The following is a 57,671-nucleotide window of genomic DNA, read 5'->3' on the forward strand; positions in this document are numbered from 1 at the left end:
AGGGCGCCTTTTGCACCCGAGGAGATCATAAGTTCTATTTGTCTGCCAAAACTCTCTTTAACAAGTGTTCCATCAAGATGAATTGGTGTTCCTAACGCAGGATAAAAACCTTTTTTCATATTCTTAAATTTATTTTTTCTTAATTACTAAAGAACAACGAGCATTATCGCAATCTACATCCGATTTATATTTAAAACCGGCTTTTTCTGCAACTGGTTTATACAGAGCTTCACAATGGTCGCAATATGAATGGTACGGCGTCATGTGTTTTAGTTCTAATAATTTACCTTTGGATGGGCACCTATGCATATCAATTCGAAATTCTCCTTTATCTTTGTCTAAAGTCATTGTGAAATCCGCAGCCTCTTCGTTTAAAGCATGAGACCAATATTCATAACATCCATCTAATCCTTTTTCCATCATTAATTTTAGCAGTGAGTCTTTTAGATATATTTCAGACAATTCTCCCCAAAATTTTTCAACTTCTTTACGTCCGCCCATTTGTTCAAGAAACTTAAACCCCTCACTATATGCTGGAATAAACTCTGTACACGATATCATTTTAATTTTTCCTTTCTTTTAAATAATTGTATACAAGCCCCGGTTTCATCATCAAAAAAAACTAGTTCATACTCAAATGAAGTGTTTTCACAAAGTGTTGTATAAACAGTTTTATATGTTTCCACATATAGAGGAATTGGTTTTCCCCCTTTAGATTTTATGTGACTAATTCCAGGACAAGCATGTTGTTCAATAACAATACGATCCTCTTCTTGAGTTATCTTGATCGGCCATTCTTCTTTTTCATATAAATCTCTTAAATATGAAGCTAATGCCTCAATATTCCCTGATTGTATTTGCTCATACAGAGGCTTATGATAAGCCATCGTATATTGTTTTAAATAGTCTATGAGTTTGTCCTTACCAAAGTTCTTATATATATATTCCATTAGAAGATTCATAGAAAGATGAAAATCTTTATGTAAATATTTATTGTCTGAAGCTTTTCGAGACATTGTTTTGATGGAGTTGTAACTACTTGTCATAATTCTTTAATTTGTTAAAATCACACTGTGATTTTTGGGAATTTGCTATATTGCTTAATCCACTGATGAAGAAAAGGAAAATAGCCGGCATGAAATCAATAAAAACTATTCATATATCCATCTTTTGTTTAGAAGGGTATTGTCTGTGACAGAAAGATGTGTTTTTTTTGATTGACTTCCAGCGCAATAACTCAGTAAAATATTTTCATTATCTACAAAGTGAATTGCTATATAGCAATACCATCCGTCTGGATCATCTTGAATATTTTTGATTTTCTCCCATGTCCTTCCTTCATCTTTCGAAACGGCAATCGTTATCGGTGTCCTTTTATTGAATAATGCGAATCAGTATTTTAAAAAATTAGATAAATGAATGCGATGGCAATTTTGCCCATCATATGTATAAGTAATCCTTTCGTGGATCTTACTTTTTGCACTCTTTGAATAGTTGTTTTTTCGTTCAGCCAGTTGAAGAATGATTCTATGGGTTGCCTGACTCTGGAAACGGCTGTGGAGAACAGGTCGTTATAGGCCTGGCTACTTTGTCTTTCCTGATCGGATTGCTCCTTGACAGCCTTAAGGGGAGTAAACATTTCAATATTCTGTTTTTGTTTCCTCTCATCATTGAAGTATTCAAAGTCAGAGTATATCCTGTCCCCAAAGATTACGGTATCGGAGATGTAATCACTCCGGACCTGTTTAAAAACAGTCAGTTCGTTATCCCGGGCAGGAGTAAACATAAGAGAGTCGGGAAAGAGAATTTTACCTTCCCTGCGCGAAGTCAGTGCATGGAGTTTCAACCCTTGATAATACATGTTCTTTGTAGAACAGTAGCCTTTAGAGGTTATCTCCGGGGCAACTTTTCCTTTCCTGTTCCTACCCGCGCAGGTTATGATGGGTAGGAAATCGACAAGGGATATGCCCTTGTCACAATCAGCTGGCATGAATGAAGATATCAATCTTTTGGATAATATCCTGAAAGCCTCGCCAAGACGGTTTAATCTGAGATTAAAGGTCCGGTATGAAGGCAATTCAAGAAACCAGGAGGAAAAATATTCTGATGCAAAGCCATGTATATCCCTGATTTGGAAATACTTTTGACAATGTCCTGCAAACAGGTAGATGGTCATTATCTCCTGGTCGGTGAAAGTCGGATTCGAATTATTACTGTACCTTTGGCAATAATATTTCAGTTCCTGGTCGTATAAATCACATATATACATATAAATCTGTATCAGTTTAAGCCCTTTCTTCCCGGGAATCATTATTTAGAGAATTTGTGGTAATTTTCTTCTAAACTAATGATTTTCAGGGGATTGGGCAAATATTCAGCGCGCTTATTTCATTGATTATGAATACTTTAACTAAATAAACTCGCAAACAGTTTCAACTACTGATTCGCATGAATAAGATTAATTTATATCCATTACCCAGACTTCATTTGAAACGTCCCCCCAGTTATCTTGCGGTCTAGATATTAAACCTCCGACTAACCATAATTTATTGTTAAACCCAACAATGGACGTAGCATGTCGTGGTTTCCAGAAAATCCCTTTTTGTTCTGTCCATGATACACCATCTGAACTGTACCAAACATCATTAAGCAACTTTTTTTCTACATCAAAATCGCCAGCAATTATCCATAACTTATTATCAAAACTTGTTATTGAGCCCCAAGTTCTGGGAGGCCAAGGTGCATGAGAGATTACTTTTGTCCAATTTATCCCATCGCTTGTTTTCCAGACGTCATTGTATGCATAACTATCAAGAATACAACCTCCGTAAACATAAAGTTCATCATTCAATATTGCAGATCCACTGACTAATCCACGAGGTGCCCATTTTGCATGTTCAACTTCTTGATTCCAATGAACGCCATCCTTTGTTGACCAAATATCATTATATTTATCACGCATCTCATTTCCGGCAGAGAAATCAATACGTACACCGCCCATTACCCATATTTTACCTTTGAAACTAACAATATACGGAAAATATCTCTTTCCCCACGGAACTTTATTTGTAATTTTATTCCAGTGCATACCATCTTCTGTGTTCCAGACATCTGTATTTTCATCTCCTCCTATCACCCAAAGTTTATCATCATATACGACACATCCAAATCCATGTCTTCCAGCCCATGGAGCATTTCCTTTTGACTCCCAGTGGATACCATCAGATGTACACCATACCTGAGATGTCCAATAATTCTTCACGCCATCTGACGTATAGGTGGCTTTATCGTTATCATATTTTCCTAACCAACCACTTAACAGCCACATCTTGTTTTTAAAAACAACTAACGAGTGACCATCCACTTTTAAAAATGGAGCCGCCCCGTTTTCAATCACCTGCTTCCACGGACTTCGTTTCACGGTCACTAAAAAGTCTTTCTTGCTTCCATCATTTTTCTTTACTGTATATTTTTGCGGATATGTAAAATCTACTGATGAACCGCTCGTCGGGCTGATGGTTGCTTTATCAGATATGATGATATTTGTTTTTATTTGGGAGATATCCGTTTCATAAGGAACATATATAAAAATATTATCACCCTCCTGTTCAAAGATCTGTTCGGTTCCGACAAGTTGAAAGCTTTTTATTCCAATATTGTCACAGTTTTCTCTATTTTGACAACTTATAAAAAACACAAATAGTGAAATAATAATTTGTGCGTTTTTTTTTAACTTACTTTTCATTTCAATCATTTTTAATGCTTTGTTACTTTTATGTTGCTTCAGTTATGAATTACAAATTAATTCCTTCCGTGACATATGGTTCCCCTAAATTTTTAAAGGTTATAGGATGAACATACCGGATGCTTCGGATTGTGCCAACTCTCTATATAGTATCGCATCTCTATGTTTCAAAACGCTTTGTTACGTAGTATAGAGGCCGTTTTAGTATCTCAATCAGTACCGGATCTCCCGTGCCAGACACAAAAATAGCAGTCGCTTCAAAGCAGGGGCAGTACTCGCTTAAATTTCTTATATGAGTCATATCCTACTCAATGACATGTACCAAACCGGCATATAAATTTTCATTTTTGATATTCGCCTGAAACTTGTTAATTCTTTCATTAAACTCATTTTGTGAAATCGCTATTTTACTCATAATTAAAATTTAATTAATAAATTCAGCATTAACAAATGCATTTATAAGCTCCTTTTTGGTTATATTTTTTGCTTTTAAGAAATGGCGGTTGGAGAGAGGAATTATAATAGAGCCATCATTTTCAGTAACCACTTCTTTTTTTACTCCAAAAGTTTCAAATAGCTCAACATCAGTTCTGTCCAATACTAATTTAAGATTACTGTTACCTGAAACGTGCCAATACACAACATATAGATCTTCATTCCGTTCAAAAACAAAAGCCCGTATTTCTTTACTCCCTCTAGCAACCTTTTTAATCTGTTCATAGGGTTGTAGTTCATACTTCTTATATTCATTAATCAACAAAATATGTTCTTGATCGTAATTTTGCAGCATCTTTTTTTGTTGATTTGTTAACCAATTTTGTGTACGTACATCTTCCCAGCGACGCAACACCTCCAGGTTGTCAACTGTACGTGGATGCTCTTTAAATACCTGTAAGTTAGACTGCATGGAGACTGGGCAATCCCATGCAGCAGCCCTACTAGTAACATACTCTAGCATATCAGGTTGTGTGCCGGCACTTTTTCCATCAGGAGAAAAATAACCGAGCCAACCAAAGTTTATACGCGTAAAGTCTTCTTGCATGCGGGGTGCTTGTTCCCCAGGCCATTTACGTGCGTCTTCTTTCATTGTTTTTGGATCAAAAACGTCAAAAGCATTTCCACCACTCAGCATATGCCAGCTAAAGTGTGTTTTTGCAGCACCTTCCGTAAATATTGGTTGAGGATCCAGTCGTTTAAAAATTTTATACTGCGCCGAAGCAATATGAAACCAAAAGGGATCATTAACTCCCTCAGAACCGTCAAAATAGATAGATTTAAATCCTAAATTATATATGTCTGCAATCTTGTTGGCAATTTCATCTTGTAAATCTGTATTCTGATCGATATAAATACTTGAACCACCAAATTCAGTTACATCTAACAGTCCAAAGATATAACCCTTGGGCTGCGAATTAATTGTTGTGTTATCAATTCCTCTCTTACATCCAAAAAACTTGTAGGGTTGGGTTATGGTAAATCCTTCATAGGATATTAATTCTGTTCCGATTTTTAATACTCTGGTATGATCAGCCATTGTGCATTCAACCGGGTTTTGCTCGATGTAAATTTCTGTATCATCTATGCGCAGAGCTTCTGCCAAAGTGAAATACCTAAGCATGTTGAGACGATGATCGGGAATCGGGGTAACATAATCGCTATTTCTAGCAATATGTGTATGAAGAAAATGAAACCCTGGAACAATTCCCTCTTTTTCGATATCTTTCAACATATCACTTAAATCTTCCTCCCCATTTGGATAAATCCATCTGTTTAATTCATAATTTCCTAAATTTGTCACAAATGATGGATAGTACATCATAATGTGACGAAATCCTCCCATTTTAGCATACTTAAGATGTTGACTGAGATTCTCAGGATTTACATCGCTAGACCAGTAATAGGATAATTTGTTTTGACTATGGCGCCGACTCTCAACTCCTCGGGGCATATTAAAATCTTCTTCAACTACAGCAATTTTGTCTAAAAGATCCTTGGTTTCGCTAACAATCAAAGCTACACCAACATCTCTCAATTTGACATCCTTTACAGCATCTGCACTCATGATCCGATAACCGTTACGCCTTTCAGAATCTATTCGAGCATATTGATCGGTTGCTAAAACATTAATTGCTAAATCCTCATCCCAGCTAACATTAAGCCATTCACCAAAATGTGTTCTATTCCGGATGGGTAATTGTAAAATACGTAGTTCTGAAGTAGGTGGAGGAGTAATCAGAACTCGATAATCTTCAGGGTTGACGATAAAATCTTCTAAGCGGAAACCTAGGTAATCAGGAGTTTCTTTTACTTTTATAATGGCTTCGTACGGAAGAACTTCAAAGCCGACAATGAGATTATTGCCCTCTCTGTAAATAGTATCAGCAAAGTAAGTTGTTCTTTTATTAGGATGGGAGAGTTTAACTTCATTATTATATGGCCTTTCTTGGGTAACAGTAAATATCGGAATATTTTCTCCCGAAACAAGACACTCCTCATTTGTAGGTTTATAGATTAAGCTTTTAACAATGCCATCATTGCCAATCAACAACCTTACTTGTTCATTCTCAATAATTATATCATTTTTATTGTATTTGTTGATGTTCATACAAGAAACAAAAAAAATAGATATGAATGTCAATAAAATCGTATAAAATCTCATATTTCAATATTATATAATTTTCCTATTATTAAAGATATATGCTTGCTTTTTGGAGAAGGTAAAGGGTATAGATAAACAATTCCACTTTTATATTGCAATAATTCAAACCGTAGATTCAACTCGCAAATGCAATTTTATTTTCCAAAGATGCAAAAAATAATTGAGCCGGTGTTTTATAGTTCAATTTTTTTCTTGGTCTTCGGTTTAATTTGTATTGTATCTCCTTCACTTTTTCACTATTAACATCATTAAAGTCAGTTCCTTTCGGGATGTATTGGCGTACGAGTTTATTGGTGTATTCGTTCAATCCTCTTTCCCAGGAACTGTATGGATTGGCAAAGTAAAAATCAATATCCAAAGCGCTTGCAATGGCTTTGTGTTCTGCAAACTCCTTGCCGTTATCGGATGTTATGGTGTGAATCTTTCCTTTATAAGGCATTAACAGACGGATGACAGTCTCCTTTACTGCCTCGGCATTCTTCCCCTTTTCCAATTTTTCCATTAGCACAAACGCCTTGGTTCGCTCCACGATGGTTAAGATGGCACCCTTGCCGTCTTTGCCGATTACGGTATCGATTTCCAAATCTCCAAATCGTTTTTTCTGGTCTACGATTGCCGGTCGGTGTTCAATCCCCACCCTGTCTTTAATGTGTACCCGGGTATCCGATACCGGGCGTCTTCTGTGCTTGAGCTTGTGGCGTAAGAAAGTGTATAAATCTCCTCCTTGCGCCTTGTCTTTGCGAATGTGCTGATAAATCCTTTCCACGCTTACCATCTCAATGCCGTTGACTTTGCAATAGCCGTTAATCTGTTCGGGAGACCACTGTTCTTCCCGTAGTTTTTTGTCAATGAACCGCTGCATGGATGAACTGAAGCTACGCTTGCGCTTGAAGCGTTCCTTGCGTTCATCGGCAAGCATTTGAGCGCGAGCCGCAGAATACTTCCCACGCTTGGCTTTATTGCGGGACAACTCCCGACTTATGGTTGATTCCGATACTCCTACAATCCCTGCAATCTGTTTTTGTGTACTTCCCCTTTGAAGTAGAGCTGATATTTGGTATCTTCGCTCTACGGTCAATTGTTTAAATTTTTTCATAATACAACTATTATAAACATTTTGGCCAACTTTCCCAAGGGAACGCGTTCCCTTGGGAATCTTTTTGACCATTAATAAATGATATTTAGTTGCATTTACTAATTGAATTTACGAACTTGTTCATTTAAATATTTAATTTTAAAATTTAAGCTTTACTTTCTCAAGAATAAATGAAACGATAGGTTCTGGATTTTTCAGGCTATGTGGATGATGACCAACGCCCATTTTTGAAATCACTTTGATCTCACCTCCCAGCATTTTATAGCGTTTCTCAAGAAGAGAGGTGTTTTCAATCATGGGAACTATTGAGTCACTAGCACCACAAACACTAAGGATAGGAATTTTATATCCCGCAAGTGGAGCAAGATTATCTACCGGATTATACTTATACTCAATCGCTTGTTTATCATTTTTAAATCCGTAAACGCTTTTCAATTTCATCCAGTCTGAAGGATACTTCTCGCTTTTTCCTAAACCACCTGGCCAGCTTTTAAAATCACAAACCGGGGCATCAAGATAAATACATTTTACTCTGTCCGGATTCCGTGCCGCCCAATTAAGGGCGAACAAACCACCTCTACTAAATCCCTCCAAAACTGTTTTACAGTTTAAGTGTTCAATGCTAACCAGATATTGATAGAATGAATCCATTATATCTAAGGAAGCAGGGGCTCCATACATATCACACATATTGATGTATGCTAAATGAAACCCTTTGGATAATAGTGTGCTATCAACCTGCGGTTCATGACCAAAAAACTCTGTTCTCCATACCCACGGATTTCCGTCAATTGAATTGTGAGGTTTTATCAAAATACAGTCTCTTCCATTAAAGACAAAATCCCTCCGTTTAAATCCGAACCAATCAGAGAATTTTATAGAATCAGAATCAATATCAATTTTTTGGTCCTTTATTATTTGCCCACTCCAAATTCCACGTATTTTTTTTTCATAAGCCAGTGCATAACGCTTCATTCCTAGGTCGTTTGGATGTTGTCCATCCACTGTACTTTCAGAATCCAACCCAATATCTTCACTCGTTAATAAATAAATATTCTGAAATCCTTTTGATTTTATTTCACAGAAAACATCATGCATTAGTTTATTAATTTTTTTGAAACTATTGTCTAAGTCTGAATTCAATAAATCAATATTTGCATCAGCGTGTTCTGCTAATAATATTGGTGTTTTTGGCCTTTTGGAATGGAGATAACTGACTGCATTAATAATTTTATCCTTTATTATTTTTTCACTAAATGAAGTTAAATTCGGCAAACAGTCGAGAATGAATATTTTAGCATCAGTTTCTGCCATCAGTTTAATTAGAGGCATTTCCAAAATTCCGTTACTGGAAAAACCAAGATTGATTACAGGACTTTGAAGTGCTCTCCCCAACTGAGCAGTCCATGCCATTCCTGGACGAGAAGCACACCCTCCTTGAGCAATAGATGTTCCATACACAACGATCTGTTGTTCTTCTCTTGCTTTGATTGGCACAAAATTAGCATCTTTAACTACACCAATATTTAACCACTCTACTTTATTATACAATGGTAAATACAAAATGTACTCTCTTAATTCTGGTTTAATTGCAGAGTAAGAGTAATGAATTGTATCACCAAATGTGTAAGTAGCCCCAGCCCATCTCCGTGAACCATTTTTTTCTAAAGAATAAAGGTCTAAACCGCTAACTCCGGTAGCAGGCATATGCTCAAACTCAAATTTATTCTTAACTTGGTAACGAATTCTGATTTCCGATGAGTTGGTTTTAAATCTTATGGCTAACCCAGAAGATTCTTGTGATTTTGTCCAGACAACTTCTCGAACGTCATCTTTCACTCTTTCGGGAAGACGATTATACGTGTTAGAGGATTTACTAGGGCATACCTGTCCTTCAACCACAAGAACTTCGCTTTGGATTGGATTCCACCACTTAAGTGAATTCATCTGAGCACTTAAAGCATGGCACATAACAAAGAGAGTTACAAGTATGTATGATTTACGTTTTTTCATTTATAATTATTTTATATTTTATAGAGTATGCTTGGCTTAATCGGTAACTTTATGCTGAAGATTTACATGCGCTGACACCAAAACCTTTTTATTCATTTTTCAATTCGTTGATCAAGCATGTTTAGTGGACAATTAATCTGATTACCAACAGGTTGATTATTCCGGTAAGTTCTAACTTTTATTTGTGAAGCTCCCTTGGGAATATATAGAGGTATACCTTCGTATTTAGGACTAAATTTATCCGGATTTGTTTCATCAAATGTATAATGGATATCTAGACCAGATATTTCTGTTCTCAATTTAACTTTTAATGAGTCATCTGTTCCTTTTATTCCACTAATAATCGCATCAAATACGCTTCTGGCATAATTAATTTCATTTTTATCAAAATAATTAAATCTTACCTCCATCCGTCTGATGAAATCATTCCATTCACGCTTTTCATTAGGAGACCAAAAAACCTCTGATAATGCCAATGCTCTAGGCCAAGTCATGTATTCAGCATGTCGTGAATTGGGCACTGATTCTGTCCACAAATTACCTTGTCCTCCTAAAATATATTCTTCATTTACATTAGGAGGCACAAGATCGAAATTATAACAATTCTCAAGTCTCAATAAGCTATATGTTTCTGGTTCAATTATATGATCGCCTTGATAAAGATCAAGATAGGTGTGGTAGTTAGGAGTCATAATGACATGATGCCCCATTTTGGCGGCTTTAATTCCACCATCTATACCTCTCCAACTCATAACAGTTGCCTCAGGGGATAGCCCACCCTCCAAAATTTCATCCCATCCTATAAGTTTTTTCCCTTTCTTCTTTAATATAACCTCTACTCTTTTTATTAAATAACTTTGCAGCTCATCGGTGTTTGACAAGCCATTTTCTTCCATTCGTTTCATACAAAAATTGCAGGTCTCCCAAAAGTCTTTAAAACATTCATCTCCTCCTACATGTATGTATTCAGATGGGAATAAATCAGCTACTTCTGAAAACACTTTGTCCAGAAATTCGAATGTAGTCTCTTGTCCAACGCATAAAGTATTGTTATCCACTCCGTAAAATCTGCTCCCCGGATTAACTTTGTAATCTTCTTTTGTGCAAGACAAATGGGGGTAAGCAGCAATAGCTGCAAGACTGTGACCTGGAACATCTATCTCGGGAACTACCGTAACAAAGCGTTCTTGTGCATATTGCACTATCTCTTTGATATCATCTTTTGTATAAAATCCACCATAAGTTGCCTTTTCATTTGGTTGTGGGGGTTGAAAAGACCACCATTTTCCCATTCGGGGAACACGCCATGCACCTATTTCCGTTAATCGAGGAAAGCTGTTTATCTGAATTCGCCAACCCTGATCATCGGACAAATGTAAATGAAAGATGTTGAATTTATATTTTGACAATTCATCGATATATTGTTTTACAAATTCTTTAGAAAAGAAGTGTCTACTGACATCGAGCATTAAACCTCTCCATTCAAACCTTGGATAATCAAGAATATCCAAACATGGAATTTTCCATTCATTTCTATCTATTTCTTTATTAGAGAATTTACAATTTGAAGAATTATTATTTATTGGAAGTAACTGCAGAAGTGATTGAAAACCATAAAATAGACCTTGAGATTTAGGAGCAAGGACAATAATTTTTTTTGGCGTGACCTGTAACTTATACCCTTCTGGGCCTAAAATTCCTAATGAAGCAGTGTCAATTTTAAAAATTATTGTATTTTTTGAATACCGAACATTCTTCTCAATAACTTTTAAATCTATTCCGATAAAATTATTAAGTTCATCAGCAAACATCTTAGCTAATGGTAGAACATCTTTTCCTAGCGCAAGTATCTGAGTAGAATTATTCAATGAAAAATTTCCATCCTGTACTTTAACAGATACTGGATTAGGTATAATACTATAAGTTGGTTCCTCATCGTTGTATAATGGAGAGTTACAACCCAGCAATACCAAAACGATAATAGTAATAAGCAAAATAACTCTATTCGTATTCATATTTTTGTAAATTTAATGTTTTCCCGAGCAAGTGAATGATCGAGCATCATAAATTGATAAAGTTCTAAAAATCAAGCGTGCTATCTCTAAATGTCCTTCAGCATTTGGGTGAAGCGGATCATCCAACCACTTCCCAAAAACATCTAATCCTTTTGTTTTCCAATATGTCCAATTATCTACTAAAATCACATTCTTTTTTTTGGCAACCTTAATAATAACATCTACATATTCTGGCAGTTTTTCACGTGAAGCAGTTTTCATTTTAACTACTCCTTTATTGTCAATTGCATTGGGTGTTTGCAATATTGGAATTGAATGATTATTTATTATTTTGTCAACAATTCTATTAAGATTATTTTCAAAAACGGAAGGAGTTATTCCAACTGCTTGGCAATCATTAATTCCGAACATTATTGAAACTATATCAGGATTAAATTGACCAATACACAATTCATAAGCATTAAGTAAGTCCGAGCTATTGGTTCCGTTTATTCCACTGTTTATAATTATATCATAAATACGATTCATTTCCCATCTAACCCGTTCAGCAAATATTTCTGGATAACTACGCATCCCGTATGTGTGTAAAGCCCCTTGAGTCACACTATCGCCAGTAAATACAACCTTAATAGGGTTACTCTGCTTCAATAGGTCCTTTATCTTATTATTAGTATTATAAATCAAAGGTTTTACCCCAAGTATTTTTGGAAATATCATAATACTAGGTAACATCAATATAAACTCTTTTCTTGAAAATTTCTTATTATTCACATCATTGCTGTCCGGAGAAAAATTCTCAAACAGGGTTTATTAATATAAAATTCAATATTTTACGAGGCTGAAATTATTTTTCGATTAGAAATCATAGTTTTGTGAATCGGCATTTGAGCCACATTCTGCAGGCTATGAATAAAGGAAAAACAATCTTTGCACAAATTATGTCTCTTGTTAATGAATATGAGTTTAAGAAGTGTGTTGACCACTACAAGGGCGACAAACACTCTATAAAGTTCAAATGCCGTGATCAGTTCATGGTGATGAGCTTTGCACAGTTCACAGACCGTTCCGGTCTGAGAGACATTGAAACAACTCTCAACCTCTGCACTCAGGACCTCTACAGATCGGGACTCAAGGCAATGCCCAGGTCCACGCTTGCAGAAGTGAACGAGAAGAAGGATTGACGTATTTATCAGGACTTTGCACAAGTTTTGATAAGGGAAGCAAAGAAACTTTATACCGACCAAAAGCTTCGTGTCGATCTTGAGGAGATGGTTTATGCCTTTGACAGCAGCACCATTGAATTGTGTCTCAAGCTTTGCCCGTGGGCCACTTTCCATCATGGTAGAGGTGCGTTCAAAATGCATACGCTGATGGATATCAGAGGCTCTATTCCGACATTCGTCCGTCTTACTGACGGTCGTATTCACGATTCGAAGGTCATGGACAAAATCCCCGTAGAGCCTAACGCGTACTACCTGATGGACAAAGGATATGTGAAGTTTGATGCACTTTACAAGCACTTTCATCTCAAGAATGCCTACTTTGTCACCAGGGCAAAAGACAACATGGTATATGAGATCCTGGAACGTAGGAAAGTTGACCCGGATGCAGGCCTGATCTCTGATCAAACGATACGACTGACGGCCGTAAAAACCTCCAGCAAGTACCCCGACACTCTCAGGCTCGTCATATATGAAGATTTCAGCACCGGTATCGTATATAGATTCTTGTCTAACAACTTCCAGCTGGAGGCACTGACAATCGCCGATCTGTATAGGGAAAGATGGCAGATTGAACTGTTTTTCAAATGGATAAAACAGCACCTCCATGTTAAAACTTTCTATGGTACCTCTATGAATGCAGTTTTCACACAGATATGGATTGCCATATGTGACTATCTTTTGCTTATTATAGCTAGGAAGCGATTTATGTTGGAGCCAAGTCTTCATACAATCTCAAACTCTATCGGACAGATCCTCTTCAAAAGAGGAAATATCCGTGATATATTCAATCAACCTACGCTCTGTGTTAATACTCCGGAGGCAGAGCTCGTTGATCAACTTTCATTATGGTAAAATTTCTCCGGACAGTTATGTTTTAAATTAATGATTTTTCAGGGGATTGAGCAAATATTCAGCGCACTTGTTTCATTGATTTTGAATGCTTTAACTAAATAAACTCGCGAATAGTTTCAACTACCGATTCGCATTACTAAATTTAAAGGAATAAATGTCTGCATCTTTCATAAAGAATCTTATTCGAATTGATTTACCTTTTAACTTTGAAACATCTGCTCCATTTTTCCAATAGACAATTCGTTCTGTCGTGTCACCAAATGTTGATTCACAATCATCGAGGGTAAATCCTGAAATAGGCTTTCCATTGATATCTTGTAATTCTACTTTAACTTCTCCTGCAGCAGAAGTAGAGAAATTAAGTAATAATTTATCACCATCGAAAATCAAAGGTTTTGTAATTAGTTCTCCGCCAGACATTGGTGCGCTTGCAGAAACAAAACCATCAAGACGCAGGGTATAGCGCCTCAGAACATTCATATCCTTTTTTATTGTCCCCCAATTGCCTTCAACAGCATAGAATGAAATTTCATTGGGCGCACCCTCCATTTGTGATTTTGTTTCAACCATTGACCAAGCCATATATTGATCACCGTAACTCCAAGATCCAGTTCGTTCGATACCTGGTCGCAGAAATGCTTCTTGCCATCTTTTAAAATTATGCCCATCCCTACTAACCATTAACAAGCTTTCTGTAATAGCTGTTCCGAAACGTGACTCTTTTAAAGATCTAAATAATCTATCAGCAGGATTAGGAAGCTTTTCCATAGATTTGGACCAACCTCTTTCAACATATCTTATAGGGAATCCAATAAACATATAGGGCGCCCTGTAATAAGGTTTAATTACATTGACATACAGTTGTTCTTGTGGAGCATCAAAATACTTAAGATCTTTTTCATTTTCCCAGTGAATATAATCCTTTGAAGTTGCAGTTCTAATTGATCTTATCGGGCCCTCTTCCATATATCTCCAATAGGCACGATACTCACCACGTACCTGATCCCAAAAAGCTAGGTTTTGAGAATCAAAAGCGCCGTTTGTAATTACAACTTTGTCACTCATAAGTTCCCAATGAAATCCATCTGAAGATTTAAAAGCGAGTAATCCTTTCATTCCACTTTCTATTGACCAATCTCGTATGAAAGCTTTATAAACAGCATCTGGAGCTACATTAGGATTATTATCTTTAAATACAGCATGATGTCCTAAATCCGGATAAACGTCTCCCAATTTACCGCTAGACATAACAATATTGTTATTTTTAGAACCCTGGAATTCAACAAGATTTAAATTAGGTTTACGCCAATGAATACCGTCATCACTTTCAGCATAACAAAGGTAATATGGAGTATCGGAAACTCCCTCATGTTCAATTATGAAATTCCAAGCACTATAGTACATCCGGTATAAATTACCGTCTTGAAAAACACTGTAAAATCCAGACCCACTACCCTCCCAAGGATTATTATTTTCCAGTACAATTTCTTTGGCAGTGGGGTGATGTAATCTTAAATCAGTTCCGCCTTTTAATTCACTTATAATAAAATTATCAATAAAAAGTTGTAAATCCGAACTTACGGTGATGGGATTTACAGAAATTTGAGTCAAATCGTCTTCAAACTTCTGAATTTCTGGCTTGAAAGCATAACAAAGGAATATATTAAAAGAAATAGATAAAACTATCAAGAAATTGTGCTTATTAAAATTATTTTTCATATTTGGTCATTTTTATTTAATATGGTGAACGCAAACTATTTGGCGTTTGCTAACTGAAATGGGGTGTTAGAATTTTACTGTCGGAAAATTTAGCAGTAGTTGTAATACATGCGAAAGTTGAGCTATTTATTCAAATCCTGGATTCTGCTCAAGATTATCATTTAAACTCATGGTTTCTATTGGAATAGGAAATAACAACAAGTTATCTTGCCCTTTTTTATCTTGGAGCGATGGGACTAGATCAAAAGCTTTATCAAAACGAACTAAATCCCACCAACGCTTTCCTTCAAACATTAATTCAAGAAATCTTTCATTTAAAATTTCTTCATCATTCTGGACTTTACTTCCAGCTACAAAAGTATAATCCTGATATTTTTCTCCATAAGCTCGTTTTCTAATTTCATTTATTTCATGGCTAGGATCCTGATCTAAAGCATTTTTAGCTTCCGCCTTCATTAAAAGCACATCGGCATATCTATAAATAATGTAGTCGTCAGTATAATCTCTCACACCAGATACAACAGTTCCCGTAAATTTCTCTAAATATGATGAATGAAACGTCTTTTCACCATCTGGAGAATAAGTAAATAATTCAAGTAATGTTACGTTTTTTCTTTTATCATCAATATTGAACTTATTTCTGGCTATATCTGATGGTCCCATAAAAGGAGTGCCGGAATATGGCTCAATTCTACTACGGACATTCTCATCAAGGTCATTAGGTAAAAATATTTCTGCAGGAGCCATCCATTTATAAATACAAGGAGTATTGGGAGTCTCTTCCCAACTTCGACTTATTGCAAAAATAATTTCATTATTTTCTTTATTACCATATTCAAAAACTTCCGCAAACTCATTAAGTAAAGACACATCAGCTTTTTGTACTTCATTGCATGCATTTAAAGCAACTGTGAAATCGGTCTCTCCTCCGTTAAGCTTCTTAGCTGTCCATAAATATACTTCAGCCTTTAGTGCGTTTAGAGATGGTAATGACCACATCGTTCTACCTTTAACAAACTGATGTGTATGGAATAATGCAGATGCTTGATCAATATCACTTTTAATAAGTTCAAAAACAGTGTTGACGGAAGCTCTTGGCTTTTGAATATCCTCCAATTTTCCACTGACAGGCTCTGTCATTAATGGAACTCCTCCCCAAGTTCTTGCCATAACAAAATAAACATAAGCTCTCATTGCATAAGCTTCAGCAATTGCAAAATCTTTTTTCTCTTCTAAAGCAAAATCAATGTTCGGAGTATATTTTAAAATTAAATTACATGAGTGAATAATTGAATATAGGCCCGCCCAAGTTATTGGCGTTCCAAAAAAGCTAGCTCCCGAATTATGTTGGTCTAGTACATTCAAGTACCAATTCTGCCAGATAGGTGACCCAACACTTGTGCCTAAGGCATCGCTTCTTAACTCTCCCCATATATAAATATTTTGTGTCGTTTCTTCTCTTAATTGACTATACATAGCGGCTAGCATTCCATTAACATCTGATTCCGTTTTCCAATAAGAAGCAGAAGATATTTGGCTGACAGGCTCTAATTCCAAAGTGCTTGTACAAAAAGTAAACGTGAGCCCTAATAGATAAATTATTATATATTTTTTCATCTCAATATTCATTTAAATTATTAAAAAGTAATTGATGCACCAAGAATATAGCTTGCTGAAATAGGATATGAACCATTGTCAGTTCCGCCAAATTCAGGATTAATCCCCTTATAATTAGTAAAATAATGCAAGTTTTGACCTGTTAAGTTAAATCTTAAATTGCTAATTTTTATTTTTTGCAATAATTGCGAGGGAATTTGATAAGAAAGTGTTAACTCTCTGATAGCTAAGTAGTCACCTTTTTCATGCATTATTGTACTACCTCTATTTAGATTCGCCTGCCAGTCACCGTAATATAACCTTGGAATATCTGTATGTTCCTCATCTCCTGGCTTTAACCAAGAACGGGCAGCGTCAATTGATAATCCCAAATCTCCCGCAAATTGTCCTGTTGTTGTTGCCCTCATGTAATTATAAATTGTGTGTCCTAATGCGAAATCTACGCGACATGTAAAGTAGAAATTTTTATACGAAAAAGTATTTGTAGCTCCACCTGTCCATTTAGGATATATAGAACCCGCGTAAACACGATCCTTTTGATCAATTATTCCATTCCCGTCTCGATCATCCCATTTTGTATCTCCTCCATATTTAGTAATCTTATCATCTCCTTCAATTAAGATATCAGGTTTTGAATTTTGGGCATCCTCATCAGAATGAAATAATCCAATTGGCCTATATGCATAAAGTTCACCCATTTTACCACCTTCTTGAAGGCCTCCTTTCCATGCGTAATCTTTCAATTCATCATCCCAGATATAGATTCCTCCAATTCTATTATTTTCAATTCCATTTGGTGGAAGTTTTAATATTTTGTGCTCAACATATGACCCATTTAGTGAAATATCCCATTTAAACAAACTATTGTTTGATAAAGGTTTAAAATTAACTTCTAAATCAAGGCCTTTGTTTTCTATTGATCCCAAATTAGTAATTATATTACTAAATCCTGTTTCGTGAGGTAGTGTTCTACCTGAAAGTAGATTATCGGTAACCTTTCTATAAATATCAAAAATGAAATTAATCTTGTTGCCTATTAATCCTAAATCCATTCCTATATTAAAAGTGGTTGCTGTTTCCCATTTTAGATCAGGATTCTCTAGAACAGTATTCACAACTGCACCTATTCCATTATATTTCTGGCCTACGCTATAAGATCCTTGTGATTGATAGGGTCCTATGGCATTCGTATTTCCATTCACGCCGTAACTCGCTCTTAGTTTCAATTTTGAAACAACAGGTTTTATGAATTCCCAAAAATCCTCACTATGTAAATTCCAGCCACCAGAAATGCCTGGGAAAAGCCCCCATTTATGACTAGATCCTAGATTTGAAGCACCATCATACCGAGCATTAAGAGTTGCCAAATACTTGTTTTTATAATTATAATCAAATCGGCTAAAATACCCCATGTACCTATAAAATGCTTGGGCACTACTTACGCCTACGGGAATCGCACTTGCATTTAAGGTATATATATGGTCAGTCGCAGCCCCTCGTGCGGAACCTGATAGATTATTTTCTTCTGTTTCTAAAAATGAAAATCCAGCGGTAACACTTAAATTATGAATATTATTTAACGACTCATTGTATGTAAGTACACCGTCAAGTTGTTTGGCATAATAAGTTTGTCTAGATTCTGAAGCAGATCGTGTATCATCATAATTGTTTGCATCGTAATTTGCTTTAACGAAACTCCAGTTTCTATTCTGCCTTGTAAGAATAGAAGCTTGCGGATTAAAAGATAAATTTGGAAGAATACCCCATTGAGCTCCTAAAGTGAATGTTGATAGTTCGGACAAACCTCCTGAAGGTGTAATATTTAATCTATATTCAGGATTTCCCTTGTTACCACTATCCCCATGTGCGAGAGTTCCATCTTCAAATTTGTATTTTGCAGTAGGTGCAACTTGTAGCATCCTTCCAAAAATCACACTCTCACTATTAACTCCTGTTGTTTTTCCAGAAGAATATCGAACATTTCCAGTGACAGACAGATTTTCAAGGACTTTTGCTTCTCCTTTAGTGTTCAAGGAAAGGCGATTAAATCCTGTTCCAATTGCAACCCCATTAACATCAAGATATCCTAAAGAAACGGAATAATTAGACCGATCAGTTCCACCAGAGGCTGAAATATTGTGATTGTTAGAAACACTGGTTCTGAAGATTACATCTCTCCAATCCGTATTTTTAAATATAATGGTTTTGCTTTCATCGATGGGATCAGGCATACTTTCCCAACCTTCATGTAATTTGTGTTGGTTTTCAGGAGTCAAGTATTGAGTTGTATAGAAAGTATGTTTTGACAAATCATTTCCTGTTCCTGCGCTAGAAGCATTGTGGAGTATAGATTCAAAAAAAGGCCATTTCCTAGCAGCTTGAACAATTCCTAAACGTTGATAGTAGATAAAATCTCTTGCCGACATCATTTCTAACCTTGATTCATAATTTGATAATGTCAGATTGTAGCTATAATTTATCTTAGTTCGTCCTGATTTTCCTCCTTTAGTAGAAATAAGAACGACTCCGTTAGATCCTCTGGCTCCATATATTGCAGTTGAAGCAGCATCTTTAAGAATTTCAATTGATTCAATGTCATTATTATTTAAACCTGACATATCAGGTGAAATAACACCATCAATAACATATAATGGATAAGAGGAATTAGGATCTAAAGAAGTTCCACCCCGAATAACGATTAAGGGTGAAGCACCTGGTTGACCTGAGGTGCTGGTAACTCTAACTCCTGATGTTCCCTGAAGTACATAAGCCACATTTGAATAAGGCACATTTTCAAATGCCAGTGTATCAATTTTTGAAACTGACATGGTCAATAACTCCCTAGATTGTTTTCCATAACCAATGGCAACCAATTCTCCCAGAGCAATCGCTTTTTCCACCATCACCACATTAATTGTCGACTGTCCCCCAATCACAATCTCTTGACTCTCCATTCCTACAAAAGAAAATACCAAAAAATTCACATTTACGGGAATACTCAATTGGTAATAACCATTTTCATTGGTAACAGTTCCAACAGTAGTTCCTTTGATTACAACAGTAACTCCCGGCAGTGACTGTCCATTAGTATCGGTAACAGTTCCTGATATTAATTTTTTTTCTGATTGACCACTCTCTAATAAAAAGCCTAGATTTGATGATGAGGCAAAAGCGTTTTTATTTCCGGCAAATAGAAAGTTGAATACAAGAATTGAACATACTAAATATTGAACGTTCTTAAAATTAAAAAACTTGGTTTTGTGTTTCATAAGTCTTTAGTTTATATTTAAAATACACTGCTGTCCAAAGAAATTTTCTCAGACATGATTTAAATTAGTTTATATTAATGCATTACGTGAATAAATATTTTCCGGGATTTGAATTTATACTTTTGCAAATAGTATTGCAAGAGATAGAAATCATGAATCAGGGAAAGACCGTATTCGCTCATATAATGTCGCTCATACCGAGATATGAGCTTGACAAATGCGTAGGTTCAAATGCAGAGATCAGTTCATGGTGATGAGTTTTGCCCAGTTCACCGGTCAGGATAGCCTGCGCAGCATTGATGCAACGCTGGTTGCCCTGTCCTCCAAGTTGTACTCTTCCGGAATAAAATATATACAACGCTCGACTTTGGCACATATCAACGGGACCAGGGACTGGCGCATCTATCACGACTTCGGTCAGATATTGATCGCACAAGCGAGATACCTGTACCGCAACGAGCCTTCCAGACTCGACGTGGACGGAATCGTCTATGCCTTCGACAGCAGTACGATGAAACTTTGCCTGCAACTCTGTCCATAGGCAAGACTTCATCATGATAAAGGTGGTGTAAAGATGCATACCCTGCTGGATTTGCGGGGAGCGATTCCCACATTTATTTATCTGACGGAGGCTGCAGTCCATGACTCCAAGGCTATGAGCCTCGTTCCCGTAGAGCCTGGCAATTACTACCTCATGGATAAGGGATATGTGGATTTCAAGCGGTTGTTCTGCCACTTTCATCGCCAACAGGCTTTCTTCGTCACCAGGACTAAGGACAACATGAAGCATGAGGTGGTAGAAGAGCATCCGGTTGATAAAAGTAGCGGAGTTGTTAGCGATTCCACTATCAGACTGACGGGACTGAAAACCTCCCGATGGTATCCGGATACACTCCGCATGGTTGTGTATGAGGATTATGCCACGGGAAATGTCTATCGGTTCCTGACCAATGACTTCACACATTCTTACCTGACCATTGCTGAACTTTATAGGGAACGTTGGCAAGTGGAATGTTTCTTCAAATGGATCAAACAACATCTTAACATCAAGGCGTTCTACGGAACCAGCCAGAAAGTATACTCGCAGATATGGATCACCATCTGCGATTACCTGCTGCTTGCTATTGCCAAGAAGTTTTTCCATGTTGATCAAGAACTTTATAACGAACTATTGAAGCATAAAATATAATCTTAAACAAAAGTAGATGCTATTGCGTTAGATTAATTGATGAAAATCGAAATAATACTGACAGAACACGTATAAATACTTAATTTAATTGTCACATATAAGTAATTTAACTAACTTTACATGTTCCAATAGTTCGGTAAACATTCAATTAACTAATTAATAATCAATGATTTATACAATATGATTTAACATAAAAAATAAGGTTAAGCAGCTGATATTCAGTATCTTTATAGTAATTGCAAACACTTTAAAGATGGACAAAACCAGCATACTTAACCAATATAGGGATATCTGTAGTGACGTTTTAAATAAACTAGCTACGAAGTTAAACAAAAGTTTCAAATCGTTCCTTATGGAGACATTAATTTTATACACAATCATCCCTGGCAGGATTAATTTCCTCCAGATGGGAAGGTATGGCAAATCGTGTGAACAACGATTCCGTCAAAACTTCTCGAAGGATTTTGATTGGCTTTCGTTTAACCTTTCCTTGTCTGAACGGATATTAAACGGCGATCGTAAGGCCATAGCCATTGACCCCAGTTATATATCCAAGTCAGGAAAGTGTACTCCCTGGATTGGTTACTTCTGGTCGGGCACAGCCGGAGGGGCAAAAAAAGGATTGGAAATTCTCGGAGTAGGCCTCATTGACATAGACAATAAAGACTGCATCAGTCTTCAGGCTGTTCAGACACCGGATGGTAAAACGCTGGAGAGCAACGATATCAACCTGATTGATTGGTACCTTCTTGTACTAAAATCAATGGAAGAAAAACTTCACAAGATAAGCCCTTATGTGGTAGCTGATTCCTATTTCTCCAAAATCAGTTTCGCTTCCGGTTTAAAAGAAATGGACTTCCATCTTATCAGCCGTTTCAGGGATGATGCCGTTTTGTTTTATCCTACACTGGAGGGCCCAACAGGTAAAAGAGGCAGACCTAAGCTATACGACGGCAAGATTGACATGGCAAATCTTGATAAATCAAGAGCTGAGAAAATAGCTGTCGATAATGGAGGGCTATATACGCTGACAGCCTACTCAAAATCACTAAAGCAGATGGTACGACTTGTTATCTGGTATTCTAAGGACTCAAAAAAGCCTAAGCTGTTTTTCTCAACTAACCCCCACATGAGCGGTAAAGATGTAATAGAATACTACCGTACCCGTTTTCAAATTGAATTTTGTTTCCGTGATGCCAAGTCTTTTACAGGACTTATGCAATCCCAGGCAAGAGATGTTTCAAAATTATCTTTCAACTTTAATGCTTCTCTTACATCAGTAAACCTGGCAAAGGTGTTGGCAAAAGAAAAGGGCATCCTTTTTTCAATGGCTTCCTGTAAAACTATGATTCACAATGCGTATCTGCTTGAACGATTTATTTGCGTGTCCGGCATAAAGCCGAACAGAAGATTAAATGATAAACTTGTTAAAGAACCCGTGGAGTTTGCAGCCATTGCTGCATGACTCATATAGTAAATTTTTAACGGACTATTGATGTTAAATATATAATAGTATTACAGTTTTTGATCTTTTAGGAGTATTGCGAAAATAAGTTTCAAAGCTATGACAATAAAAATATTGGTACTGATAGATTCCTCAACTAAGTTTAGTCGACGTTTCCTGACGGGTTTAATTCAATACGCCAATGAAAATGGCCCTTGGATATTTTATCGTCTACCATCCTATTATAAGGCATTGTACGGTGAAGCCGGTATTGTGGAGCGAATTAAAGAGTGGGGGATAGATGCTGTTATAGCTCAATGGGAGTATGAAGGGGTAGATTTTCTTGACCAACTTGATATTCCTGTTTTTTTACAGAGTTACAAAAATATTAGTGGGCGATTTTCGAGAATATCCGGTGATTATATCGGTGTGGGTGTGATGGCAGCCCATTTTTTTGCGAAAAGGCATTTTAAAAACTTTGCTTTTTACGGGAATAAAAATTTCTTCTGGTCGAAAGCCAAGGCAGAAGGTTATCGTCGTGAAGTAGAAAGGATAAGGGGGAATTATTATTATTTTGAGTCTGAGTTGTTGGATAGCATGCAGTGGAGCAAGGAACATGTTGAGTTGGACAACTGGCTGCAGGATTTGCCCAAGCCGGTGGCTCTGTTTGCATGCGATGATAACTTCGCTTTGCAGGTATCGGAAATGTGCAAGGTAAATAATATCAATATACCGGATGAATTGTCGTTGCTGGGTGTGGATAATGACGAGCTGATATGCAACTTGTCGCATCCTTCCATTTCGTCCATTGTTACGGATGATGAAAACGGAGGGTATCAAACCGGAAAAATGTTACAGAATTTGATCCTGAACAAAAACAACATCCCTTTCAATATCAACATCGATCCGGTTCGCATTGAATTGAGGCAATCCACAGAGAAGTACAATATTTCTGACAACTATATAAAAACGGTGATTGATTATATCAATGAGAATATCAGGCTTAATATCTCCATTGACAAGTTGGCTGAAATAGTCCCGCTTTCGCGCAGAAATCTCGAGAAGAAATTCAGGGAGGCAACTGGTACTTCAGTCTATCAGTTTATATTGGATAAAAAGGTGGACTTAATATCTACTGAGCTGCTGACAACGGATAAGGATTTGTTGGATATTGCCATTGAAATGGGGTTTAATGATGTTAGAAATGTTTACCGGATATTTAAAAAAAACACAGGTTATACTCCAGTTGGTTACCGGAAAAAATATTTACAAAAATAATCACTCTCGAAAGTGATTAGTCCATCAATATCTTTTGATGATAGTCGGATGCCGGTGGATGCGCCTTTCGCTGAAAAAGTTTTTCCGGATCTCACGATGCTTATATGAATCCGGTAACATTTTGTCTTAGTGTTTAACTGATCGGTGAGAATAGATGCAAATCTAGTATTATTGAAAAGAAAAAAGATTGTAAAATTGCTTAATCTAATCTTTATGATTAATTTTGTATAATAAATGAGAAAAATGAAATTTTAAGTGCGTAAAGTTAATCATTATGAAATTTACAAAAATGCACGGGACCGGTAACGATTATATCTATATAAACGGTTTTGTGGAAAATATTGAAAATCTATCGGAGCTGTCCTTGAGATTAAGCGACCGGCACAAGGGTATTGGTTCCGATGGGTTGGTTGTGATACTGCCTTCCGAAGATTGTGATTTTAAAATGCGCATGTTTAACTCCGACGGATCGGAGTCGGAGATGTGTGGTAATGCTTCCCGGTGTATAGGAAAGTATGTTTACGAAAAGGGCCTGACCGATAAGACCGAGATTACGCTGGAAACGCTTGCCGGTGTTAAGGTGTTGAAGCTTTGGATGAACGAGGAAAATGAGGTCGAAAAAGTAACCGTGGATATGGGTATGCCTGTTCTGGATGCTTCGTCCATCCCTGCTGCTTTCAAGCAGTCTCCTGTAATAAAATGCCTTTTGCCGGTAAGCGACGATACTACCTATGAGGTGACAAGTGTCTCCATGGGAAATCCGCATGCCGTGCTTTTTATGGATAAGATAGATGAGCTTGATTTGCCAGAAATTGGACCGGTTGTCGAGCATTCACCCTATTTCCCTAATCGTACCAATACCGAATTTGTGGAGGTGGTTTCGGATCGTTGGTTGAAAATGCGTGTTTGGGAGCGCGGTGCCGGTGAGACGCTGGCTTGCGGTACCGGGGCTTGTGCTGCGGTGGTTGCGGGCGTCCTTAATGGTTTGGTGGGCCGGTCTGCAACCGTACAATTGCGGGGCGGTGATCTGGAGATCGAGTGGAGTGAGGACGACAACCGCGTTTACCTTACGGGTGATGCTGTGACTGTGTTTGAAGGAGAAATAAAATTAGATGAGTGACCTATGCCCTATATCAATGAGAACTTTATTAAGATTCCGGCAGCCTATCTTTTTTCAGAGATTACCAGGCGTGTGTCTCAATATGCATCGGAAAACCCGGGTGTTGACATCATACGTATGGGTATAGGGGATGTGACGCTTCCCTTGCCGGATGTTTGCGTGGATGCGATGATAAAAGCTGCTGATGAGCAGCGAGAAGTTGAAACGTTCCGGGGCTATGGGCCCGAGCAGGGGTATGACTTTCTTCGAAAAGCGATTGTGGAAAATGATTTTGCGTCGCTAGGTATAGAACCCGACGAGATTTTTGTAAGCGACGGGGCCAAAAGCGATACGGGGAATATCGGCGATATTTTCAGTGGGGACAACAAGGTGGCCATCACCGATCCGAGCTATCCGGTTTATGTGGATACCAATGCCATGGGAGGGCGAGCGGGAGAGTTTGTAAATGGATGTTGGACGGACCTGGTTTACTTAACATGCAACGAGTCGAGCCAATTTATCCCCGAACTGCCGGCGGAAAAAGTGGATATTGTCTATCTCTGTTACCCTAACAATCCTACAGGCACGACACTTACAAAAGACCAACTGGCTGCATGGGTGAATTATGCACTGGAAAACAGGGCGATTATTCTTTTCGATGCAGCTTATGAAGCGTTTATTACGGAAAAAGATGTGCCGCACAGCATCTATGAGATCGCCGGTGCAAAAGAGGTGGCCATCGAGTTCAGGAGTTACTCCAAGACGGCCGGATTTACCGGGACAAGGTGCGGCTATACAGTTGTTCCCAAATCGGTAAGGGCATCCTCGGAAAACGGGGGGCGTGTCAGTCTCAACAAGCTTTGGCTCCGGAGGCAGACGACAAAGTTTAACGGGGTTTCCTATGTTGTACAGCGGGCTGCAGAAGCTACTTACAGCCCGGAAGGCAGAAAGCAGGTTGATGAGCTTATCCGGTATTATATGGGAAATGCCCGGGTAATTCGGGAAGCGCTTCAGGCCATCGGCTTAAACGTCTTCGGGGGCGTGAATGCCCCGTACGTTTGGGCAAAAACACCGGATGGGATGAGCAGTTGGGATTATTTTGATTTCCTGCTGAAAAAAAAGCATATCGTTTGTACCCCCGGAGTTGGATTTGGCGCTTCGGGAGAAGGGTTTGTGCGTTTCTCGTCATTTGGAGATAAGAACAGAATTGCTGAGGCGGTTCGGAGAATGGTGCGCTAATTAAATTTTTTTTTGGAAGAAAGAAGGTGTGTCGGAGAAATCCAGATACGCCTTTTTTGTGATTTATGGTTGACAATGACAATTCAAATCCATGTGAAGGAAGTGAAAGATGGCGGCATGGTTGTCAAAATGATATGTTTTAAATAAAATAAAAGAAATTTGCTGTTTTTCTTGTGTGTAAAAATCAAAGTGTTTATCTTTGTGCCGATAAAAAATCAAAAAGATATCGTACATTGATTATTTGTGGATATTTGAAGCTAAACATTTAAAATAAAATTCATTATGTCAACATTGAGATTCAGTGCAATTGTGGAAGCATCAAAGCGCCTTCCCGTGATGGAGGAAGCTCCCAAGGGGCAACCGTCGGATTATTATGGCAAGTACGTTTTTAATCGGAAGCAAATGGCCAAATACTTATCCAGGGATACAATAAAAGTAATCGTGGATGCCATAGATGAGGGTATAACGTTGCCACGTGAAATTGCAGAACACGTTGCAGCAGGAATGAAAATGTGGGCAATGGAAATGGGAGCCTCTCACTACACGCATTGGTTCCAACCGCTGACGGATGGAACGGCGGAGAAGCACGACAGCTTTATTGACTATGTTGATGCGCCGGGAGGCGATATTATAGAAAAATTTTCCGGCAAGTTACTGGCACAGCAGGAACCGGATGCCTCAAGTTTCCCCAGCGGCGGTATCCGGAACACTTTTGAAGCCCGTGGGTATACCGCATGGGATCCATCATCGCCCGCCTTTATTGTTGACGATACCCTTTGCATCCCAACGGTTTTTATTTCCTATACGGGTGAAGCGCTCGACTATAAGACTCCTTTGCTAAAGGCCTTATCCGCTGTTGACAAAGCAGCGGTAGAGGTGTGCCGGCTGTTTGACCCCAAAGTAAATAAAGTTTATTCCTACCTCGGCTGGGAACAGGAATACTTCCTTGTCGACCAGGCTTTGTACGATGCCCGTCCCGATTTAAACCTCACCGGAAGAACGCTGATGGGGCACGAGAGCGCTAAGAACCAACAGCTCGAAGACCACTATTTTGGTTCTATACCTCCCCGGGTTGCAGCATTTATGCGGGAAGTGGAGTTTGAAGCGTACAAGTACGGTATTCCGTTAAAAACACGGCACAATGAAGTAGCCCCCAACCAGTTTGAACTGGCTCCTGTTTTTGGGGAAACCAACCTTTCCATAGATCAAAACCTGCTGGTTATGTCGTTGATGCACAGGTTAGCCGCCAAGCATCACTTCAGGCTTGTTCTTCACGAAAAACCTTTTGCCGGCGTAAACGGATCAGGCAAACACAACAACTGGTCGCTGGGAACGGATACCGGAGTGGGATTGTTCACGCCCGGAAAGACCGCTCGTGAGAACTTGCAGTTTATCGTGTTTATTGTCAATACGTTGATGGCAGTTTACAAGAACAACGGATTGCTCAAGGCATCCATTATGTCGGCTCAGAATGCACACCGTCTGGGAGCCAACGAAGCGCCTCCGGCAATTATTTCTGTTTTTCTCGGAACACAGATTTCCGCTGTTCTCGATAAAATTGAAGAAAGCTCCGAAGACGACGATATTGCGGTAGATGAATTTCAGAAGATGAGGCTGGGCGTAGCCCACATTCCCGAAGTGCTGATCGACAATACGGACCGCAACCGCACATCACCGTTTGCCTTCACGGGAAACCGTTTTGAATTTCGTGCCGTTGGATCATCGGCTAACTGTTCTTCAGCAATGACTGCTCTTAATGCTTCGGTAGCCATGCAGTTGATTGAGTTCAAAAAAGAGATCGAGGTTAAAATGAAAACCGGGATGAAGAAAGAGCAAGCGATTTACGATACGCTCCGCCTTTATATCAAGGCATGTAAAAACATCCGTTTCGACGGGAACGGGTATTCCGACGAGTGGAAAGAAGAAGCCCAAAAACGGGGATTGAATTGCGAAACAAGTGTTCCGCTGATTTATGACACCTATATCAGCCGGGAATCGGTGGAATTGTTTGAAACCGTCGGAGTGCTGAACGAAAGGGAGCTTCATGCGCGAAACGAAGTAAAATGGGAAACCTACACCAAAAAAATTCAGATTGAAGCCCGCGTACTCGGTGATCTATCCATCAATCACATCATTCCGGTGGCAACGCAATACCAAACGATGCTGCTGGATAATGTGTACAAACTTCGCGGCGTGTTTGACGAAAAACAGGCGAACGAACTGAATAAGGACGATCTCGCCTTAATCGTGGACATTGCCAGGCACATCTCCGGAATCAAAACCAATGTGGATGCGATGGTAGAAGCCCGGAAAGTAGCCAATAAGATTGATAACGAACGAGAAAAAGCCGTTGAATATCACGATAAGGTATTGCCGTTTTTCGACGTTATCCGTTATCACATCGATAAGCTGGAACTGATCGTGGATAACCAGATGTGGCCCCTGCCCAAATACCGCGAATTGTTATTTATCAGTTGAAGCTGCCTTCCATGCTGTTTCAACCTGTTTTTCTTTTTGGACAAACGGATTTAAAAAAATACGAATACAATGTTTATCGACAATCCTTTACAGTATATAGCTGATTACGAGCGTAAAACCCTTTATTCTTTTCAAAATGAGCACGATGCCTGTGGCGTTGGGTTGGTAGTCTCGTTGAACGGAGACAAATCGCACGAAACGGTAGAAAACGGACTTCAGGTGCTCGAAAATATGGTGCACCGGGGGGCGGAAAGTGCAGACAACAAAACCGGAGACGGAGCAGGTATTCTCGTTCATATCCCCCACGAGTTTATTTTGCTTCAAGGAATTGAGGTTCCCTCTAAAGGCAAATATGGGACCGGCCTGGTTTTCCTTCCGAAAAATAAGCAAAAAGCCGGTGAATGCATTGATCTTATTCAAAAACTCACCGTGAAAGAGGATTTGCATCTGCTTGCCGTAAGGGACGTGCCTGTAAATTCTACCTGTTTGGGGGAGATTTCCCGCTCCAACGAGCCCGATATCAAGCAGGTTTTTATTACCGGAAGTTATCCGCAGGATGAATTGGAACGTAAACTTTATATCCTGCGCAAAAAAATTGAGAAAACTATTTTGCAGTCCGGCACGGCGGCCGACCGCAGTTTTTACATCGTCAGCCTCTCTTCCAGGCAGATGATTTACAAGGGAATGCTGACCTCCCTGCAACTGCGGGAGTATTTTCCCGATCTTTCAAATCCGAACTTTACAAGCCGGGTGGCCTTGGTCCACTCCCGTTTCAGCACCAATACTTTCCCTACCTGGGACTTGGCGCAGCCCTTCCGCATGCTTGGACACAACGGTGAGATCAATACCATCCGGGGCAACCGGCAATGGATGGAAAGCCGGGAAAGTGTTTTGAAATCCGGCGTCCTGGGGGATATACAGGACTTGTTCCCCATTGTTCAGCCTGCCATGAGCGACAGCGCATCGCTGGATAACGTGTTGGAGTTTCTCGTGATGTCCGGCAAAAGCCTTCCCCATGCCTTGGCCATGCTTGTGCCGGAGAGTTTCAACGATAAAAATCCGATTTCCGGTGATCTGAAAGCGTTTTACGAATACCACAGTATGCTGATGGAGCCGTGGGACGGGCCGGCAGCGTTGCTTTTCAGCGACGGGCAGTTTGCTGGCGGAATGTTGGACAGGAACGGACTTAGGCCGGCACGGTATACTGTTACGCATGACGATCAACTGATTATTGCTTCCGAGACCGGCGTACTCGAAATTGCTCCCGATAAAATAAAAGCACGGGGCCGTCTTCGTCCCGGGAAAATGTTGATGGTGGATACTAAAACAGGCCGCATTTTCTCCGACGATGAATTGAAAAAAACGCTTGCCGAAGCCTTTCCATACAGGGATTGGCTCAATAAAAACTGCAGCAACCTCGAAGAGATTTCCTCGGGACGGAGTGTGAACAATGAAATTCCTAACTTGAATACTTTGCTGACCGCCTTTGGCTATTCGGAAGAAGATATTGAGAACCTGATTGTCCCGATGGCCAACGAAGGCAAGGAGCCTGTTTCGTCCATGGGCAACGACGCCTCGCTGGCGCTGTTTTCCCGGAAACCGCAACGCCTGTTCAACTATTTCCGGCAACAATTCGCACAGGTTACCAATCCCCCAATCGATCCGATCCGGGAGGAATTGGTGATGTCGCTCACCGGGTATCTGGGGGCAATTCATCAAAACTTGCTGGATGAGATTCCCCGCTTATCCAAAATCGTGAAAGTGAAAAGTCCGATCCTGACCAATACGCAGTTCGATATCCTATTGAATCTGAGATATAAAGGATTTTCAACCGCTGTCTTGCCGATGCTTTTCAACCCTGAGGAAGGTGCTGCCGGATTAAAAAAAGCCATCGGCGAGCTGTGCCTTTTGGTAGAAAGAGCCGTAGATGAAGGGAAAAATTACATTGTCTTAAGCGACCGGGGAGTTGACAAGAATCACGCTCCAATTCCTTCCCTGCTGGCGGTTTCTGCCGTGCATCATTATTTGGTGGAAAAAAGGAAGAGGATTCAGATTGATATCGTCGTGGAAAGTGCCGAACCCCGGGAAGTGATGCATTTTGCCTTGTTGTTTGGCTTCGGAGCTAACGCTATAAATCCCTACCTCGCGTTTGGCGTGCTGGCAAAAAAAGTGAAAACAGGCGATATCCAGCTTGATTTCGAAACGGCAAAGAAAAACTACATCAAGTCGGTCAACAAAGGACTGCTTAAAGTTTTGTCAAAAATGGGAAACTCGACGCTGAGGAGTTACCGTGGAGCACATATTTTTGAAGCCATCGGCATCTCTTCGGGCGTACTGAATACTTATTTCAAGGGAATTTCGTCAAAGATAGAAGGCATCGATATGGACGACATTGCCCACGAGGTGCTGCTGCCATTTTTCGAATCATTCAACGAGGCCGATAACGGGGCGTCTCGCCTGGAGAACCTGGGTATTTACGCTTACCGCAACAACGGGGAATACCATGCCTGGAACCCCGAAACTGTTTCCCGTTTGCAGATTGCAACCAAAACCAACAACTACGGCCTGTTTAAAGAATATACCCGAACGGTGGACGATAAACCCAATCCGGCTTTCATAAGGGATATGCTCGATTACAAACGGAATCCGATTGACATTTCGGAGGTGGAGCCGGCCGCAAACATCATGAAGCGGTTTTGTACAGGTGCCATGTCGTACGGCTCCATCAGCCGGGAGGCACACGAAGCGATGGCCATTGCCATGAACATCATCGGAGGAAGAAGCAATACGGGCGAGGGCGGTGAAGATCCCGAAAGATACAAGAAGCGGGACGACGGATTAAGTACCCGTTCGGCCATTAAGCAGGTTGCTTCCGGGCGTTTTGGCGTTACCGCCGAATACCTGGTGAATGCTGATGAGCTTCAGATAAAAATTGCACAGGGAGCCAAGCCGGGTGAAGGAGGCCAGCTCCCCGGCTATAAGGTGGATAAAATCATAGCCAGGACAAGGCATTCCATTCCCGGAATTTCACTGATTTCACCGCCACCTCACCACGATATTTACTCTATCGAAGACCTGGCGCAGCTTATTTTCGATTTAAAGAACATCAATCCTTCGGCCGTCGTGAGCGTCAAGCTGGTTGCGGAGAGTGGGGTAGGTACCATCGCGGCTGGTGTTGCCAAAGCCAAAGCCGATTTGATCCTGATAAGCGGTAGCGAAGGCGGAACGGGGGCAAGCCCTGCCAGTTCCATCAAGCATGCGGGGTTACCGTTGGAAATTGGGCTGGCCGAAATACAGCAAACGCTCGTGATGAATAATTTGCGGGGAGTTGTCCGTCTGCAGGCCGACGGACAGGTAAAGACCGGCCGCGACATCATTTTATCCGCGCTGCTGGGAGCCGAGGAGTTCGGGTTTGCCACCAGTGCCCTGATTGTATTGGGTTGCGTGATGATGCGTAAGTGCCACCTGAACACTTGTCCGGTAGGGGTAGCCACACAAAATGCTGAACTTCGCAAACGATTTGTAGGGAGATACGAATATTTGGTGAACTTCTTTACGTTTCTTGCCGAGGAAACCCGTGAGCACCTTGCTCAACTGGGTTGCAGAACACTGGAAGAAGCTGTCGGACGGGCCGATCTATTGGAGAGGAAGCAGTTTCCCGATTTTCCAAAAACAGGTAAGATCGATCTTTCAAAAATTATATTTTTCCCTGGAGACGTTACCCCTAATGCGTTACATAAAATTTCGGATCAAGAACATAAGATCTGCGACGTCCTTGACAGGGAGTTGATTCGCAGATCGTCACCCGCGCTGGATTTACTTATGCCTGTTGAAATAAAGCTGAAGATAAGGAATACCGACCGTGCTGCCGGTGCCATGCTTTCTGGCGAAATAGCCAGGCGATACGGGCAGGCCGGATTGCCCGGTGATACGATAAAAGCTACGTTTGAAGGTTCAGCCGGGCAGAGTTTCGGGGCATTTCTGGCAAAAGGAGTTACCTTTCGCATCGAAGGCGATGCCAACGATTACCTGGGAAAAGGCCTTTCGGGCGGGAGAATCATTGTCGTCCCACCCCCGGGAAGCACGTTTAAGCCCGAAGAGAACATACTTTGCGGAAATACGTTACTCTATGGCGCTACCTCGGGTGAGGTTTACATCAACGGAGTGGCCGGTGAGCGCTTCTGCGTGCGCAATTCTGGCGCTATAGCTGTTGTGGAAGGGGCAGGGGACCATTGTTGCGAATACATGACCGGTGGCCGTACGGTTGTCCTTGGGCCTACCGGACGAAATTTCGCTGCGGGCATGAGTGGAGGTGTTGCTTATGTCTACGATGAAAAGGGCAATTTCGACTATTTCTGTAACATGGAAATGGCTGAACTTTCACTCATTGAGGAAGCGGACGACCAAAAGGAACTTTATGGCCTTATTTCAGCGCACTACAAATATACCTACAGTCCGCTGGCAAAAAGAATCCTGAAAAATTGGGCAGCAAACGTGGAACGATTCATCAAAGTGGTCCCGATCGAGTATAAGAAAGTATTGCAGGAGGAGAAGCTGGTGGAGTTGGACAAGAAAAATAAAATAACCTCTATAACAGAAGCCCGGTGATCATTGCAAGGTGTAAACCGGTATAAATCAAGATAAAATGGGCAATCCAAAAGCATTTATAACCATTCCCCGCAAGGAAGCGGGATACAGGCCTGTCCTGGAGAGAGTTACAGATTTTGAAGAAGTGGAGCAGGCCTTGAGCCAGGAAGAGCGGAAAGTGCAGGCTTCCCGTTGCATGGACTGTGGAATACCTTTCTGTCATTGGGCTTGTCCGTTGGGCAACCGTATGCCTGAAAGGCAGGATATGATTTACAAGGGAAAATGGAAAGAAGGAGTGGAGATTCTTCACGAAACCAATAACTTCCCCGATTTTACCGGGCGGGTTTGTCCTGCTCCCTGCGAAAAATCGTGTGTGCTTGCCTTGCACGAAGCGCCCGTAACCATTCGCGAAAACGAAGCATCGGTTACGGAGATCGCTTTTTTGGAAGGAATGATAAAAGCCCGTCCTCCCCGGCATCGGACAGGGAAAAAAGTAGCCGTCGTCGGTTCGGGTCCAGCAGGACTGGCTATTGCGCAACAACTCAACAGAAAAGGCCATGCGGTAACGGTTTTTGAAAAAGACAAAAGCCCGGGAGGATTGCTCCGGTATGGTATTCCGAATTTCAAGCTGGATAAAAAAGTGATTGACCGGCGGTTGAGACAGCTTGAAGAAGAGCGAATTGTTTTCAGGACAAGTACCGAAATAGGGAAGGATATTTCCGGTGCGGAGGTTATGAGTCGGTTCGATGCGGTATGCCTGGCGGTTGGCGCAGGGAAGCCGCGGGATATCAACCCGGCGGGGAGGGAGCTGGAAGGGATTTATTTTGCGATGGATTATCTTTCCCAGCAAAACCAGCTCATTCTGGGTGAGACACTGACCCATACGGGTAAAATTTCGGCCAGGGACAAGCACGTCCTCGTAATCGGCGGGGGGGATACCGGGTCGGATTGTGTGGGGACTTCCATCAGGCAGGGAGCAGCAAAGGTCACGCAAATAGAGATATTGCCCAAACCACCCGTTGGAAAAAACTCTTCTACGCCATGGCCTCACAGTTATCCAAATGTTTTGAAAACTTCCAGTTCGCACGATGAAGGGTGTGAGCGCCGTTGGTTGCTGAACACCATTGAGTTCAAGGGAGAAAATGGCACCGTAAAGGAAGCGGTGGTCGAGGAAATTAACTGGCAGAAAGCAGAGAATGGACGGTTGACCATGGTGGGCACGGGCAAAACTGAGACCATCAGGGCTGATATTGTCTTTTTAGCGTTGGGGTTTGTCCACCCGATACACGAGGGGTTGCTTGACGAACTTGGTGTGGTTTATGATGTTCGGGGGAATGTTGCTGTAGACAGAGAAAACCGGAGCTCGGTCGTAAACGTTTTTGCCACAGGCGATGCAGTGATGGGAGCCAGCCTGGTCGTAAAAGCCATTGCGTCGGGACGAAAAGTGGCGGAATGTGTCCATCAAATGTTAATCGAGGAAAAGGATTGAGGGCAAAGAGTCAGGAACAAAGAACCAAGAACCAAAAGCAAAGAGTCAGGAATAAAACTAATAGACTTGAAAATAGTCTGAATACCTTATTCTAGGGAGACTTCCAACTTAAAAAATCAACTTGAAATGTGTGGAATTGTATGTACGTTTAATATAAAAAGACCGGCGGAAAGCTTGCGTCAGCAAATCTTGAATATGTCAAAAACCGTTCGTCATCGGGGTCCGGACTGGTCGGGGATTTTTGTTTCTGAAAAAGCTATCCTGGCGCACGAGCGATTGGCCATAGTGGATCCGAAATCCGGAAGACAGCCCCTTTTCAGCAAAGACGGAAAGTTGGTATTGGCCGTTAACGGTGAAATTTATAATCACAGGGATATCCGGAAACAGGTTGAGGACAAATACGAATTTACGACCCAATCCGATTGTGAAGTGATTCTGGCGCTCTATCGGGAAAAAGGAGCGGGTTTTCTGGAAGATCTGAACGGGATTTTTGCTTTTGCGCTATACGATATGGAAAACGATCGCTTCCTGATCGGTCGCGACCACATCGGAATCGTTCCGCTCTATCAGGGGTGGGACAGGGATGGCGCTTATTACGTGGCTTCGGAACTCAAAGCGCTGGAAGGCCACTGCAACAGGATCGAAGAGTTCTTGCCTGGACAATACTATTACAGTCCGGACAAGGAGCCGTGCAGGTGGTATGTTCGTGACTGGATGGAGTACGGAAACGTGAAGGACAATCCGTCGGATGTTCAGGAACTTCGTCGGGCGCTGGAGAATGCGGTTGAACGTCAGTTGATGTCGGATGTGCCTTATGGGGTCTTGCTTTCCGGCGGCTTGGACAGCTCCATAATTTCGGCCATAGCCAGGAAGTTTGCTGCCAAGCGCATCGAAACGGGCAACCGGGAAGAGGCGTGGTGGCCCCGGCTTCACTCGTTTGCCATCGGACTGGAAGGTTCGCCGGACTTGGCTGCCGCGAGAAAGGTTGCCAGCTATATTGGCTCCATTCACCACGAAATATATTTCACCGTCCGGGAAGGGCTGGATGCTTTGCGAGACGTGATTTATCATATTGAGACATATGATGTTACTACTGTCCGGGCAAGTACTCCGATGTACCTGTTGGCCCGCTATATCCGTTCAATGGGGGTGAAGATGGTGCTTTCGGGCGAAGGTGCCGATGAGGTTTTCGGTGGTTATCTCTATTTTCACAAGGCTCCCGATGCGGAAGAGTTCCATAAGGAGACAGTGCGGAAATTAAGTAAATTGCACCAGTACGACTGTTTGCGAGCCAGCAAATCGCTGGCTGCATGGGGTGTGGAAGGGCGTGTGCCTTTCTTGGACAAAGAGTTTCTGGATGTAGCCATGCGGCTTAACCCGAAAGATAAAATGGCAGAGAACGGAAAAATTGAAAAACATATTTTGCGTAAGGCTTTTGAAGACTATCTGCCTCCAGAAGTGACTTGGCGGCAAAAGGAGCAGTTCTCCGACGGTGTGGGTTACGGCTGGATTGATTCCTTGAGAACCATTGCAAATGAGACAGTTACTGATGAACAAATGACCAACGTGAGATACCGTTTTCCTATAAATCCGCCACTGACAAAAGAAGAATATGTTTACCGAACCCTGTATTCAGACCTGTTCCCTTCTGATTCGGCTGCGCAGTGCGTTCCGTCTGTTCCTTCGGTAGCCTGCAGCACACCTGTCGCACTTGAATGGGATGAAGCGTTTAAGAAAAATGCCGACCCGTCGGGGCGCGCGGTGGGTTCAGTGCACGAAAGAGGGTACAAATAAATGCAGGAATGAAATAAATTTTTATCGAAATGTGTATCTTTACCGCAAAAATGGAAAAAACTAAATACATATTCGTGACAGGCGGTGTGGTGTCGTCTTTGGGCAAAGGGATTATCGCCGCATCGCTTGGCAAATTGCTGCAGGCACGCGGTTTCAGGGTGACAATCCAGAAACTGGATCCTTATATCAATATTGACCCGGGAACACTGAATCCGTATGAACATGGTGAATGTTATGTTACGGTAGACGGACAGGAAACGGATTTGGATTTGGGGCATTACGAACGTTTCCTCGGAGTGGAAACACACCGGGAAAATAACATTACCACCGGACGAATTTATCAGAACGTAATCAACAAAGAACGAAAAGGAGATTATCTCGGAAAAACGGTACAGATTATACCGCATATTACCGATGAAATAAAGGAAAACATCAAATCGTTCAGTCGGAAGGGGCTTGACTTTGTCATCACAGAAATTGGAGGTACAGTAGGGGATATCGAGAGTTTGCCCTACATCGAAAGTGTGCGTCAGTTAAAGTGGGAGTTGGGCAAAAACTGCCTGATCGTACACCTTACCTACGTTCCGTATATAGCGGCGGCGGGGGAATTAAAGACCAAGCCTACGCAGCATTCCGTGAAGATGCTTCAGGAGCAGGGTGTACAGCCCGATATCCTGATCCTGCGCACGGAGCACCCTATTTCAAAAGAGTTGCGGAAAAAGATTGCTTTATTCTGTAACGTGGAGCCTCAAGCCGTGATGCAATCGATTGATGCTTCAACCATTTATCGTGTTCCGCTGAATATGCAGCAGGAGAAGTTGGATGAGGTAGTACTTACGAAAATGGATGTTGATTTGGAAAAAACTCCCCGGGCCAGTATGGAGGAATGGGCCGGTTTTGTGGAAAGGTTTGAAAATGCAACCGAAGAGGTGCATATCGGCCTAGTAGGCAAATACGTTCAGTTACCCGATGCTTATATGTCTATCATTGAGTCGTTGAAGCACGCCAGTGCCTTTCACAACAGAAGGCTCGACCTGAAGCTGATTTTGTCTGATGATATTACGCCGGAAAATGTCGGTGAAAAACTGCAAAACCTGGACGGCGTAGTTGTCGCACCCGGGTTCGGCCAGCGGGGTATGGAAGGCAAGTTTACCGCACTTGAATTTGCCCGTGAAAACAATATCCCCTGCCTCGGTATTTGCATGGGAATGCAGACGATGTCCATCGAATTTGCCCGGAATGTTTTGGGCTATGCCGATGCCAACAGTACCGAGATAGACCCCGGCACTTCGCACAACGTGGTGGATATCATGGAAGAGCAAAAACACATCCTAAACCTGGGTGGCAGTATGCGGTTGGGCGCTTATACCTGCCAGCTTAAAAAAGGGAGCAAAGTGAACGCCATTTACAACAAAACCGAAATCAGTGAACGCCACCGCCACCGTTATGAGTTTAACAACGCCTACAGGGACGAATTTGAAGCTGCTGGAATGATCTGTAGCGGGCAAAACGATACGCTCAACTTGGTGGAAATCATTGAGCTTATCCACCACAAATGGTACATTGGCGTACAGTTCCATCCCGAATATAGCAGCACTGTTATCCATCCGCATCCGTTGTTTGTGAGCTTTGTTGGGGCAGCGAAGGGCCTGTAGGAAGCATCAGCTACCCGGCTTTCTACTTATACTCTCCCCAATGCTTGATCTCAATATCCTCCGCCTTCATGAAGCAGAAGGCTTTGATAAAGGCGCTAGCCAGCCGGGCGTTGGTTATGAGCGGGATGTTGAAATCTATAGCTCCCCGACGGATTTTGTAGCCGTTTGTTAATTCCCTTTCGGTCAGGTTTTTGGGAATATTGATGACCAGGTCCACTTTCTTTTCGGCAATCATGTCCGTAACTTTCGGTTCGCCCTCTTCGTCCGGCCAGGCTACACAGGTACTTTTCACACCGTTTTCCTCGAAAAATTTTTGCGTACCGCCGGTTGCAAACAAGTGGTATCCATTGTCGACCAGAAGCCGACAGGCATCCAGTAGCGCTACTTTCGATTTGGTACTTCCCGAAGAAACGACAATGTTTTTCCCGGGTATCCGGTATCCCACCGAAAGCATGGCGGTAAGCAGTGCGTCGTCGAAGTGGGTTCCGAGGCAGCCCACCTCGCCTGTGGATGCCATATCCACTCCCAGTACGGGGTCTGCCTTTTGCAAACGGGTGAAAGAGAATTGTGATGCCTTAATGCCCACGTAGTCCAGATCGAATGCCGACTTCTCAGGCCTTTGGACTTCTTCTCCAAGCATCACCCGTGTAGCCAGTTCGATAAAGTTGATCTTGATCACTTTGGAAACAAACGGGAACGAACGCGAGGCCCTCAGGTTGCACTCGATCACTTTGATGTCGTTGTCTTTTGCCAGAAACTGGATGTTGAAAGGCCCCGAGATGTGAAGTTCCCTGGCAATCTCCCTGGCAATCTGTTTAATCCGGCGAACGGTTTGCGTATAGATTTTTTGCGGTGGAAACTGGATGGTAGCATCGCCTGAATGGACGCCAGCAAATTCCACGTGTTCCGAAATGGCATAAACCACCAACTCTCCGTTTTGTGCGACGGCATCAATTTCGATTTCCTTTGCTCCTTCGATGAATTCTGAAACGACCACCGGATATTCTTTCGATACTTCCGTGGCCAGCGTCAGGAAGCGTTCCAGCTCGCTCGTGTTGGAACATACGTTCATTGCAGCTCCTGAAAGGACATACGAAGGACGCACCAGCAGGGGAAAGCCCACTTCGTTTACAAATTGGTTGATATCTTCAAGCGTTGTTAGTTCCTTCCACCTCGGCTGATCTATTCCCAGGCGGTCCAGCATGGATGAAAACTTGTGGCGGTCTTCCGCATTATCAATATCCGTAGCTTGCGTGCCCAGAATCTTCACGCCCGACTGGTGCAGCCGCACCGCTAAGTTGTTTGGAATTTGTCCGCCGGTGGACACGATCACCCCTTTCGGATTTTCCAGTTCAATGATATCCCTTACCCGTTCGTAGCTCAATTCATCAAAGTAAAGGCGGTCGCACATATCGTAATCAGTCGAAACGGTTTCGGGATTATAGTTGATCATCACCGAGCGCCATCCTTTTTTCCGAATGGTATTGAGCGCATTCACCGAGCACCAGTCGAATTCTACCGATGAGCCTATGCGGTAGGCTCCCGAGCCCAGCACAATCACAGACCTGTGGTCGCCCAGGTATTTTACATCATTAACTGTTCCGTTGTAGGTCAGGTAGAGGTAGTTGGTCTGCGCCGGATATTCTGCCGCCAGGGTGTCTATTTGTTTGACCACAGGCAGGATCCCGCGTTTGATGCGTTCATCTCGAACCGTATCTTTAGGCATCGGTTTCCTGTATATCAGTTTTTCGATCTGATAATCCGAAAATCCGGCTTTCTTTGCCTTGACAAACAATTCCGTCGGAAGTTGCTCCTTGTCACTGCATTTCTCGATGGAACGAGCAGTATCAACAATATTTTTCAGTTTATAAAGGAACCACCGGTCAATTTTTGTCAACTCGTAAATCTTGTCTACCGGATATCCCTGTTCGAATGCCTGTGAAAGGTAGATGACGCGCTTGTCGGTAGGAATGCTCAGGTTTTTGTCCAATTCCTTGGTGAATAGGTGTTTATTGCCCGAAAATCCATGCATGCCCTGTTGGATCATCCGCAATCCCTTTTGGAATGCCTCTTCAAAACTTCGCCCGATGGACATGATTTCGCCTACCGATTTCATGGAGGAGCCTATTTCACGGCTGACACCGTGAAATTTTGCCAGGTCCCAGCGCGGGATTTTGCAAACTATATAGTCCAGTGCAGGCTCAAAGAATGCCGATGTTTCTTTTGTTACCGAATTTTTAAGTTCGGGAAGGCCGTACCCCAGCCCCAATTTTGCGGCAACGAAGGCCAGGGGGTAGCCGGTAGCTTTGGAAGCCAGTGCAGAGGAGCGGCTCAGGCGGGCGTTCACTTCAATAACGCGGTAATCTTCGGAGAACGGGTCAAAAGCATATTGAACGTTGCATTCGCCCACAATGCCGATGTGGCGGATGATACGGATCGCGAGTTCACGAAGCTTGTAATATTCGCTGTTGGAAAGCGTTTGCGAAGGGGCCACCACGATGCTTTCCCCGGTGTGTATGCCCAGCGGATCAAAGTTTTCCATGTTACAAACCGTGATGCAGTTGTCGTACCGGTCGCGTACCACTTCATACTCAATCTCCTTCCAGCCTTTTAATGATTTTTCAACCAACACTTGTGGTGAATAATTGAAAGCCTTTGTAACGAGTGATTCCAGTTCGTCTTCGTTGTCACAGAAGCCGCTTCCCAGCCCGCCCAGAGCATAAGCAGCCCGTACGATTACCGGATAGCCGAGTTTGCCGGCTGCCCTGAGAGCGTCCTTAAGTGAGGTTACCGCTTCGCTCTGGATATATTTTACGCCGATTTCGGAAAGTTTTTGATTGAAGATTTCCCGGTCTTCCGTGTCGATAATAGCTTGGACGGGGGTGCCGAGCACGCGCACGTTGTATTTCTCGAGGATCTTATTCTTGTATAGCGCTACGCCGCAGTTCAGCGCCGTCTGTCCTCCAAACGAAAGAAAGATGCTGTCGGGACGCTCTTTTTCGATTACCCGCTCCACAAAATCCGGGGTTACGGGTAAAAAGTAAACCTTGTCGGCAATGCCCTCTGAGGTCTGAACAGTAGCTATGTTGGGGTTAACCAGCACGGTTTCAATTCCTTCTTCCTTCAGCGCCTTTAAAGCTTGCGAACCGGAATAGTCGAATTCGCCGGCTTCGCCAATTTTCAGTGCGCCAGAACCCAAGAGCAGAACTTTCTTGACAGATCCTTTTTCAATGCCCCGGTAAACTTGTTTTAAAACTGATTTTGCATCGAGTTCATCCTCGATGAGTTTTGGAATCGGAATATTTTTAACTTCGAGCGTCCGGATAAACACATCAAAGAGAAACTCGGTGTCGGTCGGCCCTGCCGATGCCTCGGGGTGGAATTGACAGGAGAACCAGGGATTGGTTTTGTGGCGGATGCCTTCGTTCGTTCCGTCGTTCATGTTGACGAAAAGAGGTTCCCATTCCACGCCCAGCGAGTTGTTATCCACCGCGAAACCGTGGTTTTGAGAAGTTACGAACGCCCGTTGCGTCCCGACGAGTTGCACTGGCTGATTGCAGCTGCGGTGCCCGTATTTCAGCTTATATGTGCTGGCTCCTCCTGCCAGTGAAAGCAATTGGTTTCCCATGCAGATTCCGAAAATCGGTTTTCCGGTTTGCATTGCTTTTCGGATGTTGTTTACGGTTGGCGTACAGAAAGCCGGGTCACCGGGACCGTTGGAAATAAACAGTCCGTCGAACTCCATCTCGTTAAAATCGTAATCCCAGGGTACGCGCACGATTGTCGTATCCCGTTTCAGCAGGCAGCGGATGATGTTGTTTTTCACACCGCAATCGACCAGTATCACTTTGTGCTTTCCGCTGCCGTAGACAATCACCTCCTTGCAGCTTGCTTTTGCAACCTGATTTTTGTCATCGGGATTCACAAACGGTATATCGGGTTCACCCGGAAAGACCAGTTTACCAAGCATTGTCCCTTTTTCCCGGACCAGCTTGGTCAGTTCGCGCGTGTCGATGCCGTAGACGGCAGGTACTTTGTTTTCCTTCAGCCAGTCGCTTAAACTTTTTGCAGCGTTCCAGTGGCTGTATTCAAAAGAAAAATCGGAAACAATAAGGCCGCTTGCCTGTATTCTTTCCGATTCGTAAAAGGTAGAAATGCCTTGGTGCGATTCGTCTTTGGGGACGCCGTAGTTTCCGATAAGCGGGTAGGTCAGCGTCAGGATTTGCCCGAGGTAGGAGGGATCTGAAAGGCTTTCGGTGTAGCCGACCATTCCAGTGCTGAAAACAACTTCACCGGCAACCGGTGCTTCGTAACCAAATGATTTTCCCTGAAATACTGTTCCGTCTTCGAGAACAAGATGGAGTGATTTGTTATACATATTGTTTAGGTGTGGATTTGATGTGAGCAGTAATAATAACCTACTGTATCAAAAGTTTCGCAAATTTACAAATTCTCTTGCATTTTAATTCAAAAAAAACGTATTTTTGTGCCATAAAAGCAGCAGGCGGCTAAACTCACGTTCTGCCGCCTGCTCATCGTTTAAATATAAAAAAGAAAAAAGTTATTTGTGCTCGTTCGGTTTGACTGACCGGGTCAGTTGTTTTTTTCGTTTCCTTTCTCTAAAACAGGTTCTTCTGCTTCTCCTTTCCGCAATGAGTCGGAAATTTTCGAGATTGAGTTGAAGTCTATATTTCCCGAAACGGTTATGATCGTTAATTTACTGTCGTCGTCCAATGCCATAAGGATAAGATCCTGCGTTTTCTCGTCGGTTTTTTTCATCAGGATATTTATTTTCGACCTCCTTTCATTCACCGATACTACCTCCTTGTAGTCTGTGAATTCGCTGGATGCCATCTCTTTTGCTTTTTCAAAATAGAATTTTGAGTCTGCTTTGTTTTCTGTAGTAATGATGCGAATGCTGTTTAACTCGCGAAAAGTTGTCTTTAGTTCTTCATCGCTGGTATTCGACGCCATTTTGTTAAGCATCGCTTTCCCTATGTTTACGTTACTTACCGGCCGTTCCGTTTCGACGCACTCCTTCAGGAATCTCGTAATGAAATCGTTTGCAAAGGTTGAAGTTGCCAAAAACAACGTAAACAAGACCAGAAAAATTTTTCTCATAGATTTTCGGGTTTGATATTCTTACTTAAATCGGGGTCATAGAGTGGAATCCTGGTGCTCAACGAATCGATTTCCGACCAATCCAGGTCTAAATCATCCAATTGCTCCAGCGACTTCAAAGATGCTTCTTCGGTGGCCCGTAATGCTTTGGATAGCTTCTCTAGGGCCGAGGTGGCCTGTTGTATGGCTGCACGAGGATCGTTGTATGTTTCGGCAAAGACCCGGTTGTTTTGGCGGGCAACAAAGTAAACGGATACCCCAATCCCGGCAATGAGAATAACCGATGCGGCGATACGCAGGAAAGGCTCGAATATTTTTATGGTGATGTATTGTTTTTGCCGGTCGGTTCTGCGGATCAGTGTATCAAGTTTCTTCTCAAAATCACAGCTCAATTTCATTGCCTGATGGTTTTGTTTATAGGCAAACAAAGGTGTATACGGCAGCAAGTCATCGGGGACGTCACCGAAGTTGAAAAATTCCTGTAGTTCCCTTTCCTCCGAAACCGATGTTTCGCAGTTCCAGTAATTCTCCAGCAATGTATGTATTCTTTCGTTGTTCATTCTTGTTTACCCGATAATAATTCTTTCAATTTATTTCTAGCCCTAAAGAGGTTCACTTTTACCAAATCTTCGCTAATATCCAATACTTGCGCTATTTCCTTGTAACTCATTCCTTCAATCTCACGCAGTTGAAATACCGCTTTCTGGCTTTCCGACAGTTGATTAATGCACCTATATATTAATGTGTTCCTTTCGGTTTCCACCAGTTTGAAAAACGGCGTTACGTGATCGGTAAAAATTCCGTTTTCCAATTCAGGAGCAATATTTTCTGTTCTTCGTATCGATAGAGACTCCACTCTGTCGAGCGCCAGGTTTTTTGTAGCGCGGAAACAATAGGCTTCCAGATTCTCGATGTTTTCCCACTCGTTATTTTTCGACCAAAGCTTCAAAAACACGTCTTGTACAATGTCTTCGGCTTCGGCGGAATCTCTCACGATGCTCCACGCAAGCCGGAAGAGTTTATCCTTTAGCGGTAAAATGATCCGATGGAATTTATCGTGACTCATTAGTTGGATGACGGATAAATGTTGAAAAAGTTACATTGAATTGCGAAAATAGTTGTTTTTTTATAAAAATCGGTGGCGACGTAAGAAATAGTTGTTGTTTTTTCAAAATATCAGTTGTCTGGATTTTGTAAAATAGTTGAAAAAACACCGTCAATAATTTGCATATCATGTTGATTATTTGTAATTTTGTGCCGTTTTTAACCCCAGAGACGGTGGTTTTTGACGTTAATCATTTGATTATATTTAAGTTATAATTGGGTGAGGTTGTGTAAAGAAATTAAATTTATCAGTAAAATAAAAGACAAAAAGAAAGTAGAAAAATGCCTACAATTCAACAATTAGTAAGAAAAGGCCGTACGGTTATAGAAGAGAAAAGTAAATCCCGTGCGCTTGATTCGTGTCCGCAAAGACGCGGTGTCTGCGTGAGGGTTTATACTACTACTCCCAAAAAACCAAACTCAGCAATGAGGAAAGTGGCTCGTGTACGTTTAACTAACACTAAGGAGGTGAACGCTTATATTCCGGGCGAAGGGCACAACTTGCAGGAGCACTCTATTGTATTGGTGCGTGGCGGTCGTGTTAAAGACCTTCCGGGTGTACGTTATCACATTGTTCGCGGAACATTGGATACTGCCGGGGTAAATGGCCGTACTCAACGTCGTTCTAAATATGGAGCTAAGCGTCCTAAACCGGGAGCAGTTGCCAAGCCGGGTGCAAAGAAGAAATAATCCCGCACAATAAAAGTACGCTTTATTTTTTATAAGTTAAAATTCATGTAAAATCGCTGTTGGAATTTTTGGGAAAAGCTACTATAGGTTGAGTAAACGGTTCGGAGGAATTGTTGAAGACAGATAAAAAACGGCAACCAAACACAACACAAATCAATTAAAACAATGAGAAAAACAAAACCTAAAAAAAGACAGGTTCTACCCGATCCTGTATATGGTGATGTAAGGGTGACAAAGTTTGTTAACCACCTTATGTATGACGGAAAGAAGAGTATATCTTACGATATTTTCTATTCTGCATTGGACACAGTGAAGGCTAAATTGCCCAACGAAGAAAAACCGGCTCTCGAGATTTGGAAAGCCGCATTAGATAATATAACACCGCAGGTTGAAGTGAAATCACGCCGTGTTGGCGGAGCAACATTTCAGGTGCCTACAGAAATTCGTCCCGAAAGAAAAGAATCCATTTCAATGAAAAACCTCATTCTTTATGCTCGCAAAAGAGGAGGTAAGACGATGGCAGACAAACTGGCTGCTGAGATCGTTGATGCGTATAACAATCAGGGTGGATCATATAAACGTAAAGAAGATATGCATAGAATGGCAGAAGCGAACAGGGCTTTTGCACATTTCAGATTTTAAATAAACAGACTGTTAGGTAAAAAAGATGGCAAAAGGTTCAAAAGAAGCATTAATTTTCACTCGCAATATAGGTATCATGGCGCACATTGATGCCGGCAAGACGACTACGTCGGAACGTATCTTGTTTTACACGGGATTAACCCATAAAATTGGAGAGGTACACGATGGAGCGGCCACGATGGACTGGATGGAGCAGGAGCAGGAGCGGGGTATAACCATTTCTTCTGCGGCCACAACCGCGAACTGGAAATATAATGACAAAACATACAAAATTAATCTGATTGATACTCCGGGACACGTTGACTTCACCGTAGAAGTTGAGCGTTCATTGCGTATTCTCGACGGAGCCGTGGCGGCATTTTGTGCCGTAGGTGGGGTTGAGCCGCAATCGGAAACTGTGTGGCGTCAGGCAGATAAATACAAAGTGCCGCGAATTGGTTACGTGAATAAGATGGACCGTTCTGGGGCTAACTTTTTTGAGGTAGTTCGTCAGGTAAAAGAAGTACTTGGTGCAACTCCTTGTCCCATCCAAATCCCCATAGGCGCAGAAGAGAACTTCAAGGGCGTAGTGGATTTGATTACAATGAAAGCGTTGTATTGGCACGATGAGACCATGGGTGCTGAGTATCACATAGAGGAGATACCTGCTGATTTATTGGATGAAGCCAACGAGTGGAGAGAAAAGATGCTCGAAACGGTTGCTGAGTTCGATGATGTGTTGATGGAGAAGTTTTTCGACGATCCTTCAACCATCACGGAGGATGAGGTGAGAGCAGCTGTAAGGAAGGGAACACTTTCCATGCAGATAAATCCGATGATCTGTGGCTCTTCATTCAAAAACAAAGGAGTACAAACGTTGCTGGATGCTGTTTGTTCTTACTTGCCCAGCCCGGTCGACACCGATGCTATTGAGGGCGTTGATCCGAGAGATACAGACAAAATAGTCGTCAGACGTCCTGATCCTAACGAGCCGATGTGCGCCCTGGCGTTCAAAATCGCGACTGACCCATATGTGGGACGTCTCTGCTTCTTCCGTGTTTATTCGGGAGAACTGGAAGCCGGTTCTTACGTTTACAATCCCCGTTCGGGAAAAAAAGAACGTATCTCACGTCTGTTCCAGATGCATTCCAACAAACAGAATCCGAAGGAATTTATCGGATGCGGTGACATAGGAGCCGGGGTTGGATTTAAGGATATTCGCACGGGCGACACGCTTTGTGATGAAAGCAAACCCATTGTCCTGGAATCGATGGATTTCCCCGATCCGGTTATCGGTATTGCTGTTGAGCCTAAAACTCAGAAAGATTTGGATAAACTCTCCGTTGGTTTGGCTAAACTGGCGGAAGAAGACCCGACATTTACGGTTAAGACGGATGAAGAAACCGGCCAGACGGTTATCTCCGGAATGGGAGAACTTCACCTGGAGATTATTATCGACCGGTTGAAACGTGAGTTTAAGGTCGAAGCCAACCAGGGACGTCCTCAGGTATCTTATAAAGAAGCTATTACCAAACCTGTCGAGCTGCGTGAGGTTTACAAGAAGCAGACTGGAGGTCGCGGTAAATTTGCCGACATTATCGTACGGGTAGAACCGGCCGATGCCGATTTCGAAGGGGAATTGCAGTTTATCGATGAGGTAAAAGGTGGAAATATCCCCAAGGAATATATTCCGTCCATTCAGAAGGGTTTTGCACGCGCCATGAAGAACGGTGTTCTCGCCGGATATGCACTGGATAAGCTTAAAGTTACGGTAATTGATGGTTCTTACCATCCGGTAGACTCCGATCAGTTGTCATTTGAAATATGTGCTATTCAGGCATTCAGAAGTGCCAGCGAAAAAGCCGGTCCTGTTTTAAAAGAGCCGATCATGAAGGTGGAAGTAGTAACTCCAGAGGAAAGTATGGGGGATGTGATTTCCGATCTGAACAAGCGGCGCGGACAAATCGAAGGCATGGAATCGAACCGGTCGGGTGCACGCATTGTAAAGGCAAAAACTCCGCTTTCGGAAATGTTCGGATACGTAACTTCGTTGCGAACCATTACTTCCGGAAGAGCAACTTCCACGATGTCTTTCGATCATTTTGAGGAAGTTTCTCCCTCAATCGCAAGGCAAGTGTTGACGGAAGTAAAAGGTCGTGTTGATTTGATTAAATAAGTCGGAAGACGGAAGACAAATACTTAGGAATACAATAATTATTCAAAATAAATTATGAGCCAAAAAATCAGAATTAAACTGAAGTCTTACGATTACAGCCTGGTGGATAAATCGGCAGAGAAAATCGTAAAAACCGTAAAAGCTACGGGTGCAGTAGTCAGCGGACCTATTCCGTTGCCCACACACAAACGCATATTTACTGTGAACCGCTCTACATTCGTAAACAAAAAATCGCGCGAGCAATTCGAACTTTCGTCTTTCAAACGGCTGATCGACATCTACAGCTCAACTGCCAAAACCGTTGATGCACTGATGAAACTTGAGTTGCCGAGTGGGGTAGAGGTAGAAATTAAAGTGTAATAAATAAGACAAAAGAGCCAGGAGCCAGAACAAAAGAACCAAGATAAAATCTTGGCTTCTGGTTCTTGAATTTCAATAATTAATTAATTAAACAACAGAGAAATGCCAGGATTAATTGGAAAAAAAATCGGAATGACATCCGTTTTCAGTGCCGAGGGAAAAAATGTTCCATGCACTGTTATCGAAGTAGGTCCTTGCGTGGTTACTCAGGTAAAGACCGTTGAAAATGACGGTTACGACGCTATTCAACTTGGGTTTGAAGACAAAAAAGACAAACACACACCCAGTGGAGAAAAAGGTCATTTTAAAAAAGCCGGAGTTACCCCGAAGAGACACTTGGCCGAGTTCAAAGGATTTGGGAACGACTACAAGTTGGGGTCCGAAATCACTGTTGATCTTTTCAGCGATGCCGTTTACGTAGATGTAATCGGAACATCAAAAGGTAAAGGTTTCCAGGGCGTTGTAAAACGTCACGGTTTTGGTGGAGTAGGTCAGTCCACTCATGGGCAGCACAACCGCCTGCGTTCACCGGGTTCTATTGGAGCCGCATCTTATCCCGCAAAAGTATTTAAGGGAACTCGCATGGCCGGACAAATGGGTAACGAACGGGTAACCGTTCAAAACCTCCAGGTGATTAAAGTCATACCCGAACACAATCTTTTATTGTTGAAAGGTTCGGTTCCGGGATGTAAAGGTTCAATCGTTACAATAGAAAAATAAAAATGGAATTAAGCATATACAATATCAATGGAGAGGTAACAGATAAAAAGGTGACACTCAATGATTCCATTTTCGGAATTGAACCTAACGATCATGTTATCTGGTTAGACGTAAAGCATTATTTGGCTAACCAGCGTCAGGGTACGCACAAATCGAAAGAGAGAAATGAAATTGCCGGAAGTACCCGCAAGCTGATTCGTCAGAAAGGGAGCGGTGGTGCACGCCGTGGCGACATCAAATCGCCGGTTATGGTTGGCGGAGGCAGGGTCTTTGGTCCTAAACCCAGGGATTACGGCTTCAAGCTCAATAAAAAGGAAAAAGCGTTGGCTCGCCGTTCGGCGCTTTCGCTAAAAGCCAGAAACGAAGCTATTTGGGTGGTTGAAGATTTCAACTTCGATACACCCAGAACGAAGAACTTTGCTGAGCTAACAAAAAAACTGCAACTGGCTGATAAAAAGCTACTTTTCGTTTTGCCAAGTCAAAATAAAAACGTATATTTGTCGGCCCGAAATTTACCGGGAGTTGAGATTATAACTGCTTCAGACATAAATACATACAAAATTATGAACTGTGGGAATTTAGTGCTCACGGAATCGTCTGTTGCGGTAATTGATGATTTACTTAAAGCATAAGGAGACAAAACAATGGGAGTAATTATAAAACCAATTTTTACAGAAAAACAAACCGCGGTTACCGAGAAGTTCGAAAACCGTTACGGTTTCATTGTAGTTCCCGGAGCTAACAAAGTAGAAATCAAAAATGCAATTGAATCGCTCTACAATGTTCACGTAGAACAGGTGAATACAATGAAATACGATGGCAAGCTGAGAAGCCGCTACACAAAATCCGGTGTTGTTACCGGTAGCACGCCATCTTATAAAAAAGCAATTGTAACCTTGAAAAAAGGTGAAACAATCGATTTATTCAGCAATATCTAATTAAAAAATGGCAATACGTAAACTAAAGCCCACAACACCGGGGCAAAGACACAAGATTATCGGTTCTTTTGAAAATATCACTGCATCAGAACCGGAAAAATCTCTTGTAGTTGGTAAAACAAGTACAGGTGGACGCAACCATCGCGGGAAAATGACGATAGGTTACATTGGTGGCGGACACAAAAAACGTTTTCGTTTTATTGATTTCAAGAGAACAAAAGACGGAGTTCCTGCCGTTGTAAAAAGCATTGAATACGATCCCAATCGTTCTGCACGCATAGCGTTGCTTTATTATGCCGATGGAGAAAAAACGTATATCCTTGCTCCCAACGGATTAGAAGTTGGAACCACAGTGATGTCGGGACCGGAAGCTGCTCCCGAAGTTGGCAATACACTGCCTTTGGCAAACATACCCCTCGGTACGGTGATTCATAACGTTGAGTTGCGCCCGGGACAAGGTGCAAAAATGGTGCGTTCGGCCGGAACATTCGCTCAGTTGGTTTCGCGTGAAGATAAATACGCGATTATCAAAATGCCTTCAGGTGAAGTTCGTAAAATTCTTGCTACATGTAAAGCTACTATAGGAAGTGTTGGTAATTCAGACCATGCTCTGCAACAATCAGGTAAAGCCGGTCGTTCAAGATGGCTTGGACGTCGTCCACACACACGCGGGGTTGTTAAAAACCCGGTTGACCACCCCATGGGTGGTGGTGAGGGCCGCGCGTCGGGAGGTCATCCACGTTCGCCCAAAGGTATTTATTCAAAGGGCTTGAAAACAAGAGCTCCGAAAAAGCATTCTTCTAAATACATCGTAGAAAGAAGAAAGAAAAAATAACCTGATTAACAAGTAAGAATTATGAGCAGATCATTAAAAAAAGGTCCGTATATCAACATAAAATTAGAGAAGAAAGTGAATGACATGAACGAGAGCGGCAAAAAAGCTGTCGTAAAAACATGGGCACGTGCTTCAATGATTTCCCCCGATTTCGTGGGCCACACTATTGCTGTACACAACGGAAATAAATTTATTCCGGTGTATATTACCGAAAACATGGTAGGACATAAGTTAGGTGAATTTGCGGTAACGCGCACATTCCGTGGACATTCCGGCAACAGAAAGAAATAATCGGCGGGCTTAACTGAATAAAAAAAAGAAAAGACATGAGTGCTAGAAAAAGAATATCAGCAGAACAACGCAAAGAAAACCGCAGAGAGGTTGCTTTAGCCGTGTTGAAAAATGCTCCTTCTTCGCCCCGGAAAATGCGATACGTTGCAGATATGGTGCGCGGAATGGAAGTTTTTAAAGCATTGGGCGTTTTGAAGTTTTCCAGCAAGGAGGCATCGAGAAGAGTTGAAAAATTATTACTCTCGGCCATCTCTAACTGGGAACAGAAAAACGAACGCAAAGCCGAAACAGGCGAACTTTATATCAAAATAATTTCTGTAGACGAAGGTGCAACGCTGAAGAGACTTCGTCCTGCCCCGCAAGGCCGCGGCTACAGAATTCGCAAACGTTCAAATCACGTGACAATTGTGGTAGATACTTATAAAAAAGAACAAGAACAAAATTAATACAGGCAGATGGGACAAAAAGTAAATCCGATAGCAAATCGTTTGGGAATCATCAAAGGATGGGACTCTAATTGGTACGGTGGAGATAATTACGGCGAAATGATGCTGGAAGACAGCAAGATTCGCACTTATTTGAATGCTCGTCTGGCCAAAGCAAGTGTTTCTCGCATTGTCATTGAAAGAACGCTGAAATTAGTAACCATCACTATCTGTACTGCCCGTCCGGGAATCATTATCGGTAAAGGTGGCCAGGAAGTGGACAAGCTAAAAGAAGAGTTAAAGAAAATAACCGATAAGGATGTTCAGATCAATATCTTCGAGATAAAGAAACCGGAATTGGATGCGGTTATTGTGGCCAACAACGTTGCTCGTCAGTTGGAAGGTAAAATTGCTTACCGCCGCGCGGTTAAAATGGCCATCGCTTCCACCATGAGGATGGGCGCAGAAGGCATAAAAATTCAGATATCAGGCCGGTTGAACGGTGCCGAAATGGCCCGGTCGGAAATGTATAAAGAGGGAAGGACTCCGTTGCATACTTTCCGTGCCGACATTGATTATGCTCATGCAGAAGCGTTGACCAAAGTTGGATTGATCGGTATCAAGGTTTGGATCTGCAGAGGTGAGATCTACGGTAAAAAAGACCTGGCACCTTCGTTCGCATCTTCCAAGGAAAATCGTTCACAAGGCGGTGGCGGACGCAGCGACAGAGGTAATCGCCCCGAAGGAGGCAGAGGTGCCAGAAGAAACAGAAGAAATAATAACAAAAACGCATAAACCAATATGTTACAACCGAAAAAATCAAAATTTAGAAGACAGCAGAAAGGCCGCATGAAAGGCTTCGCCGGTCGCGGTAATCAGTTGGCATTCGGTTCGTTCGGGATAAAATCGTTACAATCAAAATGGATCACTGGCAATCAGATTGAGGCTGCCCGTGTTGCCGTAACACGCTATATGCAACGCCAAGGACAAGTTTGGGTACGCATCTTCCCCGATAAACCAATTACCAAAAAACCTGCTGAAGTACGTATGGGTAAAGGAAAAGGTAATCCCGAAGGATACGTGGCTCCTGTTACTCCCGGAAGAATTATTTTCGAAATCGAAGGTGTGCCGTACGATGTGGCAAAAGAAGCTCTCCGCCTGGCAGCACAGAAATTGCCTGTTACGACAAAATTCGTTGTCAGAAGAGATTATGAACAACCACAAAATTAATTCGTAAGGCATGAAATCAAAAAAACAGGAATACAAGGAGTTATCGGATAAGGATTTGAAGGAAAGGTTGGATGCTGAACAGGCGGACCTGATTCAGACCAAGATTTATCATACAACTACTCCGCTCGACAATTCAGGTTCGATAAGAGAAAAACGCAGAAACATTGCACGTATTCAGACTGAATTGCGCGCTCGTGAATTGAAAAAAGCTTAATAATTATAATGGAAACGAGAAATTTAAGAAAAGAAAGAATCGGGGTCGTTTTCAGCAACAAGATGGAAAAAACCATCACCGTTACTGTAAAATGGAAAGAAAAACACCCTATATATGGGAAGTTCGTTAGTAAAACGAAAAAATTTCACGCCCATGATGAAAAGAATGACTGTAACATAGGGGATACAGTACGTATAATGGAAACACGTCCTTTGAGCAAAACAAAGAGATGGAGAGTGGTTGAAGTAATAGAAAGGGCTAAGTAAGATGATACAGCAAGAATCAAGACTAAACGTGACCGACAATAGCGGAGCCAAGGAAGCCCTTTGCATCCGTGTATTAGGTGGAACAAGAAGACGCTACGCGTCTGTTGGGGATGTAATTGTTGTGGCTATCAAGAGCGTAATCCCTTCGAGTGACATTAAAAAAGGCGCTGTAACAAAAGCAATCATTGTACGTACGAAAAAAGAAATTCGTCGTGCTGATGGTTCTTATATTCGTTTCGACGACAATGCCTGCGTCCTTCTGAACAACGCCGGTGAGTTGAGAGCCAGCCGTATCTTTGGGCCGGTTGCACGTGAATTACGTGCTACAAACATGAAGATTGTTTCATTAGCGCCCGAAGTACTTTAATCTATTAAACAATCACAGACAATGAGTAAATTACATATTAAAAAAGGAGATACGGTTTACGTGAACTCCGGTGAAGACAAAGGCAAAACAGGACGTGTGCTCGAGGTACTGGTGGCTAAGAACCGCGCCATTGTAGAGGGAGTAAATATCGTTTCGAAGCATGCAAAACCCAATGCACAGAATCCCAATGGAGGTATCGAAAAGAAAGAAGCTTCCATTCATCTCTCGAAACTAAATTTGGTTGATCCGAAAACCGGTAAACCAACGCGCATTGGAAGAAAAGAAGACAGTAAAGGTAAGTTAGTACGTTATGCAAAAAAATCAGGGGAGGTAATTAAGTAATGGCTAAAGAAGTGAAAAAAGAAAAAGCGGCAAAAGCCGCTGAACCCAAAGCTGAAGTTCAGAAAGAAGCTCAGGCTGCTGCTCCCCAAACAGAAGATCAGGGAAACAGAAGTACGGTTACTCTCAAAAAAGAATACGCTGAGCGTATTGTACCTGTCTTGATGAAAGAATTTGGATACAAATCCGTTATGCAGGCTCCCAAACTCGACAAGATAGTTATAAATCAGGGATTGGGTATAGGAGTAGCTGACAAGAAAATCATCGAGACAGCGATCAACGAGCTAACGGCAATTACCGGTCAGAAAGCGGTGGCAACTTACTCGAGAAAAGACATTTCCAACTTCAAGTTACGTAAGAAAATGGCTATCGGAGCCCGCGTAACGTTGCGTCACAATAAAATGTATGAATTCCTCGAAAGACTTATTCGTGTGGCGTTACCGCGTATTCGTGACTTCAGGGGAATTGAAGGGAAACTCGACGGACGAGGAAACTATACCCTGGGAATCCAGGAGCAGATTATCTTTCCCGAAATCAATATCGACAGCATCTCCCGTTTGCTGGGAATGAACATTACGTTCGTCACATCTGCAGCAACCGATGAAGAAGGCTACGCACTCCTCAGAGAATTTGGATTACCGTTTAGAACAGAAAAAAACAAGTAAGAAATGGCAAAAGAATCAATGAAAGCCCGCGAGGTGAAAAGAGCTAAGATGGTTGCCCGTTATGCCGAAAAAAGAGCAAAATATTTGGCAGAAGGCGATTACGAAGCACTTCAGACCATCCCTAAAAATGCATCTCCCGTTCGATTGCACAACCGTTGCAACATAACCGGACGCCCAAAAGGCTATATGCGCCAGTTTGGATTATCACGCATTCAGTTTAGAGAAATGGCATCGAAAGGGCTTATACCCGGAGTGAAAAAAGCAAGCTGGTAAAATACAGTGAACTAACGAAGTTTTATTAAATATTGTCCCGACAGTCGGGATCAATTTAAATTTTTTTATAATGACAGATCCAATAGCAGATTATTTGACGCGGTTGAGAAATGCTATCCAGGCGAAGCATCGTGTGGTGGAAATTCCCGCATCAAACTTGAAAAGAGACATCACAAAGATTCTCTTTGACAAAGGCTACATCCTTAATTATAAGTTTGTAGAGGACGGACCGCAAGGCTCTATTATGATTGCCTTGAAATACGATCCGGTAAATAAAGTGAATGCGATCAAAAAACTGATTCGCATATCTTCACCCGGGTTACGTCGGTATACCGGTTATAAGAATATGCCCCGGGTACTGAACGGTTTGGGTATTGCCATATTATCTACTTCAAAAGGAGTAATGACGGATAAAGAAGCTGCCGTTCAGAAAATCGGCGGTGAAGTATTGTGTTACGTTTATTAATTTCAGGAGGAGAATAGTATGTCAAGAATAGGAAAATTGCCCATTTCATTGCCTTCCGGCGTTGCAGTAACGGTGGGAGAAGATAACGTGATTACGTTGAAAGGCCCTAAAGGAGAACTAAAACAACACGTGAACCCTGATATGAAAGTAGAGGTTGAAAACGGTGTCTTAACCGTTATCAGGCCTACCGACGATAGAGAACACAGAGCCATGCACGGGTTATACCGTTCTTTGCTCCACAATATGGTGATTGGCGTTTCGGAAGGATTTCGCAAGGAACTGGAGCTTGTTGGTGTTGGATACCGTGTAACCAATAACGGACAAATTCTGGAATTATCACTTGGTTATACCCACAACATATTCCTGGAATTACCCCAGGAGATTAAAGTGGAAACCAAGATGGAAAGGAACAAGAATCCGCTTATTATTTTGGAGTCTTCCGATAAGCAATTGCTCGGACAGGTTTGTGCAAAAATTCGTTCATTCCGCAAACCCGAACCTTACAAAGGTAAAGGTATTAAATTTGTTGGTGAACAAATCCGTCGCAAATCGGGTAAGACAGCAGGTAAATAATTTACGTAAACAGAAATCGCTATGTTAACAAAAACAGAAAGAAGACTAAAGATTAAGACTCGTGTTCGCGGTAAGATCAGCGGGACCAAGGAGTGTCCGCGTTTGTCCGTGTTCAGGAGTAATAAACAAATATACGCGCAGGTTATCGATGATATTAATGGAGTTACGCTGGCATCGGCTTCATCTTTGAAAGTGGAAGAAAAACTTCCCAAAAAAGAAATAGCTGCAAAAGTTGGCGAGATGATTGCCAGCAACGCTAAAGAAGCCGGGGTTGAGAAGGTAGCATTCGACAGAAACGGTTACTTATATCATGGACGTATAAAAGAATTGGCTGATGCTGCTCGTAAAGGAGGACTTAAATTTTAAACAACTATGACAGGAACAGATAGAAGAGTAAAATCGACAAACGATTTAGAGTTGAAGGACAGGCTAGTGGCTATCAATCGTACTACCAAGGTAACAAAAGGAGGTCGTACATTCACATTTGCTGCTATGGTTGTAGTTGGAAACGAAGACGGTATTATTGGCTGGGGATTGGGTAAAGCCGGTGAGGTGACTACTGCTATTGCTAAAGGTGTTGAAGCAGCCAAAAAGAACTTGATGAAAGTTCCCGTTTACAAAGGGACTATCCCTCACGAACAATCTGCCCGTTTCGGCGGAGCCGAAGTTTTTCTGAAACCAGCCTTTACCGGAACAGGAGTAAAAGCAGGGGGGGCCATGCGTGCCGTGTTGGAAAGTGCAGGAATTACCGATATTCTGGCGAAATCGAAAGGATCGTCAAATCCTCACAACCTGGTAAAAGCCACCATTGAAGCGTTGTGCGAACTGAGAGATCCCATTACTGTTTCTCAAAATCGCGGAGTTAGTTTAGAAAAAGTATTTAACGGATAAAAACGGAAGGATTTTGAAATGGCTACTATAAAAGTAAAACAGACTACCAGCAGAATAAACTGCCCTAAAATTCAGAAAAAAACGTTAGATGCGTTAGGATTGACGAAAATGAACAAAGTGGTTGAACATGAAGATAACCCTACTATTAGAGGCCTTATCCGTAAAGTTCATCATTTAGTAACGATTGTAGAATAAATTAGTTTATAACGATAAAATATAGATAATAATGAATTTATCGAACTTAAAACCCGCTGAAGGCGCAACCAAAACCCGCAAAAGAATCGGACGCGGATCGGGATCGGGCAGAGGAGGTACTTCGACAAGAGGACACAAAGGACAAAAATCAAGATCGGGTTATTCCAGAAAAACCGGATTTGAGGGAGGACAGATGCCTTTACAGCGTCGCGTACCTAAATTCGGATTTAATCCACTGAGCAGAGTTGAATACAAAGCCATCAACATTGAAACACTTCAGGTATTGGCCGATTCTCAGAAAATAGAAAAGATAACTCCGGAGGTATTGATCAATGCCGGCCTTATTTCCCGAAAACACTTGGTTAAAATTCTTGGAAGAGGAACACTTTCGGCAAAATTGGAAGTTGAAGCTCACGCTTTCTCCAAGGCTGCGGAACAAGCTATTTCTTCT

The 57,671-nt window shown here is 41.9% G+C and carries 54 protein-coding genes (2 of these 54 running past the window's edge); 37 read left to right on the forward strand and 17 right to left on the reverse strand.

The window, feature by feature from the left end; genetic code table 11:
- The 10 genes from AACM02_RS06235 to AACM02_RS06280 form a co-directional block, all read right to left on the reverse strand.
- Positions 1 to 119: the 5' end (the start) of a dihydrodipicolinate synthase family protein gene (locus tag AACM02_RS06235; RefSeq protein ID WP_339116405.1), read on the reverse strand. It extends 754 nt beyond the left edge of the window; the window shows 119 of its 873 coding nt (coding positions 1-119); it begins with the start codon at positions 117 to 119; its stop codon lies beyond the left edge, outside the window.
- A gap of 10 nt (positions 120 to 129) precedes the next feature.
- Positions 130 to 501 carry a hypothetical protein gene (locus AACM02_RS06240; RefSeq protein WP_339116406.1) on the reverse strand — a complete coding sequence of 124 codons (372 nt, stop codon included), beginning with the start codon at positions 499 to 501 and terminating at the stop codon, positions 130 to 132.
- Between the two features lie 56 nt (positions 502 to 557).
- On the reverse strand, positions 558 to 1,046 hold the full coding sequence (locus AACM02_RS06245; RefSeq protein WP_339116407.1) for a hypothetical protein: 489 nt from the start codon (positions 1,044 to 1,046) through the stop codon (positions 558 to 560).
- Positions 1,047 to 1,399: 353 nt separating this feature from the next.
- The gene (locus tag AACM02_RS06250; RefSeq protein WP_339116408.1) at positions 1,400 to 2,311 is read right to left on the reverse strand and encodes a transposase; all 912 of its coding nucleotides are present in this window, start codon (positions 2,309 to 2,311) and stop codon (positions 1,400 to 1,402) included.
- A gap of 147 nt (positions 2,312 to 2,458) precedes the next feature.
- Positions 2,459 to 3,745: a kelch repeat-containing protein gene (locus AACM02_RS06255; RefSeq protein WP_339116409.1), complete on the reverse strand. Its 1,287-nt coding sequence runs from the start codon at positions 3,743 to 3,745 to the stop codon at positions 2,459 to 2,461.
- A gap of 424 nt (positions 3,746 to 4,169) precedes the next feature.
- Positions 4,170 to 6,350: a hypothetical protein gene (locus AACM02_RS06260; protein WP_339116410.1), complete on the reverse strand. Its 2,181-nt coding sequence runs from the start codon at positions 6,348 to 6,350 to the stop codon at positions 4,170 to 4,172.
- Positions 6,351 to 6,519: 169 nt separating this feature from the next.
- Positions 6,520 to 7,500, reverse strand: a complete 981-nt coding sequence (locus AACM02_RS06265; protein WP_076932160.1) for an IS30 family transposase — start codon at positions 7,498 to 7,500, stop codon at positions 6,520 to 6,522.
- A gap of 138 nt (positions 7,501 to 7,638) precedes the next feature.
- Positions 7,639 to 9,513 carry an SGNH/GDSL hydrolase family protein gene (locus AACM02_RS06270; RefSeq protein WP_339116411.1) on the reverse strand — a complete coding sequence of 625 codons (1,875 nt, stop codon included), beginning with the start codon at positions 9,511 to 9,513 and terminating at the stop codon, positions 7,639 to 7,641.
- Between the two features lie 92 nt (positions 9,514 to 9,605).
- Positions 9,606 to 11,528 (reverse strand): family 20 glycosylhydrolase, encoded by a 1,923-nt coding sequence (locus AACM02_RS06275; protein ID WP_339116412.1) that lies wholly within the window; start codon positions 11,526 to 11,528, stop codon positions 9,606 to 9,608.
- A 12-nt stretch (positions 11,529 to 11,540) separates the two neighbouring features.
- On the reverse strand, positions 11,541 to 12,299 hold the full coding sequence (locus AACM02_RS06280; RefSeq protein WP_339116413.1) for an SGNH/GDSL hydrolase family protein: 759 nt from the start codon (positions 12,297 to 12,299) through the stop codon (positions 11,541 to 11,543).
- Positions 12,300 to 12,433: 134 nt separating this feature from the next.
- On the opposite strand from AACM02_RS06280, the gene AACM02_RS06285 reads away from it, so the two are divergent.
- Complete coding sequence (locus tag AACM02_RS06285) at positions 12,434 to 12,709, forward strand: DUF4372 domain-containing protein (RefSeq protein WP_339116414.1); 276 nt, start codon at positions 12,434 to 12,436, stop codon at positions 12,707 to 12,709.
- 3 nt (positions 12,710 to 12,712) lie between these two features.
- Positions 12,713 to 13,603 (forward strand): IS4 family transposase, encoded by an 891-nt coding sequence (locus tag AACM02_RS06290; RefSeq protein WP_339117440.1) that lies wholly within the window; start codon positions 12,713 to 12,715, stop codon positions 13,601 to 13,603.
- A 120-nt stretch (positions 13,604 to 13,723) separates the two neighbouring features.
- Here the strand turns inward: AACM02_RS06290 and AACM02_RS06295 are convergent, their stop codons facing one another.
- From AACM02_RS06295 to AACM02_RS06305, 3 genes are all read right to left on the reverse strand, one after another.
- Entirely contained in the window at positions 13,724 to 15,322 is a 1,599-nt protein-coding gene (locus AACM02_RS06295; protein WP_339116415.1) for a hypothetical protein, read from the reverse strand.
- A gap of 126 nt (positions 15,323 to 15,448) precedes the next feature.
- Entirely contained in the window at positions 15,449 to 16,939 is a 1,491-nt protein-coding gene (locus AACM02_RS06300; RefSeq protein WP_339116416.1) for a RagB/SusD family nutrient uptake outer membrane protein, read from the reverse strand.
- Positions 16,940 to 16,959: 20 nt separating this feature from the next.
- Positions 16,960 to 20,208, reverse strand: coding sequence for a TonB-dependent receptor (locus AACM02_RS06305; RefSeq protein ID WP_339116417.1), 3,249 nt, complete (start codon positions 20,206 to 20,208; stop codon positions 16,960 to 16,962).
- 217 nt (positions 20,209 to 20,425) lie between these two features.
- On the opposite strand from AACM02_RS06305, the gene AACM02_RS06310 reads away from it, so the two are divergent.
- The 11 genes from AACM02_RS06310 (at position 20,426) to AACM02_RS06360 (ending at position 38,460) form a co-directional block, all read left to right on the forward strand.
- A complete protein-coding gene (locus AACM02_RS06310; protein WP_339116418.1) occupies positions 20,426 to 20,749 on the forward strand; it encodes a DUF4372 domain-containing protein in 324 nt (107 codons plus the stop codon).
- A gap of 33 nt (positions 20,750 to 20,782) precedes the next feature.
- Entirely contained in the window at positions 20,783 to 21,397 is a 615-nt protein-coding gene (locus AACM02_RS06315; RefSeq protein ID WP_339116419.1) for an IS4 family transposase, read from the forward strand.
- A gap of 253 nt (positions 21,398 to 21,650) precedes the next feature.
- Entirely contained in the window at positions 21,651 to 22,862 is a 1,212-nt protein-coding gene (locus AACM02_RS06320) for a transposase (protein ID WP_339116420.1), read from the forward strand.
- 99 nt (positions 22,863 to 22,961) lie between these two features.
- The gene (locus AACM02_RS06325) at positions 22,962 to 24,119 is read left to right on the forward strand and encodes a DNA-binding transcriptional regulator (RefSeq protein WP_339116421.1); all 1,158 of its coding nucleotides are present in this window, start codon (positions 22,962 to 22,964) and stop codon (positions 24,117 to 24,119) included.
- A 274-nt stretch (positions 24,120 to 24,393) separates the two neighbouring features.
- The gene (gene dapF, locus AACM02_RS06330) at positions 24,394 to 25,239 is read left to right on the forward strand and encodes a diaminopimelate epimerase (RefSeq protein ID WP_214062169.1); all 846 of its coding nucleotides are present in this window, start codon (positions 24,394 to 24,396) and stop codon (positions 25,237 to 25,239) included.
- Positions 25,240 to 25,242: 3 nt separating this feature from the next.
- Entirely contained in the window at positions 25,243 to 26,457 is a 1,215-nt protein-coding gene (locus tag AACM02_RS06335; protein ID WP_332456333.1) for an LL-diaminopimelate aminotransferase, read from the forward strand.
- Positions 26,458 to 26,739: 282 nt separating this feature from the next.
- Positions 26,740 to 28,935: a glutamine synthetase III gene (locus AACM02_RS06340; protein WP_214062171.1), complete on the forward strand. Its 2,196-nt coding sequence runs from the start codon at positions 26,740 to 26,742 to the stop codon at positions 28,933 to 28,935.
- Between the two features lie 69 nt (positions 28,936 to 29,004).
- Complete coding sequence (gene gltB / locus AACM02_RS06345) at positions 29,005 to 33,543, forward strand: glutamate synthase large subunit (RefSeq protein WP_339116422.1); 4,539 nt, start codon at positions 29,005 to 29,007, stop codon at positions 33,541 to 33,543.
- Positions 33,544 to 33,580: 37 nt separating this feature from the next.
- Positions 33,581 to 35,011: a glutamate synthase subunit beta gene (locus AACM02_RS06350; protein WP_339116423.1), complete on the forward strand. Its 1,431-nt coding sequence runs from the start codon at positions 33,581 to 33,583 to the stop codon at positions 35,009 to 35,011.
- 126 nt (positions 35,012 to 35,137) lie between these two features.
- Positions 35,138 to 36,805 (forward strand): asparagine synthase B, encoded by a 1,668-nt coding sequence (gene asnB, locus AACM02_RS06355; RefSeq protein WP_339116424.1) that lies wholly within the window; start codon positions 35,138 to 35,140, stop codon positions 36,803 to 36,805.
- Between the two features lie 50 nt (positions 36,806 to 36,855).
- Positions 36,856 to 38,460 carry a CTP synthase gene (locus tag AACM02_RS06360; protein WP_339116425.1) on the forward strand — a complete coding sequence of 535 codons (1,605 nt, stop codon included), beginning with the start codon at positions 36,856 to 36,858 and terminating at the stop codon, positions 38,458 to 38,460.
- Positions 38,461 to 38,482: 22 nt separating this feature from the next.
- Here the strand turns inward: AACM02_RS06360 and carB are convergent, their stop codons facing one another.
- The 4 genes from carB to AACM02_RS06380 form a co-directional block, all read right to left on the reverse strand.
- Positions 38,483 to 42,838: a carbamoyl-phosphate synthase (glutamine-hydrolyzing) large subunit gene (carB, locus tag AACM02_RS06365; protein ID WP_339116426.1), complete on the reverse strand. Its 4,356-nt coding sequence runs from the start codon at positions 42,836 to 42,838 to the stop codon at positions 38,483 to 38,485.
- Positions 42,839 to 43,053: 215 nt separating this feature from the next.
- Positions 43,054 to 43,581, reverse strand: a complete 528-nt coding sequence (locus AACM02_RS06370; protein WP_214062177.1) for a DUF4252 domain-containing protein — start codon at positions 43,579 to 43,581, stop codon at positions 43,054 to 43,056.
- Positions 43,578 to 44,141, reverse strand: coding sequence for a hypothetical protein (locus AACM02_RS06375; RefSeq protein WP_214062178.1), 564 nt, complete (start codon positions 44,139 to 44,141; stop codon positions 43,578 to 43,580). The genes AACM02_RS06370 and AACM02_RS06375 overlap by 4 nt, the downstream gene beginning before the upstream one ends.
- Entirely contained in the window at positions 44,138 to 44,647 is a 510-nt protein-coding gene (locus AACM02_RS06380; protein WP_214062179.1) for an RNA polymerase sigma factor, read from the reverse strand. Before AACM02_RS06380 ends, AACM02_RS06375 begins: the two co-directional genes overlap by 4 nt.
- 320 nt (positions 44,648 to 44,967) lie before the next feature.
- On the opposite strand from AACM02_RS06380, the gene rpsL reads away from it, so the two are divergent.
- From rpsL to rplO, 24 genes are all read left to right on the forward strand, one after another.
- The gene (rpsL, locus tag AACM02_RS06385) at positions 44,968 to 45,375 is read left to right on the forward strand and encodes a 30S ribosomal protein S12 (RefSeq protein WP_214062180.1); all 408 of its coding nucleotides are present in this window, start codon (positions 44,968 to 44,970) and stop codon (positions 45,373 to 45,375) included.
- 165 nt (positions 45,376 to 45,540) lie between these two features.
- Positions 45,541 to 46,017, forward strand: a complete 477-nt coding sequence (gene rpsG, locus AACM02_RS06390) for a 30S ribosomal protein S7 (protein WP_332456329.1) — start codon at positions 45,541 to 45,543, stop codon at positions 46,015 to 46,017.
- A gap of 25 nt (positions 46,018 to 46,042) precedes the next feature.
- Positions 46,043 to 48,172, forward strand: a complete 2,130-nt coding sequence (gene fusA / locus AACM02_RS06395; protein WP_332456328.1) for an elongation factor G — start codon at positions 46,043 to 46,045, stop codon at positions 48,170 to 48,172.
- A gap of 54 nt (positions 48,173 to 48,226) precedes the next feature.
- Entirely contained in the window at positions 48,227 to 48,532 is a 306-nt protein-coding gene (gene rpsJ / locus AACM02_RS06400) for a 30S ribosomal protein S10 (protein ID WP_071137502.1), read from the forward strand.
- Positions 48,533 to 48,634: 102 nt separating this feature from the next.
- A complete protein-coding gene (gene rplC, locus AACM02_RS06405; RefSeq protein WP_339116427.1) occupies positions 48,635 to 49,252 on the forward strand; it encodes a 50S ribosomal protein L3 in 618 nt (205 codons plus the stop codon).
- Between the two features lie 2 nt (positions 49,253 to 49,254).
- The gene (rplD, locus tag AACM02_RS06410; RefSeq protein WP_339116428.1) at positions 49,255 to 49,884 is read left to right on the forward strand and encodes a 50S ribosomal protein L4; all 630 of its coding nucleotides are present in this window, start codon (positions 49,255 to 49,257) and stop codon (positions 49,882 to 49,884) included.
- Between the two features lie 12 nt (positions 49,885 to 49,896).
- Positions 49,897 to 50,190, forward strand: a complete 294-nt coding sequence (gene rplW, locus AACM02_RS06415; RefSeq protein WP_332456326.1) for a 50S ribosomal protein L23 — start codon at positions 49,897 to 49,899, stop codon at positions 50,188 to 50,190.
- A gap of 7 nt (positions 50,191 to 50,197) precedes the next feature.
- Positions 50,198 to 51,025: a 50S ribosomal protein L2 gene (rplB, locus tag AACM02_RS06420; RefSeq protein WP_332456325.1), complete on the forward strand. Its 828-nt coding sequence runs from the start codon at positions 50,198 to 50,200 to the stop codon at positions 51,023 to 51,025.
- A 21-nt stretch (positions 51,026 to 51,046) separates the two neighbouring features.
- Entirely contained in the window at positions 51,047 to 51,316 is a 270-nt protein-coding gene (gene rpsS / locus AACM02_RS06425; RefSeq protein ID WP_332456324.1) for a 30S ribosomal protein S19, read from the forward strand.
- A 35-nt stretch (positions 51,317 to 51,351) separates the two neighbouring features.
- On the forward strand, positions 51,352 to 51,762 hold the full coding sequence (gene rplV / locus AACM02_RS06430) for a 50S ribosomal protein L22 (protein ID WP_339116429.1): 411 nt from the start codon (positions 51,352 to 51,354) through the stop codon (positions 51,760 to 51,762).
- 9 nt (positions 51,763 to 51,771) lie between these two features.
- A complete protein-coding gene (gene rpsC, locus AACM02_RS06435) occupies positions 51,772 to 52,536 on the forward strand; it encodes a 30S ribosomal protein S3 (RefSeq protein WP_339116430.1) in 765 nt (254 codons plus the stop codon).
- A 6-nt stretch (positions 52,537 to 52,542) separates the two neighbouring features.
- Positions 52,543 to 52,971, forward strand: coding sequence for a 50S ribosomal protein L16 (rplP, locus tag AACM02_RS06440; RefSeq protein ID WP_214024289.1), 429 nt, complete (start codon positions 52,543 to 52,545; stop codon positions 52,969 to 52,971).
- 10 nt (positions 52,972 to 52,981) lie between these two features.
- A complete protein-coding gene (rpmC, locus tag AACM02_RS06445; RefSeq protein ID WP_214024288.1) occupies positions 52,982 to 53,185 on the forward strand; it encodes a 50S ribosomal protein L29 in 204 nt (67 codons plus the stop codon).
- Positions 53,186 to 53,193: 8 nt separating this feature from the next.
- Positions 53,194 to 53,451: a 30S ribosomal protein S17 gene (gene rpsQ / locus AACM02_RS06450; protein ID WP_214024287.1), complete on the forward strand. Its 258-nt coding sequence runs from the start codon at positions 53,194 to 53,196 to the stop codon at positions 53,449 to 53,451.
- A 1-nt stretch (position 53,452) separates the two neighbouring features.
- Positions 53,453 to 53,818 carry a 50S ribosomal protein L14 gene (gene rplN, locus AACM02_RS06455; protein ID WP_214024286.1) on the forward strand — a complete coding sequence of 122 codons (366 nt, stop codon included), beginning with the start codon at positions 53,453 to 53,455 and terminating at the stop codon, positions 53,816 to 53,818.
- Positions 53,819 to 53,839: 21 nt separating this feature from the next.
- Positions 53,840 to 54,160 (forward strand): 50S ribosomal protein L24, encoded by a 321-nt coding sequence (gene rplX, locus AACM02_RS06460; RefSeq protein WP_214024285.1) that lies wholly within the window; start codon positions 53,840 to 53,842, stop codon positions 54,158 to 54,160.
- Between the two features lie 11 nt (positions 54,161 to 54,171).
- On the forward strand, positions 54,172 to 54,822 hold the full coding sequence (gene rplE / locus AACM02_RS06465; RefSeq protein WP_339116431.1) for a 50S ribosomal protein L5: 651 nt from the start codon (positions 54,172 to 54,174) through the stop codon (positions 54,820 to 54,822).
- 3 nt (positions 54,823 to 54,825) lie between these two features.
- Complete coding sequence (gene rpsN / locus AACM02_RS06470) at positions 54,826 to 55,095, forward strand: 30S ribosomal protein S14 (RefSeq protein WP_339116432.1); 270 nt, start codon at positions 54,826 to 54,828, stop codon at positions 55,093 to 55,095.
- Between the two features lie 70 nt (positions 55,096 to 55,165).
- On the forward strand, positions 55,166 to 55,561 hold the full coding sequence (gene rpsH / locus AACM02_RS06475; RefSeq protein WP_332456323.1) for a 30S ribosomal protein S8: 396 nt from the start codon (positions 55,166 to 55,168) through the stop codon (positions 55,559 to 55,561).
- A gap of 18 nt (positions 55,562 to 55,579) precedes the next feature.
- Positions 55,580 to 56,134, forward strand: coding sequence for a 50S ribosomal protein L6 (gene rplF, locus AACM02_RS06480; protein ID WP_332456322.1), 555 nt, complete (start codon positions 55,580 to 55,582; stop codon positions 56,132 to 56,134).
- A 21-nt stretch (positions 56,135 to 56,155) separates the two neighbouring features.
- Positions 56,156 to 56,500, forward strand: a complete 345-nt coding sequence (gene rplR, locus AACM02_RS06485; RefSeq protein WP_214063778.1) for a 50S ribosomal protein L18 — start codon at positions 56,156 to 56,158, stop codon at positions 56,498 to 56,500.
- Between the two features lie 6 nt (positions 56,501 to 56,506).
- The gene (gene rpsE / locus AACM02_RS06490; protein ID WP_214063779.1) at positions 56,507 to 57,025 is read left to right on the forward strand and encodes a 30S ribosomal protein S5; all 519 of its coding nucleotides are present in this window, start codon (positions 56,507 to 56,509) and stop codon (positions 57,023 to 57,025) included.
- An 18-nt stretch (positions 57,026 to 57,043) separates the two neighbouring features.
- Complete coding sequence (rpmD, locus tag AACM02_RS06495; protein ID WP_214063780.1) at positions 57,044 to 57,220, forward strand: 50S ribosomal protein L30; 177 nt, start codon at positions 57,044 to 57,046, stop codon at positions 57,218 to 57,220.
- Between the two features lie 31 nt (positions 57,221 to 57,251).
- Positions 57,252 to 57,671 carry the 5' portion of a 50S ribosomal protein L15 gene (gene rplO / locus AACM02_RS06500; RefSeq protein WP_214063781.1) on the forward strand. The gene runs 27 nt beyond the window's last position, so 420 of the gene's 447 nt are visible here — the first part of the coding sequence; it begins with the start codon at positions 57,252 to 57,254; the stop codon falls past the right edge of the window.

It is taken from the genome of Petrimonas sp. (assembly GCF_963921705.1).
GTDB lineage: Bacteria > Bacteroidota > Bacteroidia > Bacteroidales > Dysgonomonadaceae > Petrimonas > Petrimonas sulfuriphila.

Coding starts and splice junctions, on each gene's coding strand:
- AACM02_RS06340 (WP_214062171.1), top strand. CDS start 26,740: ATGTCAACATTGAGATTCAGTGCAATTGTGGAAGCATCAAAGCGCCTT.
- AACM02_RS06335 (WP_332456333.1), top strand. CDS start 25,243: ATGCCCTATATCAATGAGAACTTTATTAAGATTCCGGCAGCCTATCTT.
- rplD (WP_339116428.1), top strand. CDS start 49,255: ATGGAATTAAGCATATACAATATCAATGGAGAGGTAACAGATAAAAAG.
- AACM02_RS06360 (WP_339116425.1), top strand. CDS start 36,856: ATGGAAAAAACTAAATACATATTCGTGACAGGCGGTGTGGTGTCGTCT.
- AACM02_RS06275 (WP_339116412.1), bottom strand. CDS start 11,528: ATGAATACGAATAGAGTTATTTTGCTTATTACTATTATCGTTTTGGTA.
- AACM02_RS06375 (WP_214062178.1), bottom strand. CDS start 44,141: ATGAACAACGAAAGAATACATACATTGCTGGAGAATTACTGGAACTGC.
- rpmC (WP_214024288.1), top strand. CDS start 52,982: ATGAAATCAAAAAAACAGGAATACAAGGAGTTATCGGATAAGGATTTG.
- rplF (WP_332456322.1), top strand. CDS start 55,580: ATGTCAAGAATAGGAAAATTGCCCATTTCATTGCCTTCCGGCGTTGCA.
- rpsC (WP_339116430.1), top strand. CDS start 51,772: ATGGGACAAAAAGTAAATCCGATAGCAAATCGTTTGGGAATCATCAAA.
- rplV (WP_339116429.1), top strand. CDS start 51,352: ATGAGTGCTAGAAAAAGAATATCAGCAGAACAACGCAAAGAAAACCGC.
- rpsQ (WP_214024287.1), top strand. CDS start 53,194: ATGGAAACGAGAAATTTAAGAAAAGAAAGAATCGGGGTCGTTTTCAGC.
- asnB (WP_339116424.1), top strand. CDS start 35,138: ATGTGTGGAATTGTATGTACGTTTAATATAAAAAGACCGGCGGAAAGC.
- rplR (WP_214063778.1), top strand. CDS start 56,156: ATGTTAACAAAAACAGAAAGAAGACTAAAGATTAAGACTCGTGTTCGC.
- AACM02_RS06300 (WP_339116416.1), bottom strand. CDS start 16,939: ATGAAAAAATATATAATAATTTATCTATTAGGGCTCACGTTTACTTTT.
- rpsH (WP_332456323.1), top strand. CDS start 55,166: ATGACAGATCCAATAGCAGATTATTTGACGCGGTTGAGAAATGCTATC.
- AACM02_RS06325 (WP_339116421.1), top strand. CDS start 22,962: ATGACAATAAAAATATTGGTACTGATAGATTCCTCAACTAAGTTTAGT.
- AACM02_RS06310 (WP_339116418.1), top strand. CDS start 20,426: ATGCGTAGGTTCAAATGCAGAGATCAGTTCATGGTGATGAGTTTTGCC.
- carB (WP_339116426.1), bottom strand. CDS start 42,838: ATGTATAACAAATCACTCCATCTTGTTCTCGAAGACGGAACAGTATTT.
- rpsE (WP_214063779.1), top strand. CDS start 56,507: ATGACAGGAACAGATAGAAGAGTAAAATCGACAAACGATTTAGAGTTG.
- rpmD (WP_214063780.1), top strand. CDS start 57,044: ATGGCTACTATAAAAGTAAAACAGACTACCAGCAGAATAAACTGCCCT.
- AACM02_RS06315 (WP_339116419.1), top strand. CDS start 20,783: ATGCATACCCTGCTGGATTTGCGGGGAGCGATTCCCACATTTATTTAT.
- rpsJ (WP_071137502.1), top strand. CDS start 48,227: ATGAGCCAAAAAATCAGAATTAAACTGAAGTCTTACGATTACAGCCTG.
- rplN (WP_214024286.1), top strand. CDS start 53,453: ATGATACAGCAAGAATCAAGACTAAACGTGACCGACAATAGCGGAGCC.
- AACM02_RS06285 (WP_339116414.1), top strand. CDS start 12,434: ATGAATAAAGGAAAAACAATCTTTGCACAAATTATGTCTCTTGTTAAT.
- rplX (WP_214024285.1), top strand. CDS start 53,840: ATGAGTAAATTACATATTAAAAAAGGAGATACGGTTTACGTGAACTCC.
- dapF (WP_214062169.1), top strand. CDS start 24,394: ATGAAATTTACAAAAATGCACGGGACCGGTAACGATTATATCTATATA.
- rpsS (WP_332456324.1), top strand. CDS start 51,047: ATGAGCAGATCATTAAAAAAAGGTCCGTATATCAACATAAAATTAGAG.
- AACM02_RS06260 (WP_339116410.1), bottom strand. CDS start 6,350: ATGAACATCAACAAATACAATAAAAATGATATAATTATTGAGAATGAA.
- gltB (WP_339116422.1), top strand. CDS start 29,005: ATGTTTATCGACAATCCTTTACAGTATATAGCTGATTACGAGCGTAAA.
- rpsL (WP_214062180.1), top strand. CDS start 44,968: ATGCCTACAATTCAACAATTAGTAAGAAAAGGCCGTACGGTTATAGAA.
- rpsG (WP_332456329.1), top strand. CDS start 45,541: ATGAGAAAAACAAAACCTAAAAAAAGACAGGTTCTACCCGATCCTGTA.
- rplP (WP_214024289.1), top strand. CDS start 52,543: ATGTTACAACCGAAAAAATCAAAATTTAGAAGACAGCAGAAAGGCCGC.
- rpsN (WP_339116432.1), top strand. CDS start 54,826: ATGGCAAAAGAATCAATGAAAGCCCGCGAGGTGAAAAGAGCTAAGATG.
- AACM02_RS06255 (WP_339116409.1), bottom strand. CDS start 3,745: ATGAAAAGTAAGTTAAAAAAAAACGCACAAATTATTATTTCACTATTT.
- AACM02_RS06305 (WP_339116417.1), bottom strand. CDS start 20,208: ATGAAACACAAAACCAAGTTTTTTAATTTTAAGAACGTTCAATATTTA.
- AACM02_RS06380 (WP_214062179.1), bottom strand. CDS start 44,647: ATGAGTCACGATAAATTCCATCGGATCATTTTACCGCTAAAGGATAAA.
- AACM02_RS06245 (WP_339116407.1), bottom strand. CDS start 1,046: ATGACAAGTAGTTACAACTCCATCAAAACAATGTCTCGAAAAGCTTCA.
- AACM02_RS06240 (WP_339116406.1), bottom strand. CDS start 501: ATGGGCGGACGTAAAGAAGTTGAAAAATTTTGGGGAGAATTGTCTGAA.
- rplW (WP_332456326.1), top strand. CDS start 49,897: ATGGGAGTAATTATAAAACCAATTTTTACAGAAAAACAAACCGCGGTT.
- AACM02_RS06270 (WP_339116411.1), bottom strand. CDS start 9,513: ATGAAAAAACGTAAATCATACATACTTGTAACTCTCTTTGTTATGTGC.
- fusA (WP_332456328.1), top strand. CDS start 46,043: ATGGCAAAAGGTTCAAAAGAAGCATTAATTTTCACTCGCAATATAGGT.
- AACM02_RS06320 (WP_339116420.1), top strand. CDS start 21,651: ATGGACAAAACCAGCATACTTAACCAATATAGGGATATCTGTAGTGAC.
- rplB (WP_332456325.1), top strand. CDS start 50,198: ATGGCAATACGTAAACTAAAGCCCACAACACCGGGGCAAAGACACAAG.
- AACM02_RS06295 (WP_339116415.1), bottom strand. CDS start 15,322: ATGAAAAATAATTTTAATAAGCACAATTTCTTGATAGTTTTATCTATT.
- AACM02_RS06350 (WP_339116423.1), top strand. CDS start 33,581: ATGGGCAATCCAAAAGCATTTATAACCATTCCCCGCAAGGAAGCGGGA.
- AACM02_RS06265 (WP_076932160.1), bottom strand. CDS start 7,500: ATGAAAAAATTTAAACAATTGACCGTAGAGCGAAGATACCAAATATCA.
- rplC (WP_339116427.1), top strand. CDS start 48,635: ATGCCAGGATTAATTGGAAAAAAAATCGGAATGACATCCGTTTTCAGT.
- AACM02_RS06370 (WP_214062177.1), bottom strand. CDS start 43,581: ATGAGAAAAATTTTTCTGGTCTTGTTTACGTTGTTTTTGGCAACTTCA.
- AACM02_RS06250 (WP_339116408.1), bottom strand. CDS start 2,311: ATGATTCCCGGGAAGAAAGGGCTTAAACTGATACAGATTTATATGTAT.